48 protein-coding genes, 1 tRNA gene and 1 pseudogene (2 of these 50 only partly in view) are annotated in these 57,671 nt (G+C 68.0%); 19 read left to right on the top strand and 31 right to left on the bottom strand.

The genetic code is table 11. The annotated features are described in order from the left end of the window. The 6 genes from AC1UKG_RS19785 to betA all read right to left on the bottom strand — a co-directional run. On the bottom strand, positions 1 to 726 hold the 5' portion of the coding sequence (locus tag AC1UKG_RS19785; RefSeq protein ID WP_018743410.1) for an SAM-dependent methyltransferase. 84 nt of this gene lie to the left of the window's left edge; the window shows 726 of its 810 coding nt (coding positions 1–726); it begins with the start codon at positions 724 to 726; its stop codon lies off the left edge, out of view. A gap of 196 nt (positions 727 to 922) precedes the next feature. Next, positions 923 to 1,894 carry an ABC transporter substrate-binding protein gene (locus AC1UKG_RS19780; protein WP_018813802.1) on the bottom strand — a complete coding sequence of 324 codons (972 nt, stop codon included), beginning with the start codon at positions 1,892 to 1,894 and terminating at the stop codon, positions 923 to 925. 78 nt (positions 1,895 to 1,972) lie between these two features. Further along, entirely contained in the window at positions 1,973 to 3,967 is a 1,995-nt protein-coding gene (locus AC1UKG_RS19775) for an ABC transporter permease (RefSeq protein ID WP_482642963.1), read from the bottom strand. Then, the gene (locus AC1UKG_RS19770; RefSeq protein WP_018743407.1) at positions 3,967 to 5,046 is read right to left on the bottom strand and encodes a glycine betaine/L-proline ABC transporter ATP-binding protein; all 1,080 of its coding nucleotides are present in this window, start codon (positions 5,044 to 5,046) and stop codon (positions 3,967 to 3,969) included. Before AC1UKG_RS19770 ends, AC1UKG_RS19775 begins: the two co-directional genes overlap by 1 nt. A gap of 167 nt (positions 5,047 to 5,213) precedes the next feature. Then, positions 5,214 to 6,683, bottom strand: coding sequence for an aldehyde dehydrogenase family protein (locus AC1UKG_RS19765; protein ID WP_482642964.1), 1,470 nt, complete (start codon positions 6,681 to 6,683; stop codon positions 5,214 to 5,216). A gap of 64 nt (positions 6,684 to 6,747) precedes the next feature. Next, positions 6,748 to 8,424, bottom strand: a complete 1,677-nt coding sequence (gene betA, locus AC1UKG_RS19760) for a choline dehydrogenase (protein ID WP_018743405.1) — start codon at positions 8,422 to 8,424, stop codon at positions 6,748 to 6,750. 734 nt (positions 8,425 to 9,158) lie between these two features. Here betA and AC1UKG_RS19755 point away from each other — a divergent pair. Genes AC1UKG_RS19755 through AC1UKG_RS19740 form a run of 4 tightly spaced genes read left to right on the top strand, consistent with a single transcriptional unit; the run spans position 9,159 to position 12,912 of the window. Next, complete coding sequence (locus tag AC1UKG_RS19755) at positions 9,159 to 9,887, top strand: ABC transporter permease (RefSeq protein WP_018732954.1); 729 nt, start codon at positions 9,159 to 9,161, stop codon at positions 9,885 to 9,887. Beyond that, a complete protein-coding gene (locus AC1UKG_RS19750) occupies positions 9,884 to 11,086 on the top strand; it encodes an ABC transporter ATP-binding protein (RefSeq protein ID WP_026271271.1) in 1,203 nt (400 codons plus the stop codon). Before AC1UKG_RS19755 ends, AC1UKG_RS19750 begins: the two co-directional genes overlap by 4 nt. After that, entirely contained in the window at positions 11,083 to 11,868 is a 786-nt protein-coding gene (locus tag AC1UKG_RS19745) for an ABC transporter permease (RefSeq protein ID WP_018743403.1), read from the top strand. Before AC1UKG_RS19750 ends, AC1UKG_RS19745 begins: the two co-directional genes overlap by 4 nt. Positions 11,869 to 11,928: 60 nt before the next feature. Then, positions 11,929 to 12,912 carry a glycine betaine ABC transporter substrate-binding protein gene (locus tag AC1UKG_RS19740; protein WP_026271270.1) on the top strand — a complete coding sequence of 328 codons (984 nt, stop codon included), beginning with the start codon at positions 11,929 to 11,931 and terminating at the stop codon, positions 12,910 to 12,912. A gap of 70 nt (positions 12,913 to 12,982) precedes the next feature. Here the strand turns inward: AC1UKG_RS19740 and asnB are convergent, their stop codons facing one another. The 5 genes from asnB to AC1UKG_RS19715 form a co-directional block, all read right to left on the bottom strand. Further along, positions 12,983 to 15,757 (bottom strand): asparagine synthase (glutamine-hydrolyzing), encoded by a 2,775-nt coding sequence (asnB, locus tag AC1UKG_RS19735; protein ID WP_482642965.1) that lies wholly within the window; start codon positions 15,755 to 15,757, stop codon positions 12,983 to 12,985. A 59-nt stretch (positions 15,758 to 15,816) separates the two neighbouring features. Continuing rightward, on the bottom strand, positions 15,817 to 16,914 hold the full coding sequence (locus tag AC1UKG_RS19730) for a hypothetical protein (protein WP_018813798.1): 1,098 nt from the start codon (positions 16,912 to 16,914) through the stop codon (positions 15,817 to 15,819). Positions 16,915 to 17,266: 352 nt separating this feature from the next. Further along, positions 17,267 to 18,211, bottom strand: coding sequence for a hypothetical protein (locus AC1UKG_RS19725; RefSeq protein WP_018743399.1), 945 nt, complete (start codon positions 18,209 to 18,211; stop codon positions 17,267 to 17,269). Positions 18,212 to 18,310: 99 nt separating this feature from the next. After that, positions 18,311 to 19,741: a hypothetical protein gene (locus tag AC1UKG_RS19720; RefSeq protein ID WP_026271269.1), complete on the bottom strand. Its 1,431-nt coding sequence runs from the start codon at positions 19,739 to 19,741 to the stop codon at positions 18,311 to 18,313. Between the two features lie 178 nt (positions 19,742 to 19,919). Continuing rightward, positions 19,920 to 21,170, bottom strand: coding sequence for an MFS transporter (locus tag AC1UKG_RS19715; protein WP_482642966.1), 1,251 nt, complete (start codon positions 21,168 to 21,170; stop codon positions 19,920 to 19,922). Positions 21,171 to 21,802: 632 nt separating this feature from the next. Between AC1UKG_RS19715 and AC1UKG_RS19710 the strand changes: the two genes are divergently transcribed. Together AC1UKG_RS19710 and AC1UKG_RS19705 are read left to right on the top strand one after the other, a co-directional pair. Continuing rightward, the gene (locus AC1UKG_RS19710) at positions 21,803 to 21,958 is read left to right on the top strand and encodes a hypothetical protein (protein WP_018743396.1); all 156 of its coding nucleotides are present in this window, start codon (positions 21,803 to 21,805) and stop codon (positions 21,956 to 21,958) included. Next, the gene (locus AC1UKG_RS19705; RefSeq protein WP_018813795.1) at positions 21,936 to 22,763 is read left to right on the top strand and encodes a peptidoglycan-binding domain-containing protein; all 828 of its coding nucleotides are present in this window, start codon (positions 21,936 to 21,938) and stop codon (positions 22,761 to 22,763) included. The genes AC1UKG_RS19710 and AC1UKG_RS19705 overlap by 23 nt, the downstream gene beginning before the upstream one ends. 174 nt (positions 22,764 to 22,937) lie before the next feature. Here the strand turns inward: AC1UKG_RS19705 and AC1UKG_RS19700 are convergent, their stop codons facing one another. Next, positions 22,938 to 24,326 (bottom strand): right-handed parallel beta-helix repeat-containing protein, encoded by a 1,389-nt coding sequence (locus AC1UKG_RS19700; protein WP_482642993.1) that lies wholly within the window; start codon positions 24,324 to 24,326, stop codon positions 22,938 to 22,940. Between the two features lie 320 nt (positions 24,327 to 24,646). Here AC1UKG_RS19700 and AC1UKG_RS19695 point away from each other — a divergent pair, with 320 nt between their 5' ends. Next, positions 24,647 to 26,080: a nitronate monooxygenase gene (locus AC1UKG_RS19695; RefSeq protein WP_482642967.1), complete on the top strand. Its 1,434-nt coding sequence runs from the start codon at positions 24,647 to 24,649 to the stop codon at positions 26,078 to 26,080. 133 nt (positions 26,081 to 26,213) lie between these two features. Here the strand turns inward: AC1UKG_RS19695 and AC1UKG_RS19690 are convergent, their stop codons facing one another. Then, entirely contained in the window at positions 26,214 to 27,308 is a 1,095-nt protein-coding gene (locus tag AC1UKG_RS19690) for a right-handed parallel beta-helix repeat-containing protein (protein WP_475889296.1), read from the bottom strand. Positions 27,309 to 27,531: 223 nt separating this feature from the next. Between AC1UKG_RS19690 and AC1UKG_RS19685 the strand changes: the two genes are divergently transcribed. Continuing rightward, complete coding sequence (locus AC1UKG_RS19685; protein WP_482642968.1) at positions 27,532 to 27,840, top strand: hypothetical protein; 309 nt, start codon at positions 27,532 to 27,534, stop codon at positions 27,838 to 27,840. Positions 27,841 to 28,337: 497 nt separating this feature from the next. Here the strand turns inward: AC1UKG_RS19685 and AC1UKG_RS19680 are convergent, their stop codons facing one another. The 3 genes and pseudogenes from AC1UKG_RS19680 to AC1UKG_RS19670 all read right to left on the bottom strand — a co-directional run bounded on the left by AC1UKG_RS19680 (position 28,338) and on the right by AC1UKG_RS19670 (position 31,064). Further along, the gene (locus tag AC1UKG_RS19680; RefSeq protein ID WP_018743392.1) at positions 28,338 to 29,597 is read right to left on the bottom strand and encodes a hypothetical protein; all 1,260 of its coding nucleotides are present in this window, start codon (positions 29,595 to 29,597) and stop codon (positions 28,338 to 28,340) included. A gap of 182 nt (positions 29,598 to 29,779) precedes the next feature. Continuing rightward, positions 29,780 to 30,151: pseudogene (locus AC1UKG_RS19675) on the bottom strand (GNAT family N-acetyltransferase); the annotation flags it as partial. 433 nt (positions 30,152 to 30,584) lie between these two features. Further along, entirely contained in the window at positions 30,585 to 31,064 is a 480-nt protein-coding gene (locus tag AC1UKG_RS19670; protein WP_475889299.1) for a hypothetical protein, read from the bottom strand. 938 nt (positions 31,065 to 32,002) lie between these two features. Between AC1UKG_RS19670 and AC1UKG_RS19665 the strand changes: the two genes are divergently transcribed. Then, positions 32,003 to 32,227 (top strand): hypothetical protein, encoded by a 225-nt coding sequence (locus AC1UKG_RS19665; protein ID WP_475889300.1) that lies wholly within the window; start codon positions 32,003 to 32,005, stop codon positions 32,225 to 32,227. On the opposite strand, the gene AC1UKG_RS19660 is transcribed toward AC1UKG_RS19665, so the two are convergent. The 6 genes from AC1UKG_RS19660 to AC1UKG_RS19635 form a co-directional block, all read right to left on the bottom strand. Next, the gene (locus AC1UKG_RS19660) at positions 32,214 to 33,134 is read right to left on the bottom strand and encodes a hypothetical protein (RefSeq protein ID WP_482642994.1); all 921 of its coding nucleotides are present in this window, start codon (positions 33,132 to 33,134) and stop codon (positions 32,214 to 32,216) included. The genes AC1UKG_RS19665 and AC1UKG_RS19660 overlap by 14 nt on opposite strands. Positions 33,135 to 33,788: 654 nt before the next feature. Next, on the bottom strand, positions 33,789 to 34,541 hold the full coding sequence (locus tag AC1UKG_RS19655; protein WP_018743387.1) for a dienelactone hydrolase family protein: 753 nt from the start codon (positions 34,539 to 34,541) through the stop codon (positions 33,789 to 33,791). Positions 34,542 to 34,652: 111 nt separating this feature from the next. Next, positions 34,653 to 37,067 carry an AAA family ATPase gene (locus tag AC1UKG_RS19650; protein ID WP_482642969.1) on the bottom strand — a complete coding sequence of 805 codons (2,415 nt, stop codon included), beginning with the start codon at positions 37,065 to 37,067 and terminating at the stop codon, positions 34,653 to 34,655. Further along, positions 37,064 to 37,639, bottom strand: a complete 576-nt coding sequence (locus AC1UKG_RS19645; RefSeq protein WP_018813787.1) for a TetR/AcrR family transcriptional regulator — start codon at positions 37,637 to 37,639, stop codon at positions 37,064 to 37,066. Before AC1UKG_RS19645 ends, AC1UKG_RS19650 begins: the two co-directional genes overlap by 4 nt. 868 nt (positions 37,640 to 38,507) lie before the next feature. After that, positions 38,508 to 38,858, bottom strand: coding sequence for a hypothetical protein (locus AC1UKG_RS19640; RefSeq protein WP_155244881.1), 351 nt, complete (start codon positions 38,856 to 38,858; stop codon positions 38,508 to 38,510). A gap of 98 nt (positions 38,859 to 38,956) precedes the next feature. After that, the gene (locus tag AC1UKG_RS19635; RefSeq protein ID WP_475889303.1) at positions 38,957 to 40,402 is read right to left on the bottom strand and encodes an MFS transporter; all 1,446 of its coding nucleotides are present in this window, start codon (positions 40,400 to 40,402) and stop codon (positions 38,957 to 38,959) included. Positions 40,403 to 41,322: 920 nt separating this feature from the next. Here AC1UKG_RS19635 and AC1UKG_RS19630 point away from each other — a divergent pair. The 3 genes from AC1UKG_RS19630 (at position 41,323) to AC1UKG_RS19620 (ending at position 42,810) form a co-directional block, all read left to right on the top strand. After that, positions 41,323 to 41,544: a hypothetical protein gene (locus tag AC1UKG_RS19630; RefSeq protein ID WP_155244405.1), complete on the top strand. Its 222-nt coding sequence runs from the start codon at positions 41,323 to 41,325 to the stop codon at positions 41,542 to 41,544. Between the two features lie 258 nt (positions 41,545 to 41,802). Further along, positions 41,803 to 42,072, top strand: a complete 270-nt coding sequence (locus AC1UKG_RS19625; protein WP_026271264.1) for a hypothetical protein — start codon at positions 41,803 to 41,805, stop codon at positions 42,070 to 42,072. A 159-nt stretch (positions 42,073 to 42,231) separates the two neighbouring features. Next, positions 42,232 to 42,810, top strand: coding sequence for a hypothetical protein (locus AC1UKG_RS19620; RefSeq protein WP_475889304.1), 579 nt, complete (start codon positions 42,232 to 42,234; stop codon positions 42,808 to 42,810). A 134-nt stretch (positions 42,811 to 42,944) separates the two neighbouring features. On the opposite strand, the gene AC1UKG_RS19615 is transcribed toward AC1UKG_RS19620, so the two are convergent. From AC1UKG_RS19615 to AC1UKG_RS19605, 3 genes are all read right to left on the bottom strand, one after another. After that, entirely contained in the window at positions 42,945 to 43,460 is a 516-nt protein-coding gene (locus AC1UKG_RS19615) for a hypothetical protein (RefSeq protein WP_018813783.1), read from the bottom strand. Between the two features lie 332 nt (positions 43,461 to 43,792). Then, on the bottom strand, positions 43,793 to 44,023 hold the full coding sequence (locus tag AC1UKG_RS19610; RefSeq protein WP_018813782.1) for a hypothetical protein: 231 nt from the start codon (positions 44,021 to 44,023) through the stop codon (positions 43,793 to 43,795). Next, positions 44,023 to 44,208 (bottom strand): hypothetical protein, encoded by a 186-nt coding sequence (locus AC1UKG_RS19605; protein ID WP_482642970.1) that lies wholly within the window; start codon positions 44,206 to 44,208, stop codon positions 44,023 to 44,025. Before AC1UKG_RS19605 ends, AC1UKG_RS19610 begins: the two co-directional genes overlap by 1 nt. A 127-nt stretch (positions 44,209 to 44,335) precedes the next feature. On the opposite strand from AC1UKG_RS19605, the gene AC1UKG_RS19600 reads away from it, so the two are divergent. Together AC1UKG_RS19600 and AC1UKG_RS19595 are read left to right on the top strand one after the other, a co-directional pair. Next, on the top strand, positions 44,336 to 45,415 hold the full coding sequence (locus tag AC1UKG_RS19600) for a helix-turn-helix domain-containing protein (protein WP_018813780.1): 1,080 nt from the start codon (positions 44,336 to 44,338) through the stop codon (positions 45,413 to 45,415). Positions 45,416 to 45,878: 463 nt separating this feature from the next. Next, positions 45,879 to 46,283: a hypothetical protein gene (locus AC1UKG_RS19595; protein WP_482642971.1), complete on the top strand. Its 405-nt coding sequence runs from the start codon at positions 45,879 to 45,881 to the stop codon at positions 46,281 to 46,283. A 72-nt stretch (positions 46,284 to 46,355) separates the two neighbouring features. On the opposite strand, the gene AC1UKG_RS19590 is transcribed toward AC1UKG_RS19595, so the two are convergent. After that, a tRNA-Val gene (locus AC1UKG_RS19590) sits at positions 46,356 to 46,427 on the bottom strand. Between the two features lie 49 nt (positions 46,428 to 46,476). Continuing rightward, complete coding sequence (locus tag AC1UKG_RS19585) at positions 46,477 to 47,037, bottom strand: TIGR02611 family protein (protein ID WP_018813778.1); 561 nt, start codon at positions 47,035 to 47,037, stop codon at positions 46,477 to 46,479. A gap of 293 nt (positions 47,038 to 47,330) precedes the next feature. Between AC1UKG_RS19585 and AC1UKG_RS19580 the strand changes: the two genes are divergently transcribed. Then, complete coding sequence (locus tag AC1UKG_RS19580; protein WP_011905498.1) at positions 47,331 to 47,762, top strand: SsgA family sporulation/cell division regulator; 432 nt, start codon at positions 47,331 to 47,333, stop codon at positions 47,760 to 47,762. Between the two features lie 117 nt (positions 47,763 to 47,879). On the opposite strand, the gene AC1UKG_RS19575 is transcribed toward AC1UKG_RS19580, so the two are convergent. After that, complete coding sequence (locus AC1UKG_RS19575) at positions 47,880 to 48,656, bottom strand: RhlG family 3-oxoacyl-ACP reductase (protein ID WP_482642972.1); 777 nt, start codon at positions 48,654 to 48,656, stop codon at positions 47,880 to 47,882. A 210-nt stretch (positions 48,657 to 48,866) separates the two neighbouring features. On the opposite strand from AC1UKG_RS19575, the gene AC1UKG_RS19570 reads away from it, so the two are divergent. Then, a complete protein-coding gene (locus tag AC1UKG_RS19570) occupies positions 48,867 to 49,883 on the top strand; it encodes a helix-turn-helix transcriptional regulator (protein ID WP_482642973.1) in 1,017 nt (338 codons plus the stop codon). Here the strand turns inward: AC1UKG_RS19570 and AC1UKG_RS19565 are convergent. Further along, on the bottom strand, positions 49,767 to 50,681 hold the full coding sequence (locus AC1UKG_RS19565) for a hypothetical protein (RefSeq protein ID WP_018813776.1): 915 nt from the start codon (positions 50,679 to 50,681) through the stop codon (positions 49,767 to 49,769). The two genes, AC1UKG_RS19570 and AC1UKG_RS19565, sit on opposite strands and share 117 nt — an antisense overlap. Positions 50,682 to 50,800: 119 nt before the next feature. On the opposite strand from AC1UKG_RS19565, the gene AC1UKG_RS19560 reads away from it, so the two are divergent. Further along, positions 50,801 to 52,534, top strand: a complete 1,734-nt coding sequence (locus AC1UKG_RS19560; RefSeq protein WP_482642974.1) for a fibronectin type III domain-containing protein — start codon at positions 50,801 to 50,803, stop codon at positions 52,532 to 52,534. Between the two features lie 31 nt (positions 52,535 to 52,565). Here the strand turns inward: AC1UKG_RS19560 and AC1UKG_RS19555 are convergent, their stop codons facing one another. Together AC1UKG_RS19555 and AC1UKG_RS19550 are read right to left on the bottom strand one after the other, a co-directional pair. After that, on the bottom strand, positions 52,566 to 53,894 hold the full coding sequence (locus AC1UKG_RS19555) for an ATP-binding protein (protein ID WP_475889314.1): 1,329 nt from the start codon (positions 53,892 to 53,894) through the stop codon (positions 52,566 to 52,568). Between the two features lie 140 nt (positions 53,895 to 54,034). Further along, positions 54,035 to 54,694, bottom strand: a complete 660-nt coding sequence (locus tag AC1UKG_RS19550) for a response regulator transcription factor (RefSeq protein WP_018813774.1) — start codon at positions 54,692 to 54,694, stop codon at positions 54,035 to 54,037. 95 nt (positions 54,695 to 54,789) lie between these two features. Between AC1UKG_RS19550 and AC1UKG_RS19545 the strand changes: the two genes are divergently transcribed. Next, positions 54,790 to 55,902 (top strand): LolA family protein, encoded by a 1,113-nt coding sequence (locus tag AC1UKG_RS19545; RefSeq protein WP_482642975.1) that lies wholly within the window; start codon positions 54,790 to 54,792, stop codon positions 55,900 to 55,902. Between the two features lie 289 nt (positions 55,903 to 56,191). Next, positions 56,192 to 57,671: the 5' portion of an ATP-binding domain-containing protein gene (locus AC1UKG_RS19540; RefSeq protein WP_026271261.1), read on the top strand. 785 nt of this gene lie beyond the right edge of the window; 1,480 of the gene's 2,265 nt are visible here — the first part of the coding sequence; it begins with the start codon at positions 56,192 to 56,194; its stop codon lies off the right edge, out of view.

Below are 57,671 nucleotides of genomic sequence, written 5' to 3'. Positions count from 1 at the left end.
ACCCGGCTCGACCAGCTCGAGCCCGTCGAAAAAGGCGGTGAAGTCGGCGACCTCGCGCAGGTGGTACGGTGCCGCACCGCTCTCGTTGTACTGCCGATGGGACTCGATCACCCGCTCACTGGTGGCCGTGCCGTCGGACATCGTCAGGAAGCTGCCCGGAGGTAGGGACGAGACCAGAGCGTGTACGGCGTCCCGCGCCTGGGCCGGGTCCGCGACGTGACCCATCACGCCCAACATCATCAAGCCGACCGGCTCATCAAAGTCCAGCGTCGCCCGGGCCTCCCGGATGACCCGCTCCGAATCGTGCAGGTCGGCGTTGAGGTATTGGGTGGCGCCCGCCGGGTCGCTGGTCAGCAGCACCCGGGCGTGCGCGAGAACCATCGGATCGTTGTCGACGTAGACGACGCGGGCTCGCGGTGCGATCCGCTGGGCGACCTGGTGGGTGTTGTCGGCGGTCGGTAGGCCGGTGCCGACATCGAGGAACTGGCGGATGCCCGCCTCGGCGGCGAGGTAGGTCACGGCCTGGCGCAGGAATGCCCGGGAGTAGCGGGCGGCGTCGACGATCTCCGGGAAGATCGCCCGAACCTGGTCGCCGGCCGCCCGGTCGGAGGCGAAGTTGTCCTTGCCGCCCAACCAGTGGTTCCACACCCGCGCCGAGTGTGGCACCGACACGTCCAAGGTGGAATCACTGGCTCCGGTCTGCTGCTCGGCCTGGTTCTGCGACACATCGACCCCCGGTTTGGTTAGCTACGCCAACAACACCGCCGTAGCGTAGCGACACCGCGACCCGTCCGTGGTCCCGCGAACGGAGGGTCAGCGGAGCGACCCCGGGAGCCGCCGGAGGGCGGGAGGCCGAGCAGACAGACAGCTGTGCGGTGGCACCGGTGAGTACCGGCGCCACCGCACAGATCCTGCGGGGAGGTCAGCTCTGCGGCAGCCAGGCCTCGACCTTGTCCTTGTTGGCCTCGACCCACTTCTCAGCCGCCTCCTCCGGCGACATGTCGTCCTGGGCGATGTACCGGGCCACCAGGTTCTGGTCCTCGTTGGTCCAGTTGAAGTTGTCGACCAGCTGGTAGGCGGGCCCGTTGGCGTCGGCGAACGACTTACTCACGATCTTGTCGAGGTCGTACACCGGGTAGTCGCAGGCGACCTTCTCCGGGTCGGCGTCGCAGCCCTCCTGGTACTCGGGCAGGTCCACCTTCACCAGTTCGACCTCGGAGAGGAACCACTGCGGGTCGTAGAAGTAGCCGAGCACCGGCTCCTTCTTCTCCTCCGCCTGACGGAACGCCTGGATCAGGGCCGGCTCGCTGCCCGCGTAGACCACCTGGTAGTCCAGCTCCAGGTTCTTGACCAGGGCTTCGTCGTTGGTGACGAAGGACGGGTCACCGTCGAGCAGCTGTCCCTTGCCGCCGGACTCCGTGGTCTCGAAGAGGTCGGCGTACTTGTTCAGGTTGTTCCAGTCGGTGATGTCGGGGTACTCCTCGGCCATCCATGGCGGCACGTACCAGCCGATGACCCCCTCCACGCCGGTCGAACCGGCGCTCACCGCGGTCTTCTGATCCTCGATGTACTTCTGCTTGAGGTCGTCGTGGCCCCAGTTCTCCACGATCGCGTCCACCTGGCCGGTGCCGAAGCCCTGCCAGGCGATCTCCTCCTTGAGATCCTTCTTGACGACCTTGCAGCCGAGCTCGGTCTCGGCGACGTGGGCGAGCACGGCCGCGTTCGCCTCGTACCCGACCCAGGGGTTGATCGCGATGGTGAAGGTGCCGCAGTCACCCGAGTCGGCGGCATCCGTCGACTCGATCTTGGACCCACCGCACGCGGTGAGCGTGAGCGCCGCCACCGTGGACAGCGAGACGCCCGTCAGGACCCTCTTACTGAGAATGGATCTCATTTACTGTCACCCTCCCAAGGTGTTGTTCATCGGTCAACTCCGAATCCACGGTCCCGGCGAACCGGAACGGCGGATGAGTCACGTCTGGTTGGCGCTGGGAGCACGGTCCGACCGCTGCGCGGCGGCCCGCGCGATCCGGTCAAGCATGATCCCGAGTACGACGATCGCGACGCCCGCCGCCAGGCCCTTGCCGTAGAGCTGCCCCTGCGAGAAGCCGGCGACGACCTCGTAGCCGAGCGCACCGGCCCCGACGAGGCCACCGATAACCACCATCGACAGCACGTAGATGAGCCCCTGGTTGGTGGCGAGCAGCAACGACTGCCGCGCCATCGGCAGCTGCACCTTCGTGATGGTCTGCCAGGTGTTGGAGCCCGCGGCGGTGGCCGCCTCCACCGTCGACGCCGGAATGGCGCGCACCCCGTCCGCAACGATCTTGATTGCGACCGGCGCGGCGTAGACGACCCCGGCCACGATCGCGCTGAAGCGGCTCACCGAGAAGAGGGCGACGACCGGGATCAGGTAGACGAAGGCCGGCATGGTCTGCCCGGCGTCCAGGACCGGCCGGATGACCCGGTCGGCCCGGCTGCTCCGCCCCATCCACACGCCGACGACCACTCCCAGCGTCACGACCAACAGCGTCGCCACGAGCGTCATGGCCAGCGTGACCATGCTGGCGTTCCAGAGCCCGCTGCCGACCAGCAGCCCCACACAGACCGCGGCGACGGCGGCGGCCCGCAGATTGCCGACCAGCGCGGCGAGCAGCACGATCACCGCACCCATCAACCACCAGGGCGACTCTGCCAGCAGCGCCTCCAACGGGTTGAGCAAGGCGATGGTCACGCCCTCCTTCACCGCCGTGGTGAGGTCCGCGAGGTTGTGCTGCGCCCACGTCGTCACCGTGGTGGCCCCCTGCGACAGATATTCGCCGAGCTGGCCCCCATCCGGGAACTCAGAAGCCCACAGGTAGGTGTAGGACAGGTACGAGCAGACCGCGGCGACCAGCCCGAACCCGGCCAGGAGCAGCCGACGGATCCGGGGGTTGAGTTCCCCGCCGCCCTGCTCGGCACGGACGCTGGCCGCCGTGGTGACGCGGTCCAGGACGATGGCCATCACCACGATCGCGACACCGGCGTTGAACGCGGTACCGACGTCGGTGGTCTGCAGGGCCTTGATCACCGTCTTACCGAGGCCCGGAGCGTCGATCAGGGCCGCGACGGTCACCATCGCCAACGCCGCCATGATCGTCTGGTTGACGCCGAGCACGATCGTCCGCTTCGACAGCGGCAGGAGCGCCTTGGTCAGCCGCTGCCGCCGGGTCGCACCGAACGAGTCGGTGGCCTCCACCGGCGGTGCGGGCACCGAACGGATCCCGTGCGCGGTGATCCGGATCGCCGGCGGCATCGCGTAGATCAGGGTCGCGATCGTCGCGGAGGCCGGGCCGATCAGGAAAACCAGGGTCAGCGGCGCGAGGTAGACGAAGGTGGGCATCGTCTGCATCAGGTCCAGCACCGGGGTGATCAACCGGTGGAACCGGTCGGACACCCCCGCCAGAATGCCCAACGGAATGCCGAACAACAGCGACACGAAGACCGCTACCAACGTCAGCGCCAGCGTGTCCATGCTCTCCTGCCACAGCCCCTGCAGGCCGAAGAGAGTGAACCCGCCCGCGGCGAGCAGCGCCACCCGCCAGTTGGCGAACGCCCAGGAGGCGTAGGAGACGAGCGCGACCACGCCCAGCCAGCCGAGCACCGGCACCGGCCGCCCGTACGCCGGTTGCGCGATGAACCCCTGGACGAAGGTCACCAGCGCGTCCATCACCGCGCGAATCTCGTTGAAGAAGTACAGGAAGATCGGGCTGCTGTTCCGGCTGGCGCCGACCGAGTCGTTGACGTCGTTGAGCCAGTGGTGCAGATCGGTCAGCGTGGCCCGGGGCAGTTCCAACATGTCCTGGCCACGCAGCAGGGTCCAGGCGACCAGCCAGAGTGCGAGGAGACCCACCACCGCGAGCGGCTTGGTGATTCGTCGACGTGGGGTGGTCCGCGTTGACGAGCCGGTCATGGTCGTCGTGGCCATTAGGCGCCCGCCTGATTGCCGGCGACAATGTCGAGGACCTCCGCATGGCCGACCACGCCCAGCAGCTCCCCGTTCTCGACGACCCGCACCGGCCGGTCGGCGGCGAGCACCGGGCGCACCGCGTCCCGCACGATCACACCCGGACCCAGCTCGGGGCCGTCCAGCTGGTCGGAGTCCCGGGCCGGACGCATGATCCACCGCAGGGTGAGAACATCGGCGCGGGGCACGTCCTGGACGAAGTCGCGCACGTAGTCGTCGGCCGGCGCCCCGACCAGTTCGTCCCCGGTACCGGCCTGCACCACGTTGCCGTCGCGCATAAGCAGAATCCGGTCGCCGAGCTTGAGCGCCTCGGAGAGGTCGTGCGTGATGAAGACCATCGTCTTGCCGACCTGGCGGTGCAGCCGGATGACCTCGTTCTGCATGTCGCGGCGGATCAGCGGGTCCAGCGCGGAGAACGGCTCGTCGAAGAAGAGCACGTCCGGGTCACCGGCCAACGCCCGCGCCAACCCGACCCGCTGCTGCATCCCGCCGGAGAGCTGGTCCGGGTAGGAGTTCTCGTAGCCGTCGAGGCCCACCAGGTCGATGACCTCGGTCGCCCGACGGATCCGCTCGGCGCGGCCGGCACCCCGGATCTCCAGTCCATAGCCGACGTTGTCCACCACCGTTCGATACGGCAGGAGACCGAAGTGCTGGAAGACCATCGAAAACTTACGGCGACGGAGCTCCCGCAGCCGCCTCTTGTCGGCACGCAGGATGTCCTCGCCCTCGAAGACCACCTCCCCCGCGGTCGGCTCGATCAGCCGGGTCAGGCAGCGCACCAGCGTGGACTTGCCGGAGCCGGAGAGCCCCATCACGACGAAGACCTCACCGGGCGCGACGTCGAACGACACCTCCCGGACCGCGGCGGTGCATCGGGCCCGCTCCCGTAGTTCCCGCCGGGACAGCGCCGCCAGCTCGGCCGAGTCGGGCACCCGCTCCGCGTTCGGGCCGAACACCTTCCACAGGTTCCGGACCGAGATCACCGGAGTCTGGTGAGCGTTGACCTGCCCGCGCGGCTGAACCGCCGTATCCGTACTCATGAGGCCCACACCGCCCGGTCGTTGCTCCGCGCCCTCGGCACGCCCGTGCCGCACCGAAGTACGTACGCGGGGATGGGCCCGCCGGGACGGCGGTGATAGTCGGTTGGGACAGACATGGCTGACTCGTCTCTTTCCTCGGGCGACGGTTACGGGGTGGCGTGGGGGCGCTAGCCGCGGAACCAGTGCTGCGGACGGGGATCGGTGTTCTGCCAGATGTGCTTCATTTCCCGGTACTCGTTGAGCCCGGTCGGGCCCAGCTCGCGGCCGTTGCCGGACTGCCGGAAGCCGCCCCACTCCGCCTTCGGTACGTACGGGTGGTAGTCGTTGATCCAGACGGTGCCGTGCCGCAGCCGCTGCGCGACGCGCTGCGCGCGGCTGGCGTCGCTGGTCCAGACCGCGCCGGCGAGGCCGTAGTGGGTGTCGTTGGCGATGCGGACCGCCTCGTCCTCGTCGGTGAAGGTCTCGACGGTGAGGACCGGGCCGAAGGACTCCTCCTGGACCACGGACATTCCCCCACGGCAGCGGTCAAGCACCGTCGGTAGGTAGTAGAAGCCGTTGGCGAGGCGGTCGTCGTCGGGGCGACGGCCACCACAGCGCAGCACCGCACCCTCGGCGACTCCGGCCGCGACATACGACTCCACCTTGGACAGGTGGGCGGCGGAGATCAGTGGTCCGGTCTCCGCGTCGGCGTCGAAGGGCCCACCGAGACGAATCCGACGGGCGCGATCCACGACCGCGTCGACGAAGGCGTCGTGGATGGACTCCTCGACCACGAGCCGGGTACCGGCCGAGCAGACCTGGCCCGAGTGCAGGAACACCGCGGTGAGCGCGAAGTCCACGGCGGCGTCGAAGTCGGCGTCGGCGAAGACGACGTTCGGGTTCTTGCCGCCGAGTTCGAGCGTCACCCGCTTCACCGTCGCCGCGGCCGCCGCCATCAGGCCACGCCCCGTCTGCAGACCCCCGGTGAAGGAGACCAGGTCCACGTCCGGGTGCTCGGCCAGCGGCGCGCCGACCTCAGCACCGGCGCCGAGGACCAGGTTGGCCGCGCCCGGCGGCAGCCCGGCCTCGTCCAGCAGCCGCATCAGCAGGATCGCGGTCGCGGGGGTCAGCTCGCTGGGCTTGAGGACGAAGGTGTTTCCGGCGGCCAGCGCCGGGGCGACCTTCCACGAGGTCTGCAGCAACGGGTAGTTCCAGGGCGTGATCAGCCCACAGACACCGATCGGCTCGTACTCGACCCGGCTGATCGCGTCACTGCGTCCGGTGTCCACGACGCGTCCACTGTCGGTGTCGGCGATTCCCGCGTAGTACCGGAAGCAGGCGGTCACGTCGTCGATGTCGTACTCGCTCTCCACCAGCCGTTTACCGGTGTCGAGCGACTCCGCGCGGGCGAACTCTTGCTTGTCCCGCTGGAGGAGGTCGGCGACGCGGTACAGCAACGCGCCGCGTTCGCCGGCCGGGGTCTTCGGCCACGGCCCCTCGTCGAACGCCTTACGGGCCGCGCGGATCGCCGCGATCGTGTCGTCCCGGGTCCCCTCGGTGACGGTGGCCACCGAGGTGCCGTCGGCCGGGCAGCGGATCTCCCGGTGCCCGCCGGCTACCGACTCCCGCCACTGCCCATCGATGTAAAGGTCCTTCACGCGCAACTCCCCGGTGCACTCGTCGAATGGTTCCCTGACACAGCTCTGCCCTCGCGACGCGGCATCACGCCACCGCCGACGAACCGCGGTCGTGCCGGTAGTAGTCGAGCGGCGACGGCGGCAACGGCGTGTTGCCCAGGATGAGGTCCGCCGCCTTCTCGGCGACCATCATCACCGGGGCGTAGATGTTCCCGTTGGTGACGTAGGGCATCACCGAGGCGTCCACCACCCGCAACCCGGTCACCCCGTGCACCCGCATGTCGGTGGGGTTCACCACCGACATGTCGTCGGTCCCCATCTTGGCCGTGCAGGACGGGTGTAGCGCCGTCTCACCCTCGCGGGCGACCCAGTCGAGGATCTCCTCGTCGGTCTGGACCTCGGGCCCGGGGGAGATCTCGCCACCGCTGAACGGCGCCAACGCCGGCTGGCCGAGGATGTCGCGGGTCACCCGGACCGCCTCCACCCACTCCCGTCGGTCCTGCTCGGTGGAGAGGTAGTTGAACCGCAGGGCCGGGTGCACCCGAGGATCACGGTTGACAATCTTGACCGTACCGCGGGCGTCGGAGTACATCGGCCCGATGTGCACCTGGTAGCCGTGGCCACCGGAGGGGCCGGAGCCGTCGTAGCGGACCGCGATCGGCAGGAAGTGGAACATGAGGTTCGGGTAGTCGACGGTGTCGTTACTCCGGACGAAGCCGCCCGCCTCGAAGTGGTTGGTGGCGCCCAGACCCGTCCGTCCGAACAGCCACTTCGCACCGATCCACGGCGCGTACCGCCAGTTCAGGTAGGGCTGGATCGTCACTGGCTGGGTGCAGGCGTGCTGGATGTAGACCTCCAGGTGGTCCTGCAGGTTCTCGCCCACTCCGGGCAGGTTCGCGACGGTGTCGATGCCCAGGCCGGCCAGTTCGTCGGCGTTGCCCACGCCGGACAGCTGCAGCAACTGCGGCGTGTTGATCGCGCCACCGCTGAGGATCACCTCGTTGGCGTACACCCGGTGGGGAGTCGTCCCTCGGCCACGGGTGTATTCGACGCCCACGGCGCGGGTGCCCTGGAAGATAACGCGGGTGACGAACGCCCGAGTACGGACCTCGAGGTTGGGTCGCTTCATCGCCGGGCGCAGGTAGGCCTGGGACGCGGAGAACCGCCGACCCCGACGAACGTTCCGGTCAAACGGGGCGAAACCCTCCTGCTGCGGACCGTTGACGTCGGTGGTGCGGGGGTAGCCGGCCTGCTCCGCCGCCGCGAGCATGGCCTGGATCACCGGGTTGTCCGCCGAGCCACGCTCCAACTCAAGCGGGCCGTCGTGGCCACGGAACGGGTCGTCCGGATCCGCCCCCAGGGCGGACTCCATCTTGTTGAAGTACGGCAGACAGTGGGCGAAGTCCCAGGTCTCCATGCCCGGGTCGGCGCCCCACCGCTCGTAGTCCAACGGGTTACCCCGCTGGAAGATCATTCCGTTGATGCTGCTCGACCCACCCAGCACCTTGCCCCGGGCGTGGTAGATGCGCCGCCCGTGCATGTGCGGCTCCGGCTCCGAGTTGTACTGCCAGTCGTAGAACCGGCTCCCGATCGGAAACGGCAGCGCCGCCGGCATGTGGATGAAGACGTCCCACGGGTAGTCGGGACGACCCGCCTCCAGGACCAGAACCCGGTTGCCCGGGTCGGCGGAGATCCGGTCGGCGAGCGCGCTGCCGGCAGAACCGCCACCAACGATGACGAAGTCGTAACGCTGGGTTGTCACTTCCACTCACCTCACTTAACTGGTCGCGGAACTCGTCGAACCCGGGCATGACGACAGGACGACTCGGCGACGTGATGGCATGGCGCACGTAACTCCACAGTCGCGTCCGTCCGGTGCGTCCGCACCGGCTCCCGACCGGCCGCGCGCTCCCGACCGGTTCGGGGGTCGAACCGGATGCGTGCAGGGATGCAACCTTACCTCGCGTTCTCCTGCACCCCGCTAACCCACACGCTCCTGACCTGCAGATACGGAAGAGATCACAGGACGAGGAACACACGATAACGTTCTTGCACCCATGTGAACCAAATCAGGACGGCGCGGTACGACCACCCCAGCCGCCGCAGAGGGCGGTCGCCTCACCATCGAGACATCTCCGCACGGTGGCCCAGCCCATGGCGCGACGGCAACTGACGACACAGATCGACGGGCGCCATCGGCACCTTTCGTCCGCTCTATCCCACATCCCCCACTCGATGCCCGCGAGGGCACCCCGTCCCTGGTGTGACGTTGAGTTAAGATTGTGACCCAATTTGACGAGGCAAGGGAGGACGGCGGCTTCGAACGACGCGGGCCCGTGCTCCCTGAGTCGCGGTTCAGCCCCTGATCGGAACCCCCTTTGCCACCATCGGCTGATCACCACTCGCTGATGGCTGACCCGCTTTCGCTACGGCCCACCCAGCCGCTCCTTGAACTCAGGGCCCACGATTGCCACAGCAGGAGGTGACAGGTGACACATGACGTTCCTCGAATATCTACAGAGCCGGCGTGAGCTGCTACTCGCACAGACCCTCGAACACGCGACAATTGTGCTGATGTCCGTCGCTCTGGCGACGGTCATCGGCGTCTTGATCGCCCTCTGGACCTACCGCAACCCACGTGCTCGGGCCGTCGCGACGGGTATGGCCGCGGCCCTGCTCACCATCCCGTCCTTCGCGCTACTCGGCCTGCTGATCGCACCACTCGGGCTGGGCTACACGCCCACATTGGTGGCCCTCACCATGTATGCCCTGCTGCCGATCCTCCGAAACACCATTGTGGGCCTGAGCGAGATCGACCCGGCCCTGACCGAGGCCGCGCGGGGAATCGGCATGAGCCGACTCCGCTCTCTCGCCACTGTGGAGATCCCCCTTTCCTGGCCGGTAATCCTGACCGGAATTCGGGTGTCCACCCAGATGACGATGGGGATCGCCGCGATCGGGGCCTATGTCGGAGGCCCGGGGTTGGGCAACCAGATCTTCTCCGGCCTGGCCAACCTCGGCGGCGTGAACTCCCTGAACCAGGCGCTGGTCGGGACCCTCGGCGTCATTGTGCTGGCGCTCACCGTCGACTTCGCCCTCGCCCTGTTGGGCAAGCTCACCCAGGCCGGGCAACGGCCAAAGCTGTTCCGCCCCCGGCCGGCGCGCCGCCCGACGCTCACGCCCAGCACAGCAGTCCCTTCCCCCTCCCTCGGAGGCCGCGAATGAGCCACGACGTAATGATCGACCTGCAGCAGGTCAACAAGTTCTACCGAGGGCAGAAAGCCCCGGTCGTCGAGAACATGTCGATGACGATCCAGCAGGGCGAGATCATCGTCTTGGTCGGCCCCTCCGGCTGCGGCAAGACCACCACCATGAAGATGATCAATCGATTGATCGAGCCCAGCAGCGGCCGGATTCTCATCGATGGCACCGACGTGACCGCGCTGGACGGCAACGACCTGCGCCGGCAGATCGGCTACGTCATCCAGCAGGTGGGGCTCTTCCCCCATATGAGCGTCGCCACCAATGTCGGCCTGGTGCCGAAGATGCTCGGCTGGGACCGCAAGCGGATCGAGGCCCGCGCCGACGAACTCCTCCACCTCGTCGGCCTCGAGCCGGCCATCTACCGCAATCGGCTGCCCCGTCAGCTCTCCGGCGGCCAGCAGCAGCGCGTCGGGGTGGCCCGGGCGCTCGCTGCGGATCCGCCGGTAATGCTGATGGACGAGCCCTTCGGCGCCACCGACCCGATGACCCGGGACCGGTTGCAGAACGAGTTCCTCCGCCTGCAGGAGCAGTTGCGCAAGACCATCGTCTTCGTCACGCACGACTTCGACGAGGCGATCAAGATGGGTACGCGGATCGCCGTCCTCGGCGAGAGGTCCAGGATTCGGCAGTTCGACACCCCGGAAAACCTGCTGGCGAGTCCTGCTGACAGCACCGTTGCCCAGTTCATCGGCCGCGGTGCCCGACTCAAGCAGCTCGACCTGCGCCGGGTTGACGCGATCGCGTGGGAGGACGTCCCGCTGATCCAGCCGGACAAGGCCGCGAACGGCGCGAAGCGTCAGCTGGAGCAGACCGAAGGCTCCTCGGCGCTGACCGTGGACGCCGACAACCGACCGCTGCGCTGGGTCAACGCCGATGATCTGACCGCTGACGCGGGCGCCCTCGACGGGGCCGCCGGCCAGACGGTGACGACGGTCGAGCCGCAGGCGACGCTCCGCGACGCCCTGGACGCGATGCTCGCCTCCCGCGACGGTGCCGCGGTCGTGGTTGACGAGCACGGCCGCTACGCCGGCACGGTGACGCTCGACGGCCTGATGCAGGTGATCCACCACACGCCCGAGCGAGGCGCACCGGGCTCCGACGTTCCCGACCAGCGTTCGGGCGTGGCCCCCACCGCCGAACTCACCCCGGAGCAGCGATGAGCAGCGCCGTCGAGACCCCGGCCGCAGCGACGGTGCTCACCCCGCCGTCCCGCTGGCGCGGACTGCTGCGGCGACACGCCACGATGCCGGTGATCCTCGCTGTGGTACTGCTCGGCACCTACCTCTGGGTCAGCGCCACGAATCTGGACGACATCGAGCAGCGTTTCCTGAACGCCGACTACCTGCTGCGGACGGCCGGGGAACATGTGACGCTCGCCGCGCTGACCACCGTGCTCGTCGTGGCGATCGCCGGTGGGGGCGGCATCCTGCTCACCCGTCCGTCCCTGCGGTGGCTGACTCCGTTCGCCACCGGCCTGGCCAACATCGGCCAGGCTACGCCCGCGATCGGGCTGCTCGTCCTGCTGAGCATCTTCCTCGGCATCGACTTCTCGACCGCCTTGATCTGCCTGGTCGCCTACTCTGTCCTCCCGGTACTCCAGAACACCATTGTCGGGATCAACCAGGTAGACCGTCATCTGATCGAGGCGGGTCGGGGTATCGGTATGTCACCACTGGCCGTCCTGCTCCGGATCGAGCTTCCGCTGGCCATTCCGGTGATCCTCGCCGGGGTACGGACCGCACTCGTCCTCGCCGTCGGCGTGGCCACCCTCGCCACGTTCATCGACGCGGGGGGCATGGGTGCGCTGATCGTGACCGGGATCAAGCTCCAGCGCGAAACGATCCTCGTCACCGGAGCCGTGCTGACCGCAGCCCTGGCGTTGACGCTGGACTGGCTGGGCGGAGTGATCTCCGACCTGCTCCGCCCCCGTGGGCTCGACTGAACGGCGGCATCCCGCACCTACCCACCACCCGACACTCGCACTAGCCCAAGGAAGGTAACGATGCGAAATCGAACTGCACTCACCCGCCTGATGACCGGCTCCGCGGTGGTCGCCCTCGCGCTCACCGGCTGCTCGGTGACGACTGAGGACTCCGGCGCCGACGTCGCGGTCGGCGAGGGATCGATCAAGGAGGACGCCACCCTCAAGGGACAGAGCATCGCGGTCGGCTCCAAGGACTTCACCGAGAACATCGTCTTCGGGCACATCACGATGCAGGCGCTGACCGCCGCGGGGGCGGAGGTCGAGGACAAGACCAACATCAAGGGTTCGGTCAACGTCCGTAAGGCGCTGCTCAGCGGCGAGGTCGACGTCTACTGGGACTACACCGGTACGGCGTGGATCACCTACCTCGACCACACCGACCCGATCCAGGACTCCGCCGAGCAGTACGCGGCCGTGGTCGAGGAGGACAAGGAGAAGAACAACGTGGTCTGGGGGGCGTACGCTCCCGCGAACAACACCTACGCCATCGCGCTGCGGGAGGAGAAGGCCGAGGAGTGGAACCTCTCGACCGTCTCTGAGCTCGCCGAGTTCGCCAAGAGTAACCCGCAGGAGGCGACGTTCTGCCTGGAGACCGAGTTCGCCGGCCGTAACGACGGCTGGCCCGGAATGACCGCGGCATACGGGATGGACATCCCGGCGGACAACGTCAAGGTCGTCGACACCGGCGTCGTCTACACCGAGACGAAGAAGGGTGAGGCCTGCAACTTCGGCGAGGTCTTCACCACCGACGGCCGGATCAGCCACCTGAACCTGCGGGTGCTGGAGGATGACCAGAGCTTCTTCCCGATCTACAACCCGGCTCCCACCCTCAACGGCGAGACCGCCGAGTCGTACAGCGCCATTCTGACGATCCTCGAGCCGGTGATCGCCAAGCTCGACGACGACACCCTCCGCGGGCTCAACGAGAAGATCGACGTCCAGGGCGAGCCGGTGGCCCAGGTCGTCTCCGAGTGGATGAAGGCCGAGGGCTTCATCGGCTGAGGCACCTCAACCGGCGCACCACCACCGCCGATGCCCCCCGCTACCTGGGGGTGGCATCGGCGGTGCCGGTTCAGCCCCCGGTGTGCCCCACCCGCTGCCCACCACTCTGGACCGCCACCCCGCGCCGGTGCTGGGCCACCACAACCGCGAACGGCGTCTGCTCGCGGGCCTGGCCGAGTGGGTTGTCGACGAACGCCTCCACCAACACCGTGTCCGGTAGGTCGGCGTCCTGGCCCAGGATGTGCTGACCGAAGTCGTTGGCATCGATGATCACTGTGCCGCCGAACCGCTCCGCGAACTCGGCGGGCAGGGCCGCCCGGATGGCCGACGAGATATCTTGGGCGACCTGACGCGGATCGTGCGGCGCCAGCTTCGCCGATATGTTCGACGGGTAGGCCGAGTACTCGGTGGGCCCGTCGATGGCGCGTACCGCTGGGCCGGCGACCCGGTAGAACAGCCCCCGCCGCCCGACCGCCTTCCCCGCTGCCCCGACTGCCGCGGCGGCCAGGATGCGGGGCAGCCCTACCTCCTGGATGGCCAGCTGCATCGTGGCCGGATGCCCCAGCCCGACGCCGTACGGGGTGCGTAGGACACCGCGCGACAGCAAGCGCGCCCAGGCCCCACTCCTGACATCGGTTACATTGAAGATTCGTCCCTGCGCGACCGCGACCACCTTCTCGCTGATAAACAGGTACCAGGATCCGGCGGTTGCCCGTTGCTGGACGGAGAACGGCAGCTCCGCCCCCTGTTTGTAGAACTCACCGACGCGGTTGACGGCGAGCGCGGGGACGTCGTCACCGGTGGCGATGAGATCGGTCCGCAGTGGATACCGGGCCCATGCGCCACCGGGCGTCAGCAACTCCTTTCCCTGGTTGGGTACGAAATCCGGCTTCGGAAATGCTTGCGGAGCTGCGCCCCGGTCGGGCTCCGAGCCGGTGACCCGCTGGGTGGCTACCCGGGCCGGCTCACCCGGCCCCGAGGTGTCCGCCTCGCTGGCCGGCGGTGTGTCGATGAATTCGCGCAACCACAGTTCGACATTGAGCATCCGCCAGAAGGTCATGGTTTCCGCGCCGCCCCGGCCGGCGACGTGATCCTCGAAGGCCTGCAGCACGGCTCGCTGGTCGAAGTAGGGTCGCGCACCGAACGACTGCGAGGCAAAAGTCAGGTACAGCTCATTCTTGATGCGCTGGAACCAGCTGTCCTCGGGCGTGGTGAAACCAATCTTGTTGCGACGTCGATTAACCAGCCGGGGCAACAGGTCAACGGTCGCGTCCCGCAGCGCCCGCTTGTTCCATCCGTGGTGGATAATCGCGGACGGGTCAAGCGCCCACACGGTGCGCAGCAGGGTGGTGTCGAGAAACGGCACCCGCCCCTCGACCGAGAATCGCATGCTGTTCCGATCCTCGTAACGGAGCAGTGCCGGGAGACTGTGCCGAAAGAGGTCGACGGTCAGCCGGGCCTTGAGGTCGTCGCGCACCATCGGGAAGCGCTCGTACCGGTAGGTTTCGGCGAAATCCCGACCCAGCAGGTTGGCGATCGGGGTCCGCCGCCGGCGACCAAGCGCATCGGTCAGCCGGGTGCGGCCCAGGCGCCAGAGCACATCGACGGAGCGGAGCAGCTCTCCGGCCACCCGGCCCCCGCGCAGGCCGCGCAGGTGCACCAGATAGTAGGGCAGGTAGCCGGCGAGCAGCTCGTCGGCGCCCTGACCGTCGAGCATCACCGTCACGTGGTGGCTGGCCGCACGCATCACGCAGTACTGCGCGTACGGTGCGGTGGAGATGACCGGCTCTTCCTGCGTCCGGACAAAATCCCGCAGATCAACCAGAAAGCGGTCCGGGTTCGGGCGCACCTTGTGCACCTGAAGCGCCTCGCCGCAGGTGGCCGCGACCGCATCAACGTAGCGTTCCTCGTCGTTTCGTTCCCCCGGGAAGACCGCGGAGAAGGTCTGTTGCGTCGCACCAACCGGTCGGATGGCTTGGTCGGCGGCAGCCAGCAGGCGGTGGATGCTGACCACCACGGTTGAGGAGTCCAGCCCGCCGGAGAGGGCCGTGCCGACCGGAACGTCGCTGACCAGTCGCGCCTGGATCGCTTGGTCGAGTGCCGACCGGAACCGTTCCTGGGCTGCCTGGTCATAGCGGGTCGGGGCCGCCGCGAGCGCCGCCATGTCCTCGTATAGGCGGGTGTAGGTGGAGCGTTGGATCGCGCCGTCCGAGGTGAGCAGGGCGGTCTCTCCCGGCATCAACCGGGTGACCCCGTGGAAGAACGTCCGGGGGGTGTCGTCGTGGATCCGGAACCGCAGGTATCGGTAGATGGTGTGGTCGTCGGGCTTGGGCGTAACCGCACCGGCGGCGAAGAGGGGACGGATCTCACTGGCGAAGAAGACCCGTCCGTCGCCGTCATCGGCGAGGTAGAGCGGCTTGATGCCGAACTGGTCGCGGGCCAGCACCACCTCGCCACGCTCCAGATCGGCGATGGCCAGGGCGAACATTCCATTGAAACGGTCGAAGGCGGCCCGACCCCACTGGATCCACGCCGCGAGCACCACCTCGGTGTCACACTCCGTGGAGAATCGATGGCCCAGGTCGCTCAACTCCGCGCGCAGTTGTCGATAGTTGTAGACCTCGCCGTTGTAGCTCAGCACCCACCGGCCGTCCGCCGAGCGCAACGGTTGATTCCCACCGGCTCGGTCGATGACCGCCAGCCGCCGGTGCGCCAACCCGATCAGCCCGTCGGTCAGGTAGCCGTCTCCGTCGGGGCCCCGGTGGACCTGGGCGTCGGCCATCCGGCGAAGTACCGGCTCACCCCAGAATGCGCTGATGCCGATGTAGCCCGCTATCCCGCACATTGGAAGATCACCTCTAGGTTCGCTACTGGCGCATTGTGTGATGGGAGTTTCGCCGGGCTTCAGCCCGGGCAGCCGGGGACATTGACACAGTTGTTGGGCCGATTCCTGATCACCACGGTGCCGGTGGCCGTGTTCAGCTCGACCGTTCCACCGGCCACGTTGAAGACTCCACCGCCGTCGTTGACCGCGGTGTTCTTCCCGATCGTGGAGGTGTGGAGGGTGAGCGTGCCGTCGGCATTGTTGTAGACACCTCCGCCCCGAGTGGCGTGATTGCCCCGGATCTCGGTGCCGAACAGCGACAACGCCCCGGCGTTGAAGACGCCACCGCCATCGGTGTTGGCGGTGTTGCCCTGGATGAGACCCTGCTGCACGGTCGCGGAGGAAGTACCGCTGATGATCAGTCCGCCGCCCCCGCTGCGGGCCGCGTTGTCGGCGACAACGACCCGCCGCAGGTGCAGCTGCACAGCGATGGCGACCACCCCGCCGCCCTCGGTGTTGGAGGAGTTACGAACCACCTGCGAGTCGGTGAGCAGGGCGCTTCCTCCGGTGGCGAGCAGCCCGCCGCCGACGACCGAGGTTGCCCGGTTTCCGGTGATCGCGCTGCCGGCGACGACAACAGACCCGGCGCTGGAGATGCCCCCGCCGTTCGTACTGACGTTCTCGCCCACGGTAGAGGAGCGCAGGTCAAGAACGCCGGTGCTGGCGACCCCGCCCCCACCCGCACCGGCGGTGTTCCGTTCGAGGTGAGAGTGGGTGATGGTGGCGGTGCCCGAGTTCCGAATACCGCCGCCCTCCTGGGCACTGATGTTGCCCACGATCCTGCTGTGGTTCAGGGTGAGGGCGCCACCGGCGGCGACGAGGATCCCCCCGCCGTCCTCGGCGGTGTGGCCACCGGCGATCTTCAGGTGGTTGAGGGTGAGGTCGCCGTCGGCCTCGACGGTGAGGATCCGGAACTGTTCGACCGCGGCGGCGCGTTCGATGACGGTGTTCTTGCCGCCGGTGAGGGTGATCGGCGCGGTGATCGCGGGCAGACCGGCACCATCCCCGACAGCAACGGTCAGCAGGTAGGTGCAGTCCTTGGCGAGATCGAGCACCGCACCACCCCGGGCGTTACCGAGAGTGATCGCAGCGATCAACGCGTCCGCGGCACAGGGCACCGGCGGGCCCTTCGGCCTCGTCTGGTCATCGGTTCCCGTTCCCGGACGCGCGGCGGCGGCAGGGGCCACAAGGGTGAGAAGGAGGCCGGCCGCCCCGGCCATCAACCATGGTCGGGTACGGGCCGGACGCTCCGGTCTACCCCCCTGGTCGTGGTCTTGGTACTGCATCACGGTGCCGGTGCCTTCCCCTGAACGACGAGGAACTCCACCGACCGGGGGCCAAGCCCGGCGTGGCGTCCCTCGGCTACCTGACCCGCGGTAGCCGACAGTCAAACGCTAAGCCGACAATGACCCCAGACGAACATGAACCAGAAAAAAAGCTCCTGAACCTACAGATAGCACCGCCGAATCGCTACTTGTCGGTCACGTTTCCCTGCGGCGTGGGCGAGGCGTCCAGTTCCCTCCTCGCCCGGGCCCAGGCCTCGCCGTCAACCCCGAGCGCGGTGCGCAGATAGGCGCCGACCATGGCGCCCACCGCCGAGACCCGATCGGGGTCCTCATCCGTGGTCTCGGCGGCACCGAAGCCGACGATTCCGCCGAGGCTGTGCTCACCCCCGAAGACGGTCAGCAGGGACTTCGGCGCGGGAGACAAGGTGTACGAGTCCCGGTGCCAGGAGGCGCCGACAACATTGAGTGGCCCGCAGTCCTGATCGCCCGCGACGACAAGCGCCGGAGTGGTCATCGTGCTGAAGTCAGACGTCTGCAGCACCGGATACTTCTCCCTCGCGTACTCGCTCAGGGCATCGCCGCCCCGGCCAAGGCCCGAGAGGATCGCTCCGGCCCGAACCCGGGGGTCGGATAGCTCAACGATCGAGCCGTCCTCGGGGTCCTTGAGGCGGCGGCCGAGGAGGAGAGAGGCGGTGTGGCCGCCCGCCGAGTGCCCGACGACCGCGATCCGTTCCCGGTCGACCCGTCCCTCGAGTGTGGGCACCGCGGCCTCGACCGCGTCGAGATTGTCGATGACAAACGACAGGTCGGTCGCTCTCGAACGCCAGTAGAGCGGAGCCTCGGCAGCGTCCGCGTCGCGTAGGCCGAGGGCCAACGAGTCCAGGTGCGTTGGCTGGACGATGACGAAACCACAGGCTGCCAGGATCTCCACGAGCGGGTCGTACCCGCGCCACGAGGAGAGGTTGGACGGCCCGTGGTTGTGCGAGAACAGCACGAGGGGTCGGCGCGAGCCAGTCACTGGCGCCGACACCCGTAGTTCGAGGTCCACCGTCCGGGCAGGTGCCGGGATGATGACGGGAGCAACGGACTGGACCGGAACGGCCAGGCCGGCTCCGGACGCGCGATTCATGTCGAGCTACCTCTTCTCAAGACGTGCACCCGACTGACAACGAGGGCCGGAAGGCGGGCTACCAACAAGGAATCACCCTCGATCACGAAATCGAGGCGGCTATCCGGCGCACCCCGCAACATCGACGCAGTTGTTCGGCCGGTTCTTGATCACGATGGTGCCGGTGGCGATGTTCAGCTCCACGGTGCCGCCGTCATTGACGATCCCCCCACCATCGATGACGGCGACGTTGTCGACCACCTTCGTAGCGCTGAGGCTGGCCGTCCCGGAGTTGTGGATGCCGCCACCCCGGGCGGCCCGGTTGCCGAGGATCCGGGTACGTCGCACCACCGTCTGCCCCGCGTTGAAGATTCCACCGCCCGCGGCAGCCATCGCGGTGTTGTTCCGGATGACACTGTCCTCGATGACGACGTAGCTCCCTCCGCCGATGTCCCCCTCGACGAAGAGACCACCAGCCAGACCGGAGAGTGCGGTGTTACCGGTCAGGCGGACCCACCGCAGGGTCAGCTGGCCGCCGAGACCAACCCGGACGCCACCGCCGTCGGAGTGGCTCGAGTTTCCGGTGATTCGCGTGCCGGTAACCGTGCCGATGCCGCCGGAGACGAACAACCCACCACCAGACTGCGCCCAGTTGTCGGCGATGCTGCCGCCCTGGACGGTCACGCCGCTGTCGGAGGCGAAGACGCCGCCGCCGAGGTCGGCAAGGTTTCTGCGAACGTGGGACTGGGCGATTTCCAGCGGACCAGCGCTGAAGACCCCACCGCCGCGCTGGTTGCCGATATTCCGTTCGATGCGGGAGTGGCTGACCCGGGCGGTGCCGTTGTTGGCGATACCGCCGCCGAGGACGTCGGCGATGTTGCGATGAACGACGCTGTGGTTGACGGTCAACACGCCACCGGTGTTGACGAGGATCCCTCCGCCCCCCTCGGCGGCGTGGCCGCCGGTAATCGTCAGCTGATTGAGGGTGAGCTCACCACCGGCGTTCACGGCGAGGATCCGGAACTGGTTGACGGCCGCGGCCCGTTCGATGGTGGTGTTTTTGCCGCCGGTGAGGGTGATCGGGGTGATGATCGCGGGCAGACCGGCCCCCTCCCCGACATCAGCGGTCAGCAGGTAGGTGCAGTCCGCAGCGAGGTCGAGCACGGCACCACCGCCGGCGTTGGCCAGAGCGATCTCGGCGATCAGCCGATCCGGATTACAGGGGACCGGCCTGCCTTCCCGCCGCTCCCCCTGCTGCCCGTCGCCCGTACCCGCGTCGCCCACGACCCCGCCGCTCTGGCCGGCCTCGCCGCTGCTTCCGCCCCGCGGGTCGTCGGCGGGTGGCCCGTCAACCGGGGATCCGGACGCACCAACGGCCGGCAGGGCGCGTCTGATCGTCTCGCCAACCGGGGTCACGACAACCCCGACGGCGGTGAGCGCCACACCGGTCACCCCCGCCAACCCGACACACCACCACCGCCGCCATGGCCGCGCCGGCTTCTCGCCCGGCCGGTCGGGCGACTCCCCCTGGGCGTGGCGCTGATGGTTCATCGCGATCTCGATGTCCTTCCCCGTGCACGGCAAGGAACCACCCGGCCCGGGTGCCAGTCGAGGTCACTCCTCAGCTACCGGGCGGGTGATACCAGCCACCGCACGCTAAACAAAGGGGAGCGGCACAGAGCCCTAAATTCGATTAAATCCACCCAAACCAGACGAACGTGAATACCTCTTACGCTCCCCTGGCTGCCGACTCCATGCTGGGCCGAGACTCGGCCGCGACCAGGCCGTCCGACCGTTGGCGAGCCCGGCCGATCGCGACAGTTGCCGCCACCAGGCCGAGGGCCAGCGTCAGTCCGGCGCAGCCGAGAATGGTGGGCTGGGCACCGAAGCTGGTAATCATCGGTCCGCCGGCAAGGGTGCCGAGCGGCACGGAGAGAGTCGCGATCGCGCTGTACGCGGCGATCACCTGAGCTCTCGTACCCCCCTCGGTTTGGGCCTGCAACAGGGCCATCGTGGTAGCGGGAAAGGGGGCCCAGACAAGCCCTCCTACCGCGAACATGATGAGCGCCACCCCCATCGGCGCCCCGGCACCCAGCGGCAGTAGGGCGACGCCCCAGGCCAGCACGATGGCGATGGTGACCGGCCACAGTCGCCAGCGCCGCAGGTAGCCAGCGGCGAAACCGCCGACGATCGCGCCGGCACCGAAGACCACCCAAAACGCGGCGAGACTTCCAGCTGAGTCGCCGAACGCCGCCCCAACGTGGACCGGCAGCGCCACCAAGATCGGCCCGTAGAGGAAGAAGAAGCCGAACGTCAGGATGGAGAGACCACGTATGCCGCGGTCCCGTGAGATCGCAGCGAAGCCGGCGAGACCGGACGACCTCCGCGCTCCGCGCGGAGCGTGCGCCGCCTTGGGCACGGCGAGTAGGTAGGTGATCGCCAGAACGCCGAACGTCGCGGCGTCAATGGCGATAACGACGACCGGGCCGCCGAGCCCGATGATCACCGCCGCGAGCGCCGGGCCGACCAGGACCGATGCCTCGACCAGGAGACCGATGAGCGCGTTACCCGCCAAGCGGTGCTTCGGCGGAAGTAGTTCGGCGACGAGCGTGAAGCGACCGGCCGACCCCCACGACCGCAGCAGCGCGGAGAGTCCGAGCAACACCGTGTACCACCAGATGTCCAGCACGCCGGCAAGGTGCGCAACCGGAATCAGCGCCAGCATCACGGTCCGCAGAACCGCGTCCCACCCGGCCAGTTGGGCACCGCCGCGGCCACCGAGCCATCGACCGAACAGCACCGACCCGAGCGCCCCCGGCAGGGTGTAGGCGGCGATCGCCACCGCGGCCCAGGTGGCCTTGTTTTCCGGTGGGGCCAACTGCAGGGCAAGCCAGCTGACCGCGACCAGGCTCATGCCATCACCCAGTGCCGACAACACGAACCCCGGGAACAGTCGCCGCAGAATGCGATGCTGCAACACCGGCCAGTAAGGCGAAGCCCGAATAGCAGTGGGCACTCCTTTTCGATAAACCACCCGGGAAGCATCCCCCCACCACCCACCAGTCGCAAGAAAGTTAGCGGTCAGCAGATCTGTAGCCTCGACTGAGGTGAATTTCGGGGCTACCCCCAACCGACCCTCACCCCGGGCCGGGGGGGCACGAGCAGGGTGCCGAAGCTCGTCGCAGTCCCATCCCTCATCCCGGCCCAGAAGCGGAACGACCAGGCAGGAGCGGCGCGGGACCGCCACGACACCGGCCGCTGACAGGCCGCCAGCCCGCCGGACAACCACGCGCCGAACGCCGTCGAATCAGTAGGGCGACGGGCATTTCGACGGGCACACACCCGAATGATCACCGACCACCGGGGGGCACCGCCCACAATCAAGAATGTGGGTTCACATCTCGTCACGCCGGTCACTCACCCACAGAGCAATCTGCGATAACGTTTTGATCATGCCCAGGAGCTACCCGGCCGCTAGAATCGACTAATCACCGGCGGGCCGATATAAATTGTCGAGATCGTGATTCATGGAGGAATCACAATCTCGCCGATCGCGCCGCAAACGCTGGGCCTACCCACCGATCAAATTGCATCTCACTTGAGGGGAGGGTCATGTCCGCCACCAACCCGCACCCGGTCCCGAACGAGGACCCGGAGCAGCACATCGGGATGCAGACCCCGGATCCATGGCTAGACCCTGAGCAGACCGACTGGCCAGTTGTGGAGGTGAACATCGATGGCATGGATGGTGGTACCGAACCTGAATGAAGCTCGTGATCAACTCAACAAGCGATTCCCCAAGCGGGACACCAGGTCAGACGGCTCGATCGGCGACACCTCCCACCAGAGCTCCCCATCGAGCCACAACCCGGACCGGACCGGTCGGGCGGAGTATCGCGACGGCGACAACCTCGACGAGGTACGGGCCCGAGACTTCGACGCCGACCTGCACGACCCGCACGGGGTCACGATGGAACAGGTCGTGCAGCTGTGGGTGACACTCGCCCGCTCCGGCGCCCTGTGGTGGGTGCGGTACATCATCTACAGAGGCCGGATCTGGCACCGCCGGCACAATTTCACGACCCACACCTACACCGGCTCGAACCGGCACACGACCCACTGCCACGTGAACTCTGACTTCACCCAGGCCGCCGACACGGTGCGCGGCACGAACTGGCGGCTCGACCAGCTCGGCAAACCGGGAGCGGTCAAGCCCGAAAAGCCGGCCCCGGTCCGACCCGCACCGGGGCCAGCGGTGTCATTCCCGCTGCCGAGCGGCTACTACTTTGGCTCCCGTAGCGGAGGAGATCGGTCGGTGTCAGGGTACTACCGCCGAAAATTCAACGGAAAATCGGACCGACAGTGGCTGGCAATGTGGACCACACAGCTCACCCGCCGAGGCTGGCCCGCGGGCAAGGGAAAGCGGTACCTCCGCCGGAACGGCCACGACGGCACGTATGGCCCGGAGCACCGAGAGCTGATCAAAGCGTTCCAGGCGGATCAGGGCCTCAGCAGAGACGGGCTACTGGGCCGCAAGACGTGGGACGCCGCCTACCGCAACCCGATTCGGTGATCATCCGGCCGGTCGGGGCGCGCCACAGCACGGCGCTGGTCACCGCCCGCGCGGTGAGGAACGACAGCGCAGGATCGGACGCGGCCTTCGGTCATCGCCAAGGTGGCTGGAACGAAGTTCCGCCCCACCGCGTGCTCGCGGTGGGGCGGAACCCTGGGTGCTCTGCGCGGAGTGTCAGCCGGCGCAGCCGGGGACGTCCACGCAGTTGTTGGGTCGGTTCTTGACGACCACGGTGCCGGTGGCGGTGTTCAGCTCCACCGTGCCGAGGGTGTTGAAGATGCCCCCGCCATCGGTGACCGCAATGTTCTTGACCACCTGCGTCGCGAAGAGCGTCAACGTGCCGGAGTTGAAGATGCCGCCGCCCTCGTTGGCCTGGTTTCCGATGACCTTGGTGTTTCGCAACACGGCTACTCCCGAGTTGTCGATCCCTCCACCGATGTCGAAGGCGGTGTTGTTCTTGATGAGGCTGTCCTCGATGACAGCGATGGTGTCCAGCACTTCGGCACCTTCCACGAACAAGCCACCGGCGACACCCGTCAGCGCGGAGTTGTCGGTGAGGCTGACCTTTCGCAGCGTCAACTGCCCGCCTTCGCCGACGCGGATACCGCCACCGTTTCCACTGGCGGTGTTCTTCGCGACCCTGGTGCCGGTCAGCCCACCAATTCCGCCAAGTTGATACCACCCTCCGCCCGCGGAGGCCTGGTTGCTGGAGATACTGCCACCCTTGACGGTGACGGTGCTACCGCTCTGGTAGATACCCCCGCCGCTGTCGGCGATGTTGTTGTCAATGTGCGACTTGACGATCTCCAAGAGGCCGGTGCTGAAGATCCCACCGCCTTGCTCGCTGGTGGTGTTCCGGTCGACCGTGGAGTGCTTGACCCGGGTGACGCCCAGGTTGGCGATGCCACCGCCGTCGCCATCACCCTGGACGATGTTGCGGGTGATGACGCTGTGATTGGTGGTCAACGCTCCCCCGGCGTTGACAAGGACTCCCCCACCGTTGCCGTCGGTCTGTCCACCGGTCACCTTCAGGTGGTTGAGGGTGAGGTCACCACCGGTGTTGACGATGAAGATCCGGAAATCGTCGACGGCGGCGGCGCGTTCGATCGTGGTGTTCTTGCCGCCGTTGAGGGTGATCGGGGTCATGATCGCGGGTAACCCGGCACCGTCGATGTCGGCGGTCAGCAGGTAGGTGCAGTCCTTCGCCAGGTCGAACACGCCACCGCCGGTGGCGTTGGCGGACGTGATAGCCGCGATCAGCAGATCGGCGTCGCAGGGGACCGGCGTGCCCTTCGGCGTAACCTTCTTCCCCTTGCCCCTGTCGCCCTTGCTTCTGTCGTCATGCGTGGACTTGCCGTTGTCCCGGCGGCTGTCCCCAGGCTGGGTTTCGGCGCTGGTGGCGGCGCGTCCGGCAGCGCCGACGGCCGGAGCCGTCGCGACGCCGACGGTGGTGAGGGCCAGCCCGGCTACCCCGGCCAGGCTGACCGTCCACCAGCGCGACCGCGCCCGGCGATCGCCTGAGCGGTCGGCCCCGGTTTCGTGGGTGTGATGCTGCTGGTTCATCGCGGTGTCGATGTCCTTCCCCCCGTGAACGGCGAGGAAGGGCCGACCCAGGTCAGCTTCCTCGGCTACCAGGCAGGCGGTAGCAGCCATCTCAGACGCTAAACCGACACTGACCCCAACCGAACATGAATCCGAAAAAACTCCTAAAACAGACAAGGGTGTGCGGTGCGTGGCCGGCGCCCGCCCGTGGTCCGGCCTCCGGCCACAGGCCCCTTCGTGACCTGGCCCACCTGATTACAGGACCAAATGCCCTGTCGCCTCCGGCCGGGCAGACCACAGGATTGCCAGTGCCGACAGGCTGGCTGAAGGGCAGGAAACAGGTGGAACTTCCGATCATCATTCAGGGCGGGATGGGCGTCGGTGTCTCCAGCTGGCGGCTGGCCGCCGCCGTATCCGCCGCCGGCCAGCTCGGGGTGGTGTCCGGGGTAGCACTCGACGCGTCACTGGCCCGCCGGCTACAGCTCGGCGACGAGGACGGCACGCTCCGGCAGGCGCTGAGCGCATTCCCCGCGCCGGAGGTCGCCCAACGGGTGCTGGACCGCTACTTCGTACCGGGGGGAATCCCCGCCGACAAGCCGTTCCGACCGGCACCACTGCTGAGCATGCGGCCCCGACGACACGCGAACGAGCTGGCCGTGGTCGCCAACTTCGTCGAGGTCTACCTGGCCAAGCAGGGCCACAGCGGCGTCGTCGGCATCAACTACCTGGAGAAGATCCAGCTCGCCACCCCCGCCGCGGTGTACGGAGCGATGCTGGCCGGGATCGACTACATCCTGATGGGTGCCGGCCTACCCAGTGAGATCCCGTCCCTGATCGACGCCCTGACCCACCACCGGCCGGTCCAGTTGCCCGTCGCCGTCGAGGGCAGCCCGGCGGGGGAAGCCCACACCGTCGCCTTCAACCCGCCTGATGTGACCGGCGAGCAACTACCGCCCCTCCCACGGCCGCGGTTCCTGGCCATCGTCTCCGCCGCGTCCCTGGTCAGCTACCTTGCCCGCAGCCCCCGTACCTGCCCCGACGGTTTCGTCCTCGAAGGGCCCACCGCGGGCGGCCACTCCGCTCGGCCACGCGGCAAGATGGTCCTCAACGATAACGGCGAACCCGTCTACGGCGAGCGGGACCGGATCGACCTGGCCAAGGTAGCCGCAGCCGGGCTGCCGTTCTGGGTCGCGGGCGGGCAGGCCGACCCGCGGCGGGTGGCCGCCGTCCAGGCGGCCGGAGCCACCGGTGTTCAGGTCGGCACCGCCTTCGCCCTCTGCCACGAATCCGGAATCAACCCCCAGCTACGGCGCCAGCTGCTCCAGCGGGCCACCGACGGGCGGCTCACGGTCCAGAACGATCCGGCCGCCTCCCCGACCGGTTTCCCCTTCAAGATCGCCCAGATGGAGGGGACCGCCGCCGAGGACGGTATCTACCAGGCCCGCGCTCGCCGGTGCGATCTGGGATATCTGCGCACCCCGTACCTGCGGCCGACCGGTCGGATTGGCTTCCGGTGCCCGGCCGAGCCGGTCGACGACTACATCCGCAAGGGCGGCGCGGCGGAGGACACCACGGGTAGCCGCTGCCTGTGCAACGGACTAATGGGCACGATCGGCCTGGGCCAGCGACGCGCCGACGACGGCACCGAGCCACCGATCATCACCATCGGCCAGGACATCGGCGTCCTCACCGAGCTGCACCGGCGATTCGGGGAGGACTACGCGGCCACCGACGTGCTCCACTATCTGCTCGCGGCAGCCCCTTCCGGTAGCTGACCGTACCGGCTCCGAGAACCTCCTCGGTGACGTCGCGTACCCAGTGGGCCTTGTCCTCGATCGACCAGTGGCTGCGGGTCCAGCCGGCGTGTTGTGCCGGTTTGGCCTGGTGTAATCGACAGCAGGCCAATAGTCAGGCACTGCCGTCGAGATTGACGACCTGGCCATCGAGGGTGTTGGCGGTAGCATCGGCTCGTGACACACCCCAGACCACGGACGAAGTTCCCGTTTCGGTCCAAATAAAGTGTTCTGTCAGGCTACCGGGGTGCGACTGTACCGCACCGCCGATCGTCTGGTGTGTCGTGGTTCCCGCGACGTGGATGCCGACTGTTTCTCCACCATATGTATACGCCCCGAACAAACTGCAGCTCGTGCAATTTCTCATCAGGAATCCTTCGGTACTGAACACCTCGGCGCCGCAGCTAGTAAGGGAAACAGCCCTGCATCCGAAAAGCGCGTAGCCGCGCCCGCCCTTGTCGCAGGCACACCCGGTCAGGGACGAATAGCTCACGGTGTCCAATTCGTAGCCGTTCTTAACATTCCCCAGGGCGTAGCAGGAATCGAACGCCAGAGAGGTCGCTGCCTTTACGATGGTACGGTCAGAATCCAAGTGGGCCTTTGTGACATAGAATCCGTCGCCGCCGTTATTGACGGACTGGACCCGGGTGACCCTCGACGCGATCGGCGCCCCGAGGTAGACGCCGCAGTCACCCCAATTTTTCACGACACAGTCTTCAATGGTAATGTTAGTTATATTTACGAAATCTTCGGGAGTCGATGGATTTGTGGCTGGAGTGAGGCGGATCCCAGAGCTGCCTGCAGCCCGGATGCCGATAAGGGTAATTCCAGCGATGACTACGTAGTTGATGCTGTACGCGCTGGTTGAACTGATGCCGTGGCTGGTACCGACTTGATAAATCTTGGTGGATCCGGCACCAGACCCAACCAATCTCTGGTTGCTGTGCATCACAATCGGAGCGTTGATATGGAAATCCCCGGGCATCAAAATCACCTGTGCGCCACCCGGTATTAGCGCGTCCTGGATAGCCCTACGATCGCTCTCGCCGCTGGTGTCTCCACTTGGCGCGAGCGCAACTAGCCCTGCCGCCGCGGCATGAGCAGGCGCCCCCTGGCCAAGGATCGCCGCACCGGCCGCCATGCCAACTCCCGCAAGGGGCCCGGCGATCATCCCTCGACGACTGAACGACGGCATTTCCTTCGGTGTCACATCGCTCCTATTCGTCTGTAGCCTACGGCGGAGGAACAACAAAGGCGACCGTCCATCGCACCCGTCCCACGTCGCATACGCTGCAGACTTCAATCAAACTATCGATTTAAAAGTTCGGGTGAACCCGAAATATCCACAGTATCATTTGCGCACCGCGTTACGCATGGAGCGGGTCTGAGGCCACCAACCCGAGTACCCAGGGCCCCACGGCGCCCGCTGGATCGTGACTGTCAAGGCCAACCAGCTCAACCTGCACACCCAACTCGCCGCCCCACCCTGGCGGGCCGTCCCCGACACCGCACGCGACACCGACCGCGGACACGGCCACCGCGAGGTCCGCACCTGCAAAATCCGGACAATCTCCACCGGGATCGATTTCCCGCACGCCGCCCAGGCCCTGCAGATCCGCCGCCGCAGACACCGCCTCGACCAACCGAAACGCTTCACCACCGAGACCGTCTACTCCGTCACCGACCTGCAAGTACACCGGGCCAAACCGGCACAACTCGCCGGCTGGACCCGCAGCCACTGATCGATCGAGAACAAGGCCCACTGGGTACGCGACGTCACCTACGACGAAGACCGATCCCCAATCCGCACCGGCACCGGACCACAGGTCATGGCTGCCCTCCGCAACGCCGCCATCGGCGCACTCCATACCGTCGGCATCACCAGTATCTCCGCCACAAACCGCCATCACGCCCGCGACAGCACTCGCCCGTTGGCACTACTCGGCATCACCTGACATCTTTGCCGGGGCCCTGCGGCCCCGGGCCGACAGCAGACACGAGATGATGGCGAACGCCCGCAAGGTGATCCGCCAGAGTGCCCGTCAGGGCCGCCGTCGGCGATCCGGCAGCCTCCGTGGAAAAGGTGGCGGTGACAGCGAGGGCCAGGCCCTCGACAGCGGCGCCGGCAACGAATCCGGCGGCGCGCCGTAGCTCTGGTGAGCCATCGCACGACGGAGCCCCGCCCCTACCGCATCCGGCAGGAGCGGGGCCCGGGTGAACTTTGACCCACGCAGGGTCGCTAGCCGGCGCAGCCGGGAACATTCACGCAGTTATTCGGACGGTTACTGATAACGGTGGTGCCGGTGGCCGTGTTCAGGGTGACGGTCCCACCCACGTCGTTGACGATGCCCCCGCCGTCGGTCACGGCAAGGTTGTCGGTGACCGTCGAGGCGAAGAAGGTCAGCGTCGCTGCCGCGAGATTCTGGACACCGGCGCCCGTGTCGGCCTGGTTCCCGTCGAGCTTGGTGCCGGTCACCGTGGTCATGCCAGCGTTATAGATGCCGCCGCCCTGGGCGCCGGCGGTGTTGTCGACGATGCGGCTGCCCGTGATGTCGGCCGTGGACTCCTCGTCGACAATGAGGCCGGCACCGGTTTCGGCGGTGTTGCCGGCGAGGACGACTTTCTGCAGCGTCAACTGACCCAGCAGGAAGACACCTCCACCAGCATCGGCAGCGGAGTTATTCTTGATGTGGCTACCGGTTACCGAGCCGATTCCGCCATCAACGATGAAGAGACCAGCTCCCTGATCGGACCAGTTGCCGGAGATGGAGCTCTTGGAAACCTCGACCGTTCCTGCCGTGCTCCCCATACCGCCTCCCGCGAGGGTGCCGGTGTTCGCCTTGACCTCAGACTCGTTGACGGTTAGTAAGCCCGTGTTGTAGATGCCGCCCCCTTCCAGCGGGGCAGTGTTACGGCTGACGATCGAGCGCTTGACGGTGGTGGTCCCGTTGTTGGCGATGCCGCCACCATTACCGCCGGCGATGTTGCGGGTGACTGCGCTGTGGCTGACTGTCAAACCCCCGCCCGCGTTGACCAGGATGCCGCCCCCGTCGGTACCCGCCGTGGTGGTCTGACCGCCGATGATCTTCAGGTGGTGGAGGGCGAGGTCGCCACCGGAGTCGACGGTGAAGATCCGGAACTGGTCGGCGGCGGTGGTGGCGCGTTCGATCGTGGTGTTCTTGCCGCCGTTGAGGGTGATCGGGGTGATGATCGTGGGCAGACCGGCACCGTCGATGTCGGCGGTGAGCAGGTAGGTGCACTCCTTGGCCAAGTCGAACACACCGCCGCCCGCAGCGTTGGCGGACGTGATCGCCGCGATCAACGCATCCGCGTCACACGCGACGGGAGTGCCGGTGCCGACTCCGTCCCGGCCGGGCGCGATGGGCCCGGAGCCCGCATCGGTCGCCGCGGTGGATCCCGGCACGGGCTGGTTCGGTTGAGCGTGTGCGGCGGTGGCCAGAACGGCCGTGGTAAACGCCAGGCCGGTCAACCCCGCCATCCCGACGGCCCACCACCGTGGGGGCCGCCTATCTGTGCGGGTAGAGCTGTAGGCATGTCGATGAGTTGGCATTGCGGTCTCGATGTCCTTCCCCGTGAACGGCGAGGAACCCACCACCGCAAGGGACACGAGGGTGGCGTGTTCCTCAGCTACCAGACAGGCGGTAGCGGCCCGCCCTCGAGCTAAACCGACATCAGGCCCATAGGACAGCTAACGCGAAGAAAATACGCGAAAGAAGCTCCCATATTGCTACCGGCGAGTTGGATCTCCTCGAGCCGCTGGAGCTGATGGCCGTTCTGGTCGAAGTTGCTCGGGTCAAGCCACCGTTCGTTCCTGGCACGAATCGCTGGCCACTCCGTATCGAGCATGGAGTACCAGTCGGTGTCCCGGTTCCCGCCCCGGACGATCACGTGCTGGCGGAACCGCCCCTCGTAGGTGAAGCCGAGCCGCTGCGCGGCTCGACCCGACGGCTCGTTGCGGCTGTCGCACTTCCACTCCACCCGGCGATACCCCAGTCGCTGGAAGACGTAACGGAGCATCAGATGGATCGCTTCGGTCGCGGCGGTCGACCGCCGCCTTTGACCGCCCCCACAGGACCCCGGAGATTTCGACTACACCCGCGTCCGGCAAGCAGGAGGAGAAAGTGGCAAGCCCGGATGCGCGGTCACCCGCAGGAACGAACGCAAGGAGGTGCACTCAGCGTGCTCCGCGAGGGGACGCAATACCCGCTCCTCGAACTCCGCGATGTTCTCTGGCTGGGGCACGGGCCGATAGATCCACAACGCCCCGCTTCCTGGTCCACAAACCGCAGCGAATAGGGCATCTGCGTGACGCAGACTGATCGGTTCCGCCGTCACGTACCGTCCTGCCAGCGTTCCGCGTCCTGGCAGTGGACGGGTTGACCAGTGCGGAGCCGGCGCACCAATCTGCTGGCCGTACCGGTTTCCCTCCATGCCGTGAACCATAGGCACACCGCGCGACTGGGGCTCACCGCCCAGCACCAGCACCAGCACGCAAGCGAACGACGAGCATCCAGCACACCAGTAGCGCCGCACCCGCAGCACCGAGGAGGACAGCGAATGGCGCTGCGACATCAGCCACGCTGACCCACCCCGGCACCCCGGCGTCGTGGACGACACCCAGACGTTTCGGATCACTGCCGTCGTTCGGCGGGGCTACCGCCCAGCCACCACCGCACATGGCGAGCATCCCGCAGACCAGCCCGATAAACCCGGGGGACCGCGATCCAGCCAGCCTCGCCCGCCTTGCCGCAATCCACAACACCGGCACCAGCACGACCGTCAAAATCAACTGAAAGTACGCGAAGGCCAACTCATACAAAGCAGCAATCGACCCGTTCATGCTACGGCCGTAGTTCATAAGCTCATCGAAGTTGCGAAGATCCCAGATCGTTACCCCCGCATTGATCAGCAGCCCGGCACTGAGCACACCGATGGGGAGCGGCAACCAGGTGAGCTGCCGTCGATGCGGGGGTAGCTGCCGTCGATGTGGAGGTAGGCGAGGGTCGATTGTCACCGCAGCAACGTACAGAACCGTGTCCTGCATGACCGAATCCAGCCAAAAATTCGACTAATCATCGCCAGCGTGCTGCGATGTCGTGAAATCGGGCATCGGGGCGAAGTTGAAGCGAAGGTCCTCTTAGTTCAGGGTGGGCCGGCATGCCAACGAGCTCACCTGAGTGTCGGGCTGCTCACGCGGAGCGCCCGATTCCTACTGCCTCCGACCGACGTGAAACTGATCACGACAGGTCCCGTCGAGATGCTCGGTCGGTGAGACCCGGGGCCCACGCTCATGCTGGCTACCCTGTCCTCAATGGCAGCGGGCTTGGCATGGGGGCGATGTGAGCGCAGCGCGCGGGAGGCGGGAGTGGATCCTCGACACCCTGCTCTGGGCCACGCTCAGCATGCCGGTTGCCTACAACCAGATCAGCCGCTCTCCCGTACGGGTCCCTCCGACAATCTGTCGCAGCTGGCCGACCGAGCCGTCTACCGACCGTCCAGGAGACCCTCACCAACGCCACCCGACACGCGCCCGAAGCGGCCGTGCACATCACCCTCCGACACACCGCGGACGCCACCACAGCCAAGGTGGTCAACGATCCGCCGCCGGCCAGGCTGCTGCCCGACGCGCGGCAACCAGACCGGATCGGGCCCCTGGCCACCCGCTGCACGGCCAGCCCACCAGGATCGTTGCCAGATCCGAGGCGTCGGACGAGATCGTTCGTTCGGTAGCCAGTATCTGTTGTTGCGCGGTCTCGTCAAAGATCACGCGAGGAACGATTTGGCGGTACCGGTGGCAGGTGCATCGATACGACATTCGTACGGCTGGCGCGGTGGCGGACCTTCTGCCGGACCACACCATCGAGGTCGCCGGCCAGATGCTACTTGTCTGGCGCCGGGGTCGGCGAGGTCCTCAACCTGCGCCGCGGCTGCGTGAGCCTCGACTTCAGCACCGGAATCTGGATGATGCACGGTCTCTACTTCAAGGGCGCCGAGGACGAGGACGGCAACAAGATCCCCGAGGACCTACCCCGGCCGGAGCCCGGGGTCGTCACCGAGCCCGCCGCCCAAGCGGCGACCCAAATCAGGGCGTTAGTCAGATGTCATTGAGGTCAAACACGCCAAGAATATTGCTGCCATAGGCGAACGAATACAAGCTCGCCTCGACGACAACGAGACCACGAAACATTCCGGTATCATCGACGATCTGCAGGGCCGGCTTGAGGTGTCCAGCATAGGGCGAACCGCCACCGATACAATGGTCCGCGTTGACGCTGTATAACTGGTGATTGTAGTACATCTTCCGGTCCGCACCACTCCCGGCCAGGTAAATCTTGTTACTTGGCACCGTCGCACCGGCATCGTCCTGCGTGACCGTCGAGAGGTTTATGCAGTTCATACTGCACAGGCGGATTGGATTGTAGTCGTCGGGCCAGTGGACCTTTTGCGACATCGCCGGGAACTCTGTGATCCTGCCGTAGTTGTTCTCTACCCCAGGGCCGGAGTATGTGCCATGAAGGTTGTAGATGTCGGTGACACTGACGCCCGTCCTGAAGTTCGTCGCACTCCCCCAACCAAAGCCGCGATTGGCGGTCGGATGGCTCGCCAAGTCGACCTTTGTGACCGTGGCCATGTTCGTAAATTTCCACCGCTCGGTCTGGGAGTTGGTCGTCCACTGGACGGTTAAATCGTTGCCAGACACCGACCAAGTGCCATACAACTGCTTAGGCGCGGCCTCGAATCCAGCGGCCGTATAGACCGGGCAGGCGTGAACGCGTCCCGACGTGGTGAGTCCGGTCGCCGCTCGGCCTACCAGGGTCTTTGCATTCCACGCCCAGTAGTCCGCCCGGGCAGTACCGTCGGGCCGGAGGCTGTATTCGGCCAAGCGAACGAAGGACTCGGTGCCCACGTTCCGCATCAAGGCCACGGTGTAGTTGGCGCGCCCACCTGGCGGAACCGACACAGCGTGTGCAGGCGTGGGAGCAAAGGTCAACACCGCCACCGCGGCCAGCAGCATCACCCTCAGACGAGACCAGCAGGAGCGCCTGCCCCGATCCAGATCACCACAACACCCTCCGTACTTTTGACTAACAGTCCTACGCAAGTAGCCAGCAGCAGCGCGGCGGCCGACAGCCCGGCGGCAGCAAGCTCTACGCAAGGTCAACAACTTAGCCTATCTGGCGTCGGCGGACCCATCAGCGGCCCGCATGCACAGGCGTAGCGCTGGCTTCGCGGCAATTCAACGTTCACGGCGATGCCGGCTTCGGCACGGCGGGCAGGGTCTTCCCGCCAGCCGCGGTCCGTGCGTGCGGCAGGACTCCTGCACGATCCAGAGCGACGCCGACCGTCCGCAAGAGGAAGTCCACTTACCCCCAGACAAGGAGACAAACATATCCGAGGCCCAAAGCCAACAACACAGTTGTTGCTCAAATATGGCCTATGCAGGGGAGCTGAGCTGCGCAATCTCCATAGAAGATGTCACACAGAACTGGCGGAAGAACCTCGTTCAACGTCCCGAACGCTGGGCACTCATCCACCTCACCCGGAAAGGCGCCCCGGAGACACCGCCTCGGCCAAAGACCGAGTTCTACGGCACCATCCACACTCTCGTGCAGGCCCTCCAAGAGACAGCCTGAACATCGGGAACACAAACTCGTCTAGCCCAGACCTGTCACCCACGTACCGGAGCAACGTCCTCCGGTACGGGAAGGCACTCCGCCAGCAGGGCCACGATGTCGAGCCAGGCCCGCTGCGCGTGCCGCTGGTGGTAGCCGACGCCGGGAAGCACAGTCTGGTCGGCTCCCATCGGTGGGTGGTGGAAGGCGTGCAGGGCGCCGCCGTAGACAACGAGACGCCAATCGACGTCCGCGGCCTGCATCTCGGCGGCAAATGCGTCCCGTTGGGCCGGCGATACGATCGGGTCCTCCGACCCGACCCCAGCCCACACCGGGCAGCGAATGTGCGCCGCCTCGCCCGGCCGGCCGGTGGTCATTGCGTTAATCGTTGCGATCCCGCGCAGATTGGCGGCGGCTCGGCCGAGTTCCAGCACGATGGCTCCCCCGGTGCCGTAGCCGATGGCGGCAATCCGCTCCGGGTCGGTCCGTGGTTCGGCGCGCAGCACGTCAAGCGCTGCGTGGCCGATGCCCCGCATCCGGTCGGGGTCAGCGAGCAGCGGAGTAAGGCGTGCCAGCATCTCCTGGGGGTCGGTGAACCAGCGTCCGCCGTGAATGTCGAAGGCCAGCGCCACGTACCCCAACTCCGCGAGGGCGTCGGCCCGGCGGCGCTGAAAGTCGTTGAGCCCCGGCCCCTCGGGTCCGACCAGGACCGCTGGCCGGCGGTCGACGCCGACGGGCAGGGCGAGGTGCCCGATCATCGTCAGGCCGTCGGCCGGGTACTCGACCGAACTCGTCGTGATGGACGTCATAAAGCCGGACTATAGCGATCGTCGAGACCGGTCCGGCAGATGTTTTCGCCACTGGCAGATCCGCCGAGACCAAGAAGGAAGCCCCTCCTCCTCCGGTACGCACAACGCTGCTCAGCTCAGGACGTGCTGGAGGTAGCGTGCTGTCTTGGTGTCGGCAGTGACCAGATCTGCTGGTGTGCCGGTGGCGACCACTCGGCCACCGGCAGGGCCGGCTCCCGGGCCCAGGTCGATGATCCAATCGGCGCGTGCAGCGAGGTGGAGGTCGTGCTCCGCCACCACCACGGTGTTGCCGGCGTCGATGAGGACGTCGAGGGCTTCGACGAGGCGCTGGACGTCGGCGGGGTGCAGGCCCGTCACCGGCTCGTCCAGGACGACCAGGCCGCGTTTGCGGCCCCGGTTGCCTCGTTGGATCGTGGTAGCTAGTTTGAGGCGCTGTGCTTCGCCGCCGGAGAGGTCGGTCGCGCTCTGGCCGAGGGTGACGTAGCCGAGGCCCACCTGGCGCAGGGCGTGGAGTGTGGCGCCCAGGGAGTCGGGGTCGGTGAAGAACTCCGCGGCTTCGTCGACGGTCAGGTCGAGTACCGCGTCGATGGAGAGGCCTTGGTACTCGACGTCCAGGACCTGCTGGGTGAAGCGGCGGCCCGCGCAGGTGGTGCAGGTGACCCAGACGTCTGGCAGGAAGTGCATGTCGACGAGTTTGCGGCCGTGGCCGGAGCAGTCCACGCAGCGGCCACCGGCGGTGTTGAAGGAGAATGTGGAAGCATTCAGCTCGGCTTTGCGGGCGTGGTCTGTGGAGGCGAACAGGGTGCGGATCGCGTCGAAGGCCTTGCTGTAGGTGGCGGGGTTCGACCTCGGGGTGCGGCCGATGGGGTCCTGGTCGACGACGGCCACCCAGGCGACGGGTGCTGTGTCGTCGGCTTCGACGGCGGAGGCGAACGCGTGCAGCAGGCTGCTCTTGCCGCTGCCGCTCGGGCCTGTCAGGCAGGTGAGTCTGCCCTGGGGCACCCGTACTTCCGCGACGTCGACGTTGTGGTTGCTGATGTCGCGGACGGTGAGCCAACGGGCTGAATCGGCGTCTCGGGTCTTGCGTTCGACGCGTCGTTTTCGGCCGGAGAGGTAGGCCGCGGTCGGTGAGGTCTCGTGGTGGGCCGCTTCGACCGGTGGTGCGGAGATGAGGAGGTGACCACCGTCGCGGCCGGCTCCCGGTCCGATGTCGACGACCCAGTCGCAGGCCTTGACGATCTCCGGGTCGTGTTCGACGAGCAGCACGCTATTGCCGTTGTCCCGCAGCGCCTTCAGCATGTCGAGGACATCTGCCTTGTCTGCGGGGTGCAGGCCGGAGGTGGGTTCGTCCAGGACGAACGTGATGCCTTCAAGCGGAGTGCTGAGCTGCGCTGCGAGGCGTGCGCGTTGCAGCTCGCCGCCGGAGAGGGTCGAGGCCTCGCGGCTCAGTTGCAGGTGGGACAGGCCGGTGCGGTGCAGGACGGTCAGGCGGGCGCCCAGTTCGCGCAGCAGCGGGAGGCCGACCGCGCGATCCTGGTCGCCGAGTTCGGCTTCGGCCTCGTGCACCCAGTCGATGAGGTCTGTGCCGGTAAGTGTGATCAGTTCCGGATAGGTGCGACCGCCGACGGTGACGGTGCGGGCCGCCTCGCCGAACCCACTGCCAGCGCATTCCTGGCAGGGCGTCATGCGCATGTACCGCTGGTAGCGCTGCTTGCTCGTCTCGCTGCCCGCGTTGGCGAACACGCGCTCCACCTCGGCGAGGGCGCCGCGCATCGGCTGGCTGCTGCTGTAGGTCCACTCGGTGCCGGTGGCCCGGCTCGGAATGGTGACGCTGGTGTCGATGACCTGCTCACCGGTGCCGTGCAGGACCGCGTGCTGGAAAGTCGCTGGCAGGTCGCGCCAAGGCACGGACAGATCGACGCGGTGCAACTCGGCGAGGGCGGGAATGAACGAGTGCTCGCCGGAGCGCCACTTCGCGAACCAATGCGAACCCCCTGAGAACAGGGGAAGTTCAGGATTGTTGATGATCAGCTCCGCGTCGGCGCGCACGGCACCGCCCGCTCCGTGGCACACCGGGCAGGCTCCCTCGGGGCTGAACCTGTCGAAGCTGGTCGTCGCGAGCTCGGCGCCGGTGCGGAGCGCGGGCAGGCGTGAGTAGACCAGGCCCAGGTACGCGTCCATGCCGGTGACGGTGGCCATGGTGGAACGAGAATTGTTGTTTCGTCGGCGCTGGTCGACCGCGAGCGTCGCGCCGAGGCCGGTGATGCGGTCGACCTCGGGCCGGTCGCGCTGGCCGAGGTAGCGCCGCACGAACGGCGAGATGCCCTCGAGGTAGCGCAGTTGTGCCTCGGCGTGCACTGTGTCGACCGCCAGCGAGGTCTTCCCGCTGCCGCTGACGCCGGTGAACGCCACCAGCTTTCCGCGCGGGATTCGCACGCTAATGTCGCGCAGGTTGTGGGTCCGGGCACCGGTGACTTCGATCCAGCCGTGGTCGTCGTGACGCCGCACGTCGTTCGCTCCGTTCACCTCGCTACGAAGAAAGGGTTGAGCAGGAACGCGACATCGCGCCGCACCCACTCCGAGAGCTCGCCGTCACCGAGGATCGCCCACATGATCAGCGCGCCGTTGTACGCCGTCTGCACCGCCCTGGCAAGACCGTCCACATCGCACTCGACGAGCTCACCCTGCTCAACGGCCCGCTCCAGCAGCGACGCGATGCCCGTGCGCATCGACTGGGCGAACCTCACGGCGTGGTAGTGCAGTGCGTCGTCGCTGAGGTCGAGATGCAGGAACGCCACGTGGTTGGCCATCTCCGCGGGGCTGTCCACGTCGCTGCTGAGCGCCGCGATGAATGCGTAGAGGGCTTCGAGCGGCGACTCGTACTTGGCGACGATCTCGGTGAAGAACTCGTCGACCTTGGACGCCTCGTACTCGTTGATCGCGACCAGCAGGTCGTGCTTGGACCCGAACCGCTTGACCAGCGTGGCCGCCGAGATTCCGAGGTCGGATGCCACGTCGTTGAGCGTGACGCGGAGCGGGCCGATGCGGGCCAGCGTGCGGGACGCGCTGATGAAGATCTGCTCGTTGGTGACGGACATCGGTCGCGGGCTCATGGCACGGATAGTACCCGATAAGTGAATTGACGTTTACTAACGCCGCGTCGCGTGATCATCTGACCTCCCGCCACAGCACTGAGATGACAGAAGCCTCCTCATGGCCGCGCCTCTGCGCTGCCAGAGCCGGCTTGACGGCAGTCGGCCGTTCGAGGAGCCGACGCACCAGCAGTTGCATGCCGGTAGTCGCCGGGATGCGGTTCATCGCGCGGACGCCAGGGTCTGCTGCACCGATAGGTGACAGTTTCAGTCACGCGGCCTGACTTGCCGGTGGAGTCATGCCTCTTCGCCGAACCCCGCGGCCGCCCCTGGGGCTATCCGGCCGTCTATGACCTGGTCAGACGGCTCCGGAATGTCGGCGACGCCTGAAATTCAGCCGCCGCCGACACAGGAAGACCACTGGGATCGCTTTTGCACCTCACCACCTGGCTGCTTCGCCGCGGGGCCGGGATGGAGATGGTGAAGGAGTGCCTCGGGCGGACGCTGGAGGCGGCAGGCTGGTTCACTGGCCGGGAGGTCCGGCTGTGACCTTCCCCGCCAAGAAGGCACCGGGACGGACGAGGCTGCTTGAGCAGCTCATGGCCGTCGTTCGATCCGAGTTCCGCACCGGGATCTACGTCCCCGCTCCGGGCGACCCCTCTTCATCGCCGACGAGTGCGCGGTCACGGACTGCGACCGGACGGCAGCGTCGGCCAGGCGCGGACTCTGCAACGCCCACGACATCCGGTTCCGCAAGCGCGGCCGCCCACCGATGACGGACTTCCTCGCCGAACCCGGCCCCCCCCGGTCCGAGGCCGCAGATCGCTGGCCGCGATGGCGTCCCGGGCTGGCGAGTTGAGACGTAGAACCTTTCTCAACGGCACGGGAGCCCTGTCCGTTGCGCCAACCCTGAGGTCACCCTTCCGGGGCCCGCCTGAAAACGCTCACCGATAAGTGGTACGGCGCGGTTCTCGACATGGAGAACCTGGTTCTCGTCGATGTGCAGGCGGAAGTTGTTGGCCTTCACTCGCAGGCTGGTCAGCCGGGCATTGAAGTCGTCTCTGACGATCGGCGCGCGAATCCAGTCCGCGCGCGAATCGGTGCATATCGGCGCTGGTGAAGCAGGGTCGACCACAAGTAGTCGAAACACCCTCAGATCGCGATACAGCGCCCGCTTCTCCTGCCCTTTCGGCCAGCGGATCACTTTGACCTCGTTGGCATCCATGTTCAGAAGCCTCCCAGGCTGGATGTTCGTCTTGTATCTCTCTCCGGTTCATTCGATACGCACAGGAGTAGTGATCGTTTGGCGTTACAAGGCTGTGTTCAGTTTTCGGCACTCGCCGCAAGGGGTGCCGGAGCCGATCCGATGTAGCTGCGCCGCGGTACGAGGAACGTGGCAAGGCCTGCCAGCACGTACATGACCACCGCGGCGACGAAGGCGACGTGGTAGTGGTCGAGCAGCCGCACGGGTGTGTCGTCGGCGGTCACCGGAACGATCGCCGCTGCCATGGTGACCGCCACCGTGAGACCCAGCACCGGGCCCACCTGTTCGGAGGTATTGATCAGGCCGGCCGCGAGCCCCTGCTTTCGTTCCGGCAGCCCGCGCGTCGCCACGATGATCACGGGAGCCTCGATGAACGCCGCGCCGACGCCGATCAGCAGCAGGGGTGGGAAGATCCACGCCAGGTAGGAGCCGTCGCCGGGCGCGAACACGAACCACAGCGAACCGGCCGCGCCACCTGCTGTGCCCATCAGAAGCAGTGCTCGCGCACCCACCTTCTCCATCAACCCCGCCACCCTGGTCGCGATCACCGCCATCACCAGCGTGATCGGCAGGTAGGCCAGGCCGGCGTCCGTGGCTGAGTAGCCAAGCACACGCATCATGTAGAAGGTCACGTAGAACATGACGCCGAGGTTGGCGGCGGTGGACAGCAGGTTGATCACATTGCCCGCCCGAACCCCAGGTTCGGCGAACACCGCCAACGGCACGAGCGGGTCGCTGTGCCTGCGCTCCACGGCCACGAAGGCTGCCAGCAACACCATCGTCGCGGCCACGCTCATCGTCATCACCAGGGTGCTTGACCCGTGCTCGACCCTCGTCAGCGTAAACACGAGCATCCCGAGCCAGCCGGTGAGCGTGAGCGCACCGAGCACGTCCGGCGACACCCGCTGCTCCGGCCGGGTGCGCGGCAAAAGCGATGCCACGGCGAGTCCGGCCACGAGCCCGATCGGCAGGTTGAGCAAGAAGATCCAGCGCCACCCGAATGCATCGGTCACGAGTCCGCCCACGACCTGGCCGAGCGCCGCCCCCGCGAGACCGGTGAAGCTCCACCACGCGACAGCCCGGTTGCGCCCGGAGCCGGTGGTGCTGACGAGGTTGAGCAGGGCCAGGGCGGTGGGGGAGACCATCGCCGCGCCCACGCCCTGAACAGCCCTGGCCGCGAACAACTCGGTACCGCTCGTCGCAAAGCCGCACCACACCGACGCGGCCACGAACACCCCGAGGCCGACCAGCAGCAACCGCCGCGGTCCGAACAGGTCGCCGAGTCGCCCGGACAGGGCGAGCAGACTGCCGAATGTCAGCATGTAGGCGCTGGCCACCCACTGCGTGTCCGCAGCGTCTATCTTCAGGTCCACCTGGATGACGGGCACTGCGACGCCGAGCACCGTCATATCGAGGATCAGCAGCATCTGGACCAGGCACAACGTTGCGATGGCAGCGAAAGGTGGCTGGCTTGTCGCCTCTGGCCTCTGGTTCAGTTCGGTCACGTTCGGTCTACCTCCATGGGGTGTGTCGCAGTCCCCACTGAGGGTAAATGAACGTGCATTTACCTATCAAATCGGGGCCCCGGAACTGGTCACGACATCTCCGCCAGCCTCGCTCGCAATCGCCCGCACCACAGCCATCCCGCTGGGCAATCGAGCCGTGGACGTGACGCGCAGACCAGCCGTCACCAACAGCCGCTCCACGTGCTCGACAGTCCGCTCCCTTCCGCCGGACCCACCGAACAGCGACATCATATAGAGATCCATCGAAGCCGCAGCCCGAGCCGCGGGTCCGGTCTCACCGGGTGCGGGCGCGGCGAGGTCGAGCACTGCCAGTTCGGCCCCGCCCCGCCAGTGCACGTCGGCCCGCCCGCAGGATCGCCACCGCCTGCTTGTTCCGCTCGGCGACGGGCGAGTTGGTGTCTTTCACTCCGTTGGCGAGGATGGCGTAACCGCTGGCGCAGCTGTAATAAATGCCCCCTGGGCCGTGGATGCAAGCGGCAAGAATCTACACACTTCTTACAGTGTCGAAGGCGAATACCTGACCCAGCATATCTCTACCGCTGGAGCGACCTTCCCGATCGCTGCAGATCCGAGCGTTAGCCGTGAAAGCTGGTGGCCGCTTACTTTTGTCGTCACGTTGAACCCCGCAGATCAACGAATTATTCTCTCTTCCGGCGGGGCGGCGGTCGGGGCTGCCGTTGGGGCGCTCATGTGTGCGTCTGGAGGGCCAGTGGCCGCCGTTTGCGCTGCAGCAGGCGCTCTAGTCATTACGGCTGTAGCAGAAGCGTTTAGGGAGTACGGCGTCCATGAGGGTTGCTACTGGAAGGCGCGCTGGACGCCAGGCGGCGTCCAAGACACTTGGCGGACCGGCACCTGCTGACGCTGGGCACGCCCTGCGCTGCACCGGTAGGGTGACTGGCATGCTGACACAAGAGCATAGTGTCACCTCGATGGCCCGCGCTGCGTTGTCCGTTGTCGCCGTCGCGATCCTGCTGGCCGGGGTAGCGAGCATAGCCGTAATTGCTGGTTCAGCTGGGACGGACCCGAATCTCGAAGTCGGGATACGGTTGGCCACCTTCATCGGCGCATTGCTGGTATTTGCTCGCTGCACGTACCGTCACATCAGCCGTGATTGGGGCTAGTCGTTGAATAGATCTAGGACTGGCGTCTTTTGGTTGAGCTGGATCGGATTCACGGCATTCTTCCTGTTACTGCAGGCTGTTTTCAACGACGCCACCGGAATCTTTGCAGCTGCCGTCAGCGCAATCGCCGCAATTCCAGTAGGGGTGATCTTGCATTACTCTTGGAATCGTGGAAAACGTAGCAACAACCAGTAGCGTGCGAGCCGTTAGGGGCGGATAATATTTTCCGCCCCTAACGGCGTGAGCTATCGTGGAATGATGATTTCGGCTGCTGGACGTCAATGGGGCACCGCCGCGCAGATCGCCGCCGCCCTTGGCCCCGACATCACCGCCGCCCGGGTCCGTGACTGGGCCCGCCGCTCCCGCCACGCCGGAGACCGGCTGCACGGCCTCCTGCCCGCCCACCACCTACCCGGGCAGGGGCGTGGCACCACCTGGTACCGCTACGACCAGGCCGCCCACGTGGAGATGCTCACCCGCACCACCGGTCGGGGCCGGGCGCGTGTCGAGTTGACGGCAGCCGCCTGACCGAGCGATCACGTTTCACACATCCACTGCATAGGCGGGGTGTGCCCAAAGCCCCGATATCATGCACATGTGTGGAACTTTCGTCGGCCGCCGACCGGTTTGAGCAGACGTGCTCGCTCGTTCGTCGGCGTTCACGGAGTGTGGCTCGATGCGCCGCCGGTGAGCCAGTTTCGAGGCGCATGGCAGAAGGCGCAGGTTCCTGACGAGGTCATCGACCGCGCCGAGGCGTATCGGGCCCGGTGGGGTGGTCTTGTGCTGCCGTCCGCGCCGGGCATGCCCGAAGATGCGGCGGGTCCACGGATGCTCAGCGGGGACACGCCGGAGTGGGAAGCCGCCTTTGCTCCCAAGGGGTGGTTTTTCGAGGCCGGTCCACAACGCACCGCTGTGCCGTATTCATTCCTGATCGGACCGGACGGCACGATCGGAATCGCCGGTGGCGACGATGGGCAGTGGATCCCGTTGTATCGCAGCATCGACGGGTGGGTTGAGGCCCTGGCTCTGGCATGGGCGGCGATGGACATCGCGGACACGGTCACCAGGCTGACCGGTTCGGCCGTCGACCAGCTCGACCTGAACACCATGCAACCGGTCGCAGAGGTTGGTGGCATCACCAACGGCTGGTGGTACCGGCCGGGTCTGCTCGCTGCCGTGTACGCGGGCGAGTCAGCGCTGTTCGCGAGGCCGGACTACCGCACCGCCTACCTGTACGCCGGCAACATCGATGAGCAGTGGTTGTAACCCAGGCCGGCGCGGCCCCGCCCTCCCGACCTGGGAGAGCGGGGCCGCCTTGTGTCACATGGTGGGCTGTCCGGAGCCCGGGCAGCGGGCTCGATCACCCATCGCCTGATGCGGCGGGCAGGACCGGCCGGGGCTCACACTGACGCGGGCTCCGCATGCGGAGCATTGAGACGATGCCATGACTGGACTCCCTGGGGGATCTGGTAGTCCGGATACGGGTCGGTCTCGGGCTCGGACGTGCCCCCGGATGCCGCAGTAGCGCGGAGGTAGATCACCGATCCGTCGCGGGCCGCGATGCGGATCGCGGCGGCGACCGGCACCTCCACGCCGGGCTGTTGGCACAGCTCCCATGAGGTAAACACCTCGGGCTGGGCGACATCCAGGAGTTGCTGGGCGAGCACGAGGATTCGGGCGGCGCGCTGCCGCGGCGGCAGCGGCCCGGTGGGCAGCGGCACCGACGTGGCGTCCCGCGGCGGTACGCCGGCCCACAGCATGGCGACTGTCCCGGACTGGTGTTTGACCTTGATCCCTGGGGGCGACTGTCCGCCCGGCTGGGAGTCGGCGCCGTAGCGGGTGACCTCGACGATGTCGGGGTGCTCGGCTGCCCGGAGGATGGCAGTCATCACGTCCAGGGCCTGGGTTACCTGCACGGGCGCTCTCCTGATCTATCCGGGGGATCGTGGCTGCTCACGGGCCGGGCCAGTGTACCGGCGGGGTGGGCGGGGCGCGGCTCCAGCGCATCGCCGTCAGGCGCGGCGCTGACGCCGTGACATCGTGTCGGTGTCGTACGGCACGGTTGCAGTTTTCACGTCGCCTCCAGAGATAGGGGTGGGCCGAGCAGGCCATGGGTGAGTAGCCCGGCGTACGCGTCCGCCCAGGGCCAGCACCGGCGCGGGGTGCCGCACACGGGGCAGCGTCCGTCGACCTGGCGGTGCTCGTTCAGGTCCCGCCACCAGCGGCGGACGGTCGCGTCGGCCCGGCGTCACCGTTGTGCCCGCATCCGCTGCGGGGGCGCCCAGTTGCCCTGCCCGACCGTGGCGAGGTAGTCGTATGCGGTCTCGGTGGGCGGGCACGGCCACCCGCAACCGCACACGGGGCACCGGTCCACCCGGGGCCAGTGCCCGGTGATGATCCGCCGGGCGGACAGGATCATCCGGGCGCGTAGCTGCGCCGCCGACAGGCCGGCCGGAGCAGGCCGGGCGTGGGCGGCCATCACCGGCGGCGGTTGGCCCGTTGCCGGGCCAGCGGGGTCAGCAACGGCCGCGTATCGAGGAGCACCGTCGGCTGGTCCCACAGCGGGTGGTAGGCGCCGGCCCGCGCCTCGTACCGAGTAGCGGGACCGACCGCGTCCAGCCGTGCGGAACGGCGGCGGCGGAGTCTGCGGAATGGCCGGATCATGCGCGTGCTCCCTCACCCTGGGCGTCTCGGACATCCATCCGGCCGCGTCGTGTGATTTCAGCGTGCGACTACGGGACTACGCTCGGAAGGAGGTCGATGTTTTCAGGGCTTTTCAGCAGGGGGACGTGTGGATGATTTCGGCACCCAGCTCCGGCAGACTCGTACCGAGGCCGGGGTCACGTTGGCCTCAATGGCCGCTCGTACCTCGTACTCGGTGTCACACCTGAGCAATGTCGAGGCTGGGCGGAGGACAGCAACGCCCGACATCGTGCTCGCCTACGCGCGGCTCCTGGGGGAGGGTGAGATGAGGCGTCGACAGATGCTCGGCCTGGCGGCCGGCGTCGTCGGCCCGGTCGTGGCCGGCGAACTGATCCGGGCCGGTTTCAGCGCTGCGCTGCGCGGCCGGACCGCTGAGGAAAACTGGCGGGAGCGGGTCGACCAGTACGGTCGGGACTACATGGCGGTGGGAGCCGTGGCGCTGCAGTCCCGCCTCGCGAACGACCTTGTGATCCTGCAACAGCACTTGGATACGCCGGTCATGTGGTCACACGCCGCCAGGGCGTTGGTGACCTACGGCAAGACCACTCCCAACCCCACCGAGGCCATCCGGTGGTACGACCTAGCCGGCGTGGCCGCCGACCGCTCCGACGACCTCGCCGTGCGGGTGTGGGTCCGGGGCAGGGCCGCAATCGCGTTGGCCTACGAGGGGGCGGCGCTGACCACGGCGCGGCGGTACGCCGATCAGGCTGTCGCGCTGTCAGACCGGCCGTCACTCGGGCGCGTCCAGGCGCTGATGGCGCAGGCACACGTGGCGGCCGGACGCGGGGACCGCAGCGGCGCCGTCGCGCTCGACACCGATGCTCGGCGGGTGTTCGAGCATGTGGCATCGGCGGATGGGGAGGTGTCTGATACCGCCGTCCCGCCGTGGCGGATGGCCACGTTCCGGAGCATGTTGTATGCCCGCCTCGGGATGCCCAGCCCGGGTGCCGAGGCCCAGGAGGAAGCCGACCGTACGCGACCTGTTAATCTACCGCGTTTCGCTACTCATATTGAACTGCATCGTGGACTCACGATGGTTAAAGCCGGTGACAGTGCCGGCGGGGTCGCCTACGCCCAGCGGGCAATGGATGCCCTACCGGCCGACCGACGGTCGCAGAGCCTGTCACTCATGCTGCGTGAGGTGGAGCAGGCCGCCTCTCGGCGGTAAACCCCGACGCTTTGCCGCCATCGACGGTGCTCCCTGCCCGCACGTCACGCCGTCACCTGTCCGTATGGATGTTCCGGCGCGTCGCGGCGTACGCCCTACCACGGAATGATGGTTCCGAACAGGTTCGCGCTATCCGCTATGAAGTAGCGGACATTCACAACGTCACTGGGACGACCAAAACCATTCGCCGATATCACTTGTCGACTATGGATACGCTACTAAAATTGTTCCGGCTGATCAGTGATCACGAGCAACGGTGACGGGGGACCTTCGTACGGGGTCGTGGCCCTCGGTCGCGCACCATCGCCGTCCTTAACCGGGCGGATTCATCGACACACCTACGAGAAGTCTTCCCATCGCCTCGTACGTGTGTTCGACTAGCACGCTCCTGTCAGCACTCAATGGAGGTCTTCGACAGCGCATGAACTACCCCTCCCACCCCCACCCCCACCGTCGTCCCGCCATGCCACTGGTCGCCCGCGTGGCCAACGCCGCCACCACCGCCTACCAGCGCGCAATGACCAGCAAGCGCGAACGCCTGTACCAGGAGGAGAATCAGCGGCTCAGGGAGGAGGTTCGGCGGCTCCGGAACGAGGTCCGGCACTGCTGGGGCGTCATCAAGGTGACGGGCCACGACCTGGAGGTGCGGCGCCAGGAATTCGTCCTGGGCGAACTCTCCCGAGTAGACGCCCGCAGACGCACGGCGGTCGTCGATCAGCGGCGCCTGTTGGAAGTGCACCTTCGCGAACAGCTTGCCGCCGAACTGGAGGATGCGCTGCTGTCGGGCTTCGAGACCGGCTACAAGGCTGGACTCGCAGACGGTCGGCCGCCAGGGGCGCAGTGGCGCCGACTCACAGGCGACTCATGATCTCTACCCTCGGATAGCAAAAGGGCCGGCTGGAGTTCTCCAACCGGCCCTCTTACCTGCCTATATTCAACGTGGGCGATACTGGGATCGAACCAGTGACCTCTTCGGTGTGAACGAAGCGCTCTCCCGCTGAGCTAATCGCCCGTTGGCTCGGATGACTCTACCTGATCGCCGATGCCGACCCCAAACCGGCTCAGCTCCCCTTAAGGCGATCCAGCACCCAGGCCACAACGTCGATGCCGACGCTGTACTTGAGCGACAGCCACACGACGGTCGACACGAAGACGAGACCGACCGAGCCAATCACGAACCGCACCGAGAGTGACTGTCGCGTAACCCAGCTGGTCCAACCGTAGACGTGCCGGCGGGTGAAGGTGAGCAACCGTCGCGCCCAGTGAAACTCCACCGCCCAGATCCCGAGGCCGGCGATCACCAACAACCAGCCGGGGCCCGGTAGCGGGATCAGCGCGATTCCGACGGTCACGACGATGGCGCCAGTGATCGCGACGAAGACCTTCAGGGCGAGTCGACCGGTCGGGTTGGCCCGAATCAGCGCGAGGGTGGTCGAGGCTCGCTGGCGCCACCGCGACCACCCTCCCCGGGTTTCGACCAGCGCCACTTTTGCTGCCGGCACACCGAGATCCGACTCGGATCGGCCCGGTTTACTCCGCTGCTCGTTCGACACCCCGCACCCCCGCCGTTCAACCGTCTGGGTCGCGATGATGGGCCGACCCGACGGCGTGACACGATCCACTGAGGATCACCCTGTCACATTTCCTTCCCCCAGTGTGGCGCGCGCCCGTCACTGCGACCGTGGACTGGACGTTACCGGAGTAAGTCGACGACTGAAGCACCTGATGCCAAGCGGCACCGCGGACGGGTGGAACCGGAAATCCTACAGGAACTTTCACATTCTGGAGGACACTCCGAAGGCCTTCCCACCACTGGGTGAAGTCAGCGTATGGCGGAGCGTAGCTAGGGGCAGCACCTGAGTATGGGAAAAGCGGGACACGCGCGTTCCGCAGCGGTGCCGGGGGGAGAACGTCCATGAGTGTCATCCGACCGACGACCGTAGAGGTCGAGACGTCGCTAAGGCTCGTAGCACCTGACGCCACGGCCTTGCCGGTGCGCGCCAGTTTGCGCTACGACCCTGCTGATCCGTATGCGGTCCACGTCCTGTTCCATGCCGAATCGGCTGGTGGCGAGGCGGTCAGCTGGTCGTTCGCACGGGAACTGCTGGTGACCGGCCTTGATGAGCCGGCCGGCATCGGCGATGTGCGGGTCTGGCCCTGGGCCACCCCGCGCGGGGACTTCGTCGCCCTGGCGTTGTCGTCCCCGGACGGTAACGCCCTGTTTGAGGTGCCGCGGAGCGTCTTGGTGCGCTTCCTGCGGCGGACCTACGTCGTCGTCGCGCGCGGCCGCGAGGCCGAGCACCTGGACGTCGACACGGCGGTGAACCGGCTGCTGGCCGGACGCTGAGATCGAAGGACCGGATTCTGGTGACCGGCTAGCCGGGGCCGCGCGGAGCTGCCGAGTCCGCGCGACCCCGGCCACCCCGGTCGGTATGCGAGTGGCCGACCCACGGCTGCGCCGGGCTCAGCCGTGGGTGGTGATACCACCGTCAACCGGGATGACCGCGCCGGTCAGGTATGCGCCGGCCCGCGAGGACAGGTAGATCGCGGTACCCGCCATGTCCTCCGGCCGGCCGATGCGGCCCAGCGGCACCTGCTTCTCGACAGCAGCCCGGGAGGCAGGGTCATCCAGGGCAAACGCCATCATTTTGCTCTCGAAGGGACCCGGGGCGATCGCGTTGACGGTGACGTGTTCGGCGGCGAGTTGGTGGGCGAGGCTGCGGGTCAGCATGTGCACGGCGGCTTTCGTCGCGGAGTACGCGTACACCTCCATCGACGGGACCCGGATCCCGTCCACCGAGCCGATGTTGACGACCCGGGCGGGATCGTCCGCGGTGCCCGCCGCACGCAGTGCGGGCAGCAGCGCGGTGGTGAGCCGGAAGACGGCCTTGACGTTGACCGCCCAGAGCTTGTCGAAGGCGCTCTCCGGATAGGCCTCCAGTGGTGCACCCCAGGTGGCGCCCGCATTGTTGACCAGTACGTCGAGTCGATCGTGCCGCTCTCGTACGGTGGCGGCGAGCGCCTCGGGGCCGGCGGCGCTGCTGAGGTCGACCGGGACCGCCGTGCACTCGCCCAGCGCCGACAGTTCGGCGGCGACCGCCGTGCAGACGTCCGCTTTCCGGGCAGAGATGATCACTTTGGCACCGGCCCGGACGAAACCTTCGGCGATCATCCGGCCGATCCCGCGCGTGCCGCCGGTGACCAGAACGGTCTTGCCGGTAACCGAGAAAAGATCCGTCATGCCCGTCTCCTTCGCCATCCACCCCTACCGCCCGGTAACGTAATCGCCCCGCTCAGCCCCCACAACCCCACAACCCCGCCGACCGACCCGGCGGAGTCGGGGCGGCTCCCGAACCGGGAGTCCGTCGATGCTGGCCCGCCACCCAGCCCGGTGGCCGCGCGGCGATGACGGTGATGCGGGAATCGGCGTACGGGGCTACCGTCGCAGGTGATGTCCTCCGCTGTTCATCGCTCCCCGGACGCCGCCGTCAGCGTGGCGCACAGCTTAGGTGCCCTGGTGGCCGACCCGGCGTGGCGACGTCCGATCCTGCTGGCGGAGGACCTACTCATACTGGTCACCGCGGGGCATGGCAGCGCCGAGGTGGACTTCCACCCCCTGCCCTGCCACCCGGGCACACTGCTGCGGGTCCGGGCCGGCCAGGTGCTTCGGTGTGGGCCAGCCAGCCTGGAGGCGATCGTGGTGTGCTGGGCCTCGGCGGCGCTGCACGGCTTCGGCATTGACCCCGAGGCGGCCCCAGCCTGGCTTGAGCTGACCGGTGCGGACGGGGCTGCCATCAGGGCCGGGGTCCATCAGCTCGCGGTGGACTGCGAGCGGCATCGCGGGGAGCCCACCGCCCTGCTCCGCCACCAGTTGGCGGTGCTGCTGCTTCGGCTGGCCCTGCTGCCGGGTTCCAGTCCGTGGCCTCAGCCCGCGTCGCGGTCTGCCTCGCGCACCGAGACCGGCACCTTTCGAGTGCTCTGTCGCGAGTTGGAGCAGGGCTACCAGCGCAGCCGCCGGGTGGAGGACTACGCCGACCGGGTGGGTTGCTCGGTTCGTACCCTGACCCGCGCCTGCCTGGCGGTCACCGGACGCAGCGCCAAACAGGTGGTGGACGATCGGGTGGCGCTGCAGGCCCGCCGCCTTCTCGCGGCGACCGACGAGCCGGTGGCGCGAGTCGGCCAGCGGCTCGGTTTCACCGAGCCGACCAACTTCGGCCGGTTCTTCAGCCGAGAGGTCGGGGTCAGCCCGGGTGCGTTCCGCGCCGCTCGGGCGCGTGCCGCTGACTACTTCCCGCCGGCCGGACCGCCCCTGGTACGCCCGCGCCCGCCCGCCGATGCTGGCGGCAGTCAGCTACGGATGCCGGGCCACCGCGATGACCACGTCACCGCCGAGTCGACCGTGCTCGGGGTCGCGCACGGCGGCGCCGCGGCGCAGCAGCCCGGTGAGCGCCCGCTGCACGTCGACTGACCGGTAGGCGGTCGCGGTCAGCGCGTGTCGGCGCAGATCGGTGACGGTACGGGGGCCGGAGCGGGCCAGTTCGGCGAGGAGTTCCTGGCCCAGCGACTCGGGGTCGGGTGCGATGTCGAGCAGCTGCCCGCTCGGGTCGGCGGGGTCCCGGTAGCGAACCGCGGCGTCGTCATCCACTGCCCACAGGTTTTCCTTGAACGCCTCCAGGCTCCGGTCGTGGCCGGTGCCGAAGGCGAGCCGCCGCGCGGCTGACCCGTCCACCGCGACCAGATCGACCTGGGTGGTGAGCGGGAAACCGGCACCGGTGAGCCCGGCCCGCACCGACCCGGCGGAGGCAGTAGCCGCGGGGTTCGCCTCGGTGACCAGCAGGAGCTCGGCGGGGCGGCCGGCGGCGCTGGCGGCCAGCACACCGGGGTCGTGAGCGCCGGCCCCGTCCAGGTACGACAGCAGCGGCGCCCCCGTGGCGCCGGCGGCCTTCACCGCCACCGGCAGCCGGGCGGGCCCGCCGGGCACCAGGTGTACGGCTATCTCGGCCGGCAGGGTCGCCTCGATCGCGCCCAGCCGGGCGGGGAGTTCCTCACTTCCGTCGGCGAGCACCAGCACGGTGAGCTGCCGCCCGCGAAGCTGGCCGGCGTGCTCGGCGAGCACACCGAGGACCACTTCGGCGGAGTCGGCGGCCGCGAGCAGGGCCCCCGGCCCGTAGGCGAGCGCCACGACGCTGGGCCGCCCCTGCGCAACCGCCCGGGACAACCACGCTTCGAGCTGCCGGCCGAACAGTTCCCGTACCACCCCGTCCATCACGTCATCGGTTCTACCGTACGGGGATGGGCCCGGAGCGGCAGGGCCCAAAAGCAGCACGGGGAAACCCAACCGGCGCGGGGCTTGTACATACCGTCGCTGGTTGAGCACCATGGGGCGTGCCTTCTGGCTTCGGGGAACTGACTGACCACGCGCATCAGCTGGTGGCTACCGGCGATCTCGCCGGCGCCCGGCGGCTCCTCTCCGACGCGCTGGCCGACGCCGATCCACGGCCGACCAACGCCAGCGCCGAGTTAGCCGAGCTGGCGAGCCTGCAGGCGCGGGTGCTGGTGGGGCTCGGCGATCCGCAGGCCGCGCGGGGCTGGGCCGCCTACGCGTACGCGGCCAGCAATCACCTGCACGGCCGTTCGGACGAACGGACCGTCGCGGCTGCCGCCACCCTGGCCGCGGTGCTGCACCGGGTCGGTAGTTGGTCCCGCGCGGCCCGGATCTACCAGGAGGTGATTATCGAGCTGACGGCCTTGGACGGTCCGGAGTCGATTCGCGTTCTCGCCGCGCACGCCGACCTGGCCACGCTGGAGTACGCCCGCGGCCAGTGCCAGATGGCCCGCGACCGGCTCGCCGACGCGTGGGAGCTGCACCGCGAGGTGTATGGCGACGGGCATCCCAGCGGTATCAAGATGCTCGCCCGGCTCGGCGCGATGCAACGCGACTGCGGGTTGGTCGAGTCGGCGCAGGAGAGCCTGGCGCTGGCCGAGGGATTGTGCGGCCAGCACCTGGCCACGGAGGATCCGCTGGCGGGGCAGGTGGCCGCGTTGGGGCGGGCGAGCGCCGATCCGGAGCACCGCTGCGCACCCCACGGGCGGGAGCCCCTCTTCGTGCCGTCCGCTCGGACGCCCCCGCCGGGAGACGGGCCACTCCCGGAGGACCGACGGCTGCCTGGGGACGGGCCACACCCCGACGACCGGTCGCTCCCCGACGATCGGGAATCCCCCGGCGGGGGAGCGCGCCCCGACGACTGGCCCCTCCCCGACGACGCACCGCAGGATGGGGACGGGCCGCAGGATGGGGACGGGCCGCAGCATCCGTCGCAGCCCGGGTATCGACCGACCGACCTGTATTTTTCGCCGGAGCCGGACCGGCCGGTGGCCGAGGAGCATCCCGCGGCGGGGTACTCGCCGCCGCCGGCGGTCCCGATGCCCCGGCTACCGCTGGACGGTTCCGGGTTCCTTGAGCCGCCCGAGCCCGCCCCACCGGATTTACCGGCCGGCGGGGGCGAGTACGACCCGTGGTGGCCCGAGTCGTCGACCGAGCAGTGGGGGGCCGCCGTACCCCCAGCGGTGTTGCCCCTGGCCCACCTGGAGGAGGCCGACGGGGTCCGCCGGGTCGGACCGCACGGGATGCCCGATGCGGCGACGGAGCAGCCGTCGCGGCGGTTGCCGGTGCCGGTGCCGCGCGCCACGCCGCCGCCCCGGCACCGGCTGCCGCTCGTGGTGGGTGCGCTGGTGGTGCTGCTGGGGACGGCCGCGGTGATCGCCGGGGTCTACCGGTTCAACGGGTCGGCACCGCCGCCGGCGACGGACCCGGCGACCGAGGCTCCGGCCACGCCGGCGGACGCTTCGGACGCTCCGCCCGGTGCGGTGACCCTGACCGACAACCGGGACAACATCGCCCTGCGCTGGACCTACCCGGAGGGGGGCGCGGGTCCGGTGGTGGTCTCGGGAGGCAAGCCCGGCGAGTCGCAGACCGTCTTCGCCAACCTGCCCGCGGGCAGCACCGAATTCGTCGTGTATGGGCTCAACGGTGGCGACGACTACTGCTTCGCCGTGGCGGTGGTGTGGTCAACGGAGACGATCGCCCGGTCCGAGGAGGTCTGCACCAATCGCGGTTGACGCCACGTTCGCTACTCGGTGGACGCGCCCGCTAACCGGTGGGCAGCGCGGGCAGCGTCACTCGGACGCGCAGGCCCGGCGGCGGGTCAGCGTCGCCGAGGTCGACCCGACCGCCGGCCCGCCGCACCAGTTCGCGCACGATGGCGAGCCCCAGGCCGGCGCCGCCGGCGTCCCGGTCGCGCGCGACATCCAGCCGGGTGAACCGGCCGAAGACCCGTTCCCGGTCCGCCAGCGGGATGCCGGGCCCGTCGTCGGTCACCATCACCCGGTGGTACGCGGGCCCGTCCGGCTCCGCGCCGAGCAGCACCCGACTGCGGGCGTGCCGTACCGCGTTGTCGACCAGGTTGACCAACACCCGGCGCAGTTCCTCCAGGTCGCCGACCGCCCAGAGCGGCGACGCCGACGGTGTCAGGTGCACACTCTCGGCCGGGTAGCGAGCGGCTACCTCGGCCAGGAGGGCACCCAGGTCGACCGGCCCGGTGCCGCGGGCGGGCGGGGCCTCGTCGAGGCGGGCGAGCAGCAGCAGGTCGTCGACGAGCCGGCCGAGCCGTTCGGTGTCGGCCAGCAGGTCCACCGAGACGGCCGGCCAGTCGGTCCGCTCCCCCAGCCGCTGCGCGACCTCGAGTTCGGTCCGCAGGTTGGTCAACGGGCTGCGCAGTTCGTGCGCGGCGTCGGCGACGAATGCCCGCTCCCGGTCGCGGCTGGCGCGCAGCCGATCCAGCATGTCGTTGAGGGTCACCGCGAGCCGGTGGATCTCGTCCTGCGACGCCGGTACGGGTAGCCGGCCGCGCCCGGCCCGACCGGTGATCTCCTCGGCGCCCCGCCGCAGCGCCTCCACCGGGCGGAGCGTCACGCCGACGGCCCGCCAGGCCACGAGGGCGAGCAGACCCACCAGCGGCGGGAAGCTGACCAGCAGGATGGTCTGGACGACGTGGATACTCTGCCGCACGTCCACCAGCGAACGGGCGACCAGCACGGTGAGCGGGTCGCCGTCGGTGCCGGCCGGTACGGCCACCACCCGCATCGGTCCGGTCAGCCCCATGCGTTGCCCCGGCACGGTGATGCCGGCTCGGGCGGTGCGGTCGACCTGCTCCGGCCGGACCATCGGCACCAGCCGGTCGGCGTCGATGGAGGCGGCGCGGACCCGTCCCTGGGCGTCGATCACCTGTACCCGCACCTGACTGCCGGCGACGGGAAGGGGGTCGGGCAGGGCGTTTTCGGCGGTCAGCAGTGCGATCGCGTCGGCGGTGCGCAGCGCCTCCGTGTCGACGTTGCGGTGCAGAGTCCAGTTGAGCACGGCCAGGAGCACCAGGCCACCGACGGCGAGCCCCGCCGACACGCCGAGTAGGCCGATCGCCATCAGCCGGCCGCGGAGACCGAGGGGGTTCCAGGGCCATCCACGCGCCCGGCGCGCGGTGGGTGGAGGGCCCGTGCCGGGTGGGGGGTTGGTGGCGGGTGGGGTGCCGGGGCGGGGACGATCGGCGGGGGCGGCGGGTTCGGTCATGCGGTGACGAGGCGGTAGCCGGCCCCGCGGACGGTCTCCAGGCGGTCTCGGCCGAGCTTGCGGCGCAGGTAGCCCACGTACACCTCCACCGCGTTCGGGGCGGTCTCGATGTTGGCGTCCCAGACGTGGTCCAGGATTTCGATCTTGGAGACCACCGTGCCGGGTCGGCGCATCAGGTAGTCGAGCAGGGCGTACTCCCGGCCGGTCAGGGCGACCTCGACGCCGTCTCGGGTCACCCGCCGCCGGGCCGGGTCCAGCCGGAGGTCCCCCACGGCCAGCACGGCCGGCCGCTCCGGTGCGCCGCGGCGCAGCAGGGCGCGCAGCCGGGCCAGCAGCACCACGTACGAGAAGGGCTTGGTGAGGTAGTCGTCGGCCCCGCAGTCCAGCCCGTCGGCCTGGTCGTACTCGCCGTCCTTGGCGGAGAGCATGAGCACCGGCAGCCAGCGCCGCTCGGCCCGCAGCCGGCGGACCACCTCGTAGCCGGAGAGGCCGGGCAGCATCACGTCGAGGACCATCGCGTCGTAGTCGCCGTGCCGGGCCGCATCCAGCCCGGCCGGCCCGGTCGCGGCGACGTCCACCACGAAGCCTTCGGCCTGGAGCCCCCGGTGCAGTGCGGCCGCCAGCCGCGCCTCGTCCTCCACCACCAGCAGTCGCACGGGTCAAGAGTGCCATCGGGCCACGCGCGCCGGAAGCGCCGTCCTCAGCGCCCGCACAGGGTACGTTCGGCAGGATGGTCGGCAGGAGGTGCCCGATGTCCGTTCTGACAAGCCGTCCCGCCTTACGGTGGCTGGTCCCGGTGGCCGCCGTCGTGACTGTTATCGGCGGCGGCGCCGCGCTGGGCCGTTTCGCCGCCGAAGCCGAACCGAGCCTGCCGCCCCGATCCGCCGCCCAGCTTCTGGTCGATCTCCAGACCGCCCGCTTCGAGGGTCTGTCCGGCACCGTCGTGCAGCGGGCCGACCTTGGTCTACCGCCGATCGCCGGGTTGCTCGCCGAGGAGGGTCCGGCCAGCCTGCTGACCGGCTCCCACACGTTGCGGGTCTGGCACTCCGGGCCGGACCAGCAGCGAGTCGCGTTCGTGGACACACTCGGGCAGCGGGACTACATCCGCAACGGGCGGGACGTGTGGCTGTGGGACAGCCGCACGAACACGGCCACCCACGGGTTGCTGCCCGAGGGCGAGGAGGTGGCGAAGCCTCCGGAGGTGCCGGCGACGCCGCAGGAGGCCGCCGCGCAGGCCCTCGCCGCGGTTGATCCGACGACCGAGGTGAGCGTCGGGCGGTCGGCCACGGTCGCCGGGCGGGACGCCTACGAGTTGGTGCTCGAGCCCCGGGACGCCGCCTCCCTGGTGCACCAGGTCCGGATCGCCATCGACGCTACCGAGCACCTGCCGCTGCGGTTCGAGGTCTTCGCCGAGGCCGGTGATCCCCCGGCGTTCGAGCTGGCGTTCACCCAGATCGACTATGCCCGGCCGGATGCTGACCAGTTCACCTTCAACCCGCCACCGGGTGTTCAGGTCACCGAGCAGAAGGACGGCTGGGAGCACCCCGAGCAACCGAAGCAGCCCGAGCGACCGAAGCAGCCGGGACCGACCACCGAGGGTGGGCAGCCCGGCCTGCGTACCGTCGGCACGGGCTGGGCCACGGTCTTCGTCGCGGAGGTCGGCGAGGTGGAGCGTCCCACCGCTGCCGCCGAGGAGGCACCCGACCTGGACCTGCTCGCCGGTCAGTTGCCGGCGGTCCAGGGTGACTGGGGCAGCGGGCGACTGTTCCGCAGCGCGCTGGTCACGGCGCTGCTCACCGACGACGGCCGGCTGATCGTGGGGGCGGTCGCACCGGAGCGGCTGTACGAGGTGGCCCGGGGCTGATTTCATCGCCGACAACTCCCGGGGGCCCCGCACCTGCACGGGCCCCGGGGGTTTGTTGTTGCCCCGCCCGGAGTTGCTGCCCGTGCCCGGGGTCGCTACCCACATTCGGCCAGCCGGTGAATCGCCATGGGCACCCCGGCGGTCACTCCGCCCGGTATCCTGACCAGTTCAGGGAATAAAAAAAGAACGGCGGATGGCCGTTCCTTCGATCAAGGGTAGCGAATTGCGAGATGGCTTGTCAAGCAACTCCGGCGTTTCACCGCACTCTGGCGGTCCCGGCGATTCGGCGATAAACGACGACGAGCTCGGCCAGGAGCAGGAGTACGTCTCGATGCTCTACGGCCGGTTGGACGCGCTGCGGGAACAGGCCACCCACCGGCTGGCCGAACAGCTCCGGGCGACCGGTGGCACCCTCCAGGCCCGCTCCCAACGCGACAGCGCGGTACGGATGTACGGCGAGCAGGTGGAGCAGTACTCGGCGGTCGAGCAGGGCCTGTGCTTCGGCCGACTGGACACCGACGACGGCGGCCGGCACTACATCGGCCGGATCGGCATCTTCGACACCGACGGCGACTACGACCCGCTACTGATCGACTGGCGGGCCCCGGCGGCGCGCGCTTTCTACCTCGCCACCGCCGCCAACCCGCAGGGCGTCCACCGACGGCGGCACCTGCGGACCCGACAACGCAAGGTCACCGGCCTCAACGACGAGGTGCTCGACCTGGCTGCCGCCTCCCCCACCGCCCACGAGGAGTTGACCGGCGAGGCGGCGCTGCTCGCGGCCCTCACCGCCGGGCGTACCGGCCGGATGCGGGACATCGTCGAGACCATCCAGGCCGAGCAGGACACGGTCATCCGGGCCGAGCTGCCGGGCACGCTGGTGGTGCAGGGCGGTCCGGGCACCGGCAAGACCGCGGTGGCGCTGCACCGGGCGGCCTACCTGCTCTACACGCACCGGCGGGAACTGGCCACCCGGGGCGTGCTGCTGGTCGGACCGAACGCTACCTTCCTGCGCTACATCTCCCAGGTGCTGCCCGCCCTCGCCGAGACCGGTGTGTTGCTGCGTACCCAGGCTGACCTCTTCCCCGGGGTCACAGCGCGACGCGCCGAGGCGGCCGAGACCGCCGCGCTGAAGGGCCGCGCGGTGCTGGTCGATGTCCTCGCCGCCGCGGTCCGGGACCGGCAGTGGGTGCCGGACGAACCGCTGGAGATCGAGCAGCCGCAGCGGGAGATCCTGCAGCTGCACCCGGAGACCGTCCGGGCCGCCCGGGACCGGGCCCGCCGGTCCGGCCGGCCGCACAACCTCGCCCGGGCGGTCTTCGATGTCGAGGTCGTGCACGCGCTCGCCGCGCAGGTGGCCGAGCGCATCGGCGCCGACCCGCTGGGTGGGGAGAACCTGCTCGAGGAGGCCGACCGCGCCGAGATCCGTCGGGAACTGCGGGACGACCCGGAGGTACGGGCGGCGCTGGACCAGCTGTGGCCGCTGCTCACCCCGCAGCAGTTGCTCGCCGACCTGTACGCCGATCCGGTGCGGATCGCCAGCGCCGCGCCCATGCTGACCGAGGCCGAGCAGGCCCTGCTGCACCGCCAGCCGGGTGGTTGGACGCCGGCCGACGTGCCGCTGCTGGACGAGGCGGCTGAGCTGCTCGGCGAGGACGACCGCGCCGCCGCGGCCCGCCGGGAGCGACTGCGGACCCTGCAGCGGGAGTACGCCGAGGGCGTGCTGGAGATCGCCCGGGGGTCCCGGTCGATCGACGTGGAGGACGAGG

It is taken from the genome of Salinispora sp. CH2A1_6, from assembly GCF_056820975.1.
This window is presented reverse-complemented; position numbering and strand designations above follow the sequence as displayed.

Coding starts and splice junctions, on each gene's coding strand:
- AC1UKG_RS19780 (WP_018813802.1), bottom strand. CDS start 1,894: ATGAGATCCATTCTCAGTAAGAGGGTCCTGACGGGCGTCTCGCTGTCC.
- AC1UKG_RS19775 (WP_482642963.1), bottom strand. CDS start 3,967: ATGGCCACGACGACCATGACCGGCTCGTCAACGCGGACCACCCCACGT.
- AC1UKG_RS19770 (WP_018743407.1), bottom strand. CDS start 5,046: ATGAGTACGGATACGGCGGTTCAGCCGCGCGGGCAGGTCAACGCTCAC.
- AC1UKG_RS19755 (WP_018732954.1), top strand. CDS start 9,159: ATGACGTTCCTCGAATATCTACAGAGCCGGCGTGAGCTGCTACTCGCA.
- AC1UKG_RS19750 (WP_026271271.1), top strand. CDS start 9,884: ATGAGCCACGACGTAATGATCGACCTGCAGCAGGTCAACAAGTTCTAC.
- AC1UKG_RS19745 (WP_018743403.1), top strand. CDS start 11,083: ATGAGCAGCGCCGTCGAGACCCCGGCCGCAGCGACGGTGCTCACCCCG.
- AC1UKG_RS19740 (WP_026271270.1), top strand. CDS start 11,929: ATGCGAAATCGAACTGCACTCACCCGCCTGATGACCGGCTCCGCGGTG.
- asnB (WP_482642965.1), bottom strand. CDS start 15,757: ATGTGCGGGATAGCGGGCTACATCGGCATCAGCGCATTCTGGGGTGAG.
- AC1UKG_RS19725 (WP_018743399.1), bottom strand. CDS start 18,211: ATGAATCGCGCGTCCGGAGCCGGCCTGGCCGTTCCGGTCCAGTCCGTT.
- AC1UKG_RS19720 (WP_026271269.1), bottom strand. CDS start 19,741: ATGAACCATCAGCGCCACGCCCAGGGGGAGTCGCCCGACCGGCCGGGC.
- AC1UKG_RS19710 (WP_018743396.1), top strand. CDS start 21,803: ATGTCCGCCACCAACCCGCACCCGGTCCCGAACGAGGACCCGGAGCAG.
- AC1UKG_RS19705 (WP_018813795.1), top strand. CDS start 21,936: ATGGTGGTACCGAACCTGAATGAAGCTCGTGATCAACTCAACAAGCGA.
- AC1UKG_RS19700 (WP_482642993.1), bottom strand. CDS start 24,326: ATGAACCAGCAGCATCACACCCACGAAACCGGGGCCGACCGCTCAGGC.
- AC1UKG_RS19680 (WP_018743392.1), bottom strand. CDS start 29,597: ATGGCGGGGTTGACCGGCCTGGCGTTTACCACGGCCGTTCTGGCCACC.
- AC1UKG_RS19660 (WP_482642994.1), bottom strand. CDS start 33,134: ATGCTGCTGGCCGCGGTGGCGGTGTTGACCTTTGCTCCCACGCCTGCA.
- AC1UKG_RS19655 (WP_018743387.1), bottom strand. CDS start 34,541: ATGACGTCCATCACGACGAGTTCGGTCGAGTACCCGGCCGACGGCCTG.
- AC1UKG_RS19645 (WP_018813787.1), bottom strand. CDS start 37,639: ATGTCCGTCACCAACGAGCAGATCTTCATCAGCGCGTCCCGCACGCTG.
- AC1UKG_RS19640 (WP_155244881.1), bottom strand. CDS start 38,858: ATGGATGCCAACGAGGTCAAAGTGATCCGCTGGCCGAAAGGGCAGGAG.
- AC1UKG_RS19630 (WP_155244405.1), top strand. CDS start 41,323: ATGCTGACACAAGAGCATAGTGTCACCTCGATGGCCCGCGCTGCGTTG.
- AC1UKG_RS19625 (WP_026271264.1), top strand. CDS start 41,803: ATGATTTCGGCTGCTGGACGTCAATGGGGCACCGCCGCGCAGATCGCC.
- AC1UKG_RS19610 (WP_018813782.1), bottom strand. CDS start 44,023: ATGGCCGCCCACGCCCGGCCTGCTCCGGCCGGCCTGTCGGCGGCGCAG.
- AC1UKG_RS19605 (WP_482642970.1), bottom strand. CDS start 44,208: ATGATCCGGCCATTCCGCAGACTCCGCCGCCGCCGTTCCGCACGGCTG.
- AC1UKG_RS19595 (WP_482642971.1), top strand. CDS start 45,879: ATGCCACTGGTCGCCCGCGTGGCCAACGCCGCCACCACCGCCTACCAG.
- AC1UKG_RS19580 (WP_011905498.1), top strand. CDS start 47,331: ATGAGTGTCATCCGACCGACGACCGTAGAGGTCGAGACGTCGCTAAGG.
- AC1UKG_RS19575 (WP_482642972.1), bottom strand. CDS start 48,656: ATGACGGATCTTTTCTCGGTTACCGGCAAGACCGTTCTGGTCACCGGC.
- AC1UKG_RS19570 (WP_482642973.1), top strand. CDS start 48,867: ATGTCCTCCGCTGTTCATCGCTCCCCGGACGCCGCCGTCAGCGTGGCG.
- AC1UKG_RS19565 (WP_018813776.1), bottom strand. CDS start 50,681: ATGGACGGGGTGGTACGGGAACTGTTCGGCCGGCAGCTCGAAGCGTGG.
- AC1UKG_RS19555 (WP_475889314.1), bottom strand. CDS start 53,894: ATGGCGATCGGCCTACTCGGCGTGTCGGCGGGGCTCGCCGTCGGTGGC.
- AC1UKG_RS19545 (WP_482642975.1), top strand. CDS start 54,790: ATGTCCGTTCTGACAAGCCGTCCCGCCTTACGGTGGCTGGTCCCGGTG.